40 protein-coding genes and 1 riboswitch are annotated in these 42,778 nt (G+C 73.8%); of the genes, 33 read left to right on the top strand and 7 right to left on the bottom strand.

Going from position 1 to position 42,778, the window contains the following annotated elements:
- Positions 1-202: 202 nt before the first annotated feature.
- Both icmF and ABKW28_RS13735 read right to left on the bottom strand, forming a co-directional pair.
- Entirely contained in the window at positions 203-3,424 is a 3,222-nt protein-coding gene (gene icmF / locus ABKW28_RS13740) for a fused isobutyryl-CoA mutase/GTPase IcmF (protein WP_348610536.1), read from the bottom strand.
- A gap of 119 nt (positions 3,425-3,543) precedes the next feature.
- Positions 3,544-4,041, bottom strand: a complete 498-nt coding sequence (locus ABKW28_RS13735; RefSeq protein WP_193669961.1) for a MarR family transcriptional regulator — start codon at positions 4,039-4,041, stop codon at positions 3,544-3,546.
- A gap of 74 nt (positions 4,042-4,115) precedes the next feature.
- Between ABKW28_RS13735 and ABKW28_RS13730 the strand changes: the two genes are divergently transcribed.
- From ABKW28_RS13730 to ABKW28_RS13715, 4 genes are read left to right on the top strand one after another with little or no spacing between them, the layout of a single operon-like run.
- Positions 4,116-5,348 carry an NADH:flavin oxidoreductase gene (locus tag ABKW28_RS13730; RefSeq protein WP_193669960.1) on the top strand — a complete coding sequence of 411 codons (1,233 nt, stop codon included), beginning with the start codon at positions 4,116-4,118 and terminating at the stop codon, positions 5,346-5,348.
- Between the two features lie 21 nt (positions 5,349-5,369).
- The gene (locus tag ABKW28_RS13725) at positions 5,370-6,467 is read left to right on the top strand and encodes a diacylglycerol kinase (protein WP_348610533.1); all 1,098 of its coding nucleotides are present in this window, start codon (positions 5,370-5,372) and stop codon (positions 6,465-6,467) included.
- A complete protein-coding gene (locus ABKW28_RS13720) occupies positions 6,467-7,270 on the top strand; it encodes an SDR family oxidoreductase (protein WP_348610531.1) in 804 nt (267 codons plus the stop codon). The genes ABKW28_RS13725 and ABKW28_RS13720 overlap by 1 nt, the downstream gene beginning before the upstream one ends.
- Before the next feature lie 33 nt (positions 7,271-7,303).
- Positions 7,304-8,422: an MBL fold metallo-hydrolase gene (locus tag ABKW28_RS13715; RefSeq protein ID WP_348610528.1), complete on the top strand. Its 1,119-nt coding sequence runs from the start codon at positions 7,304-7,306 to the stop codon at positions 8,420-8,422.
- A 153-nt stretch (positions 8,423-8,575) separates the two neighbouring features.
- Here ABKW28_RS13715 and ABKW28_RS13710 read toward each other — a convergent pair whose 3' ends face one another.
- Positions 8,576-9,016 (bottom strand): GNAT family N-acetyltransferase, encoded by a 441-nt coding sequence (locus ABKW28_RS13710; RefSeq protein WP_193669956.1) that lies wholly within the window; start codon positions 9,014-9,016, stop codon positions 8,576-8,578.
- On the bottom strand, positions 9,013-9,942 hold the full coding sequence (locus ABKW28_RS13705; RefSeq protein WP_348610526.1) for an alpha/beta hydrolase: 930 nt from the start codon (positions 9,940-9,942) through the stop codon (positions 9,013-9,015). The genes ABKW28_RS13710 and ABKW28_RS13705 overlap by 4 nt, the downstream gene beginning before the upstream one ends.
- A 99-nt stretch (positions 9,943-10,041) precedes the next feature.
- Positions 10,042-10,163, top strand: a riboswitch (TPP riboswitch).
- Between ABKW28_RS13705 and ABKW28_RS13700 the strand changes: the two genes are divergently transcribed.
- The 5 genes from ABKW28_RS13700 (at position 10,153) to ABKW28_RS13680 (ending at position 17,095) form a co-directional block, all read left to right on the top strand.
- Positions 10,153-11,247, top strand: coding sequence for a thiamine ABC transporter substrate-binding protein (locus tag ABKW28_RS13700; RefSeq protein ID WP_348610523.1), 1,095 nt, complete (start codon positions 10,153-10,155; stop codon positions 11,245-11,247). (Overlaps the previous riboswitch by 11 nt.)
- A complete protein-coding gene (locus ABKW28_RS13695) occupies positions 11,247-12,905 on the top strand; it encodes an ABC transporter permease subunit (protein WP_193670026.1) in 1,659 nt (552 codons plus the stop codon). The genes ABKW28_RS13700 and ABKW28_RS13695 overlap by 1 nt, the downstream gene beginning before the upstream one ends.
- Positions 12,905-13,939, top strand: a complete 1,035-nt coding sequence (locus ABKW28_RS13690; protein ID WP_348610520.1) for an ABC transporter ATP-binding protein — start codon at positions 12,905-12,907, stop codon at positions 13,937-13,939. The genes ABKW28_RS13695 and ABKW28_RS13690 overlap by 1 nt, the downstream gene beginning before the upstream one ends.
- 25 nt (positions 13,940-13,964) lie before the next feature.
- Positions 13,965-15,011, top strand: coding sequence for a phosphatase PAP2 family protein (locus tag ABKW28_RS13685; protein WP_307822873.1), 1,047 nt, complete (start codon positions 13,965-13,967; stop codon positions 15,009-15,011).
- A gap of 35 nt (positions 15,012-15,046) precedes the next feature.
- Positions 15,047-17,095: an acyl-CoA dehydrogenase gene (locus ABKW28_RS13680; RefSeq protein ID WP_348610518.1), complete on the top strand. Its 2,049-nt coding sequence runs from the start codon at positions 15,047-15,049 to the stop codon at positions 17,093-17,095.
- Between the two features lie 117 nt (positions 17,096-17,212).
- Here the strand turns inward: ABKW28_RS13680 and ABKW28_RS13675 are convergent, their stop codons facing one another.
- The gene (locus ABKW28_RS13675; RefSeq protein WP_193670023.1) at positions 17,213-17,701 is read right to left on the bottom strand and encodes an inorganic diphosphatase; all 489 of its coding nucleotides are present in this window, start codon (positions 17,699-17,701) and stop codon (positions 17,213-17,215) included.
- Between the two features lie 127 nt (positions 17,702-17,828).
- Here ABKW28_RS13675 and dacB point away from each other — a divergent pair, with 127 nt between their 5' ends.
- The 13 genes from dacB to ABKW28_RS13610 all read left to right on the top strand — a co-directional run bounded on the left by dacB (position 17,829) and on the right by ABKW28_RS13610 (position 29,799).
- On the top strand, positions 17,829-19,343 hold the full coding sequence (gene dacB, locus ABKW28_RS13670) for a D-alanyl-D-alanine carboxypeptidase/D-alanyl-D-alanine-endopeptidase (RefSeq protein WP_348610516.1): 1,515 nt from the start codon (positions 17,829-17,831) through the stop codon (positions 19,341-19,343).
- 13 nt (positions 19,344-19,356) lie between these two features.
- On the top strand, positions 19,357-20,409 hold the full coding sequence (locus tag ABKW28_RS13665; protein WP_348610514.1) for a zinc-dependent metalloprotease: 1,053 nt from the start codon (positions 19,357-19,359) through the stop codon (positions 20,407-20,409).
- Between the two features lie 7 nt (positions 20,410-20,416).
- Entirely contained in the window at positions 20,417-21,397 is a 981-nt protein-coding gene (tilS, locus tag ABKW28_RS13660; RefSeq protein ID WP_348610510.1) for a tRNA lysidine(34) synthetase TilS, read from the top strand.
- Positions 21,398-21,465: 68 nt separating this feature from the next.
- Positions 21,466-22,215, top strand: coding sequence for a hypothetical protein (locus tag ABKW28_RS13655; RefSeq protein WP_348610507.1), 750 nt, complete (start codon positions 21,466-21,468; stop codon positions 22,213-22,215).
- Between the two features lie 38 nt (positions 22,216-22,253).
- Positions 22,254-22,805 (top strand): hypoxanthine phosphoribosyltransferase, encoded by a 552-nt coding sequence (gene hpt, locus ABKW28_RS13650; protein WP_341231244.1) that lies wholly within the window; start codon positions 22,254-22,256, stop codon positions 22,803-22,805.
- 69 nt (positions 22,806-22,874) lie between these two features.
- Positions 22,875-24,971, top strand: coding sequence for an ATP-dependent zinc metalloprotease FtsH (ftsH, locus tag ABKW28_RS13645; protein ID WP_193669947.1), 2,097 nt, complete (start codon positions 22,875-22,877; stop codon positions 24,969-24,971).
- Positions 24,968-25,591 (top strand): GTP cyclohydrolase I FolE, encoded by a 624-nt coding sequence (folE, locus tag ABKW28_RS13640; protein WP_193669946.1) that lies wholly within the window; start codon positions 24,968-24,970, stop codon positions 25,589-25,591. Before ftsH ends, folE begins: the two co-directional genes overlap by 4 nt.
- Before the next feature lie 29 nt (positions 25,592-25,620).
- The gene (gene folP / locus ABKW28_RS13635) at positions 25,621-26,487 is read left to right on the top strand and encodes a dihydropteroate synthase (RefSeq protein WP_348610538.1); all 867 of its coding nucleotides are present in this window, start codon (positions 25,621-25,623) and stop codon (positions 26,485-26,487) included.
- The gene (gene folB, locus ABKW28_RS13630) at positions 26,484-26,855 is read left to right on the top strand and encodes a dihydroneopterin aldolase (protein ID WP_341231203.1); all 372 of its coding nucleotides are present in this window, start codon (positions 26,484-26,486) and stop codon (positions 26,853-26,855) included. Before folP ends, folB begins: the two co-directional genes overlap by 4 nt.
- Complete coding sequence (folK, locus tag ABKW28_RS13625) at positions 26,852-27,421, top strand: 2-amino-4-hydroxy-6-hydroxymethyldihydropteridine diphosphokinase (protein WP_348610504.1); 570 nt, start codon at positions 26,852-26,854, stop codon at positions 27,419-27,421. The genes folB and folK overlap by 4 nt, the downstream gene beginning before the upstream one ends.
- Entirely contained in the window at positions 27,418-27,915 is a 498-nt protein-coding gene (locus ABKW28_RS13620) for a DUF3180 domain-containing protein (RefSeq protein WP_348610501.1), read from the top strand. Before folK ends, ABKW28_RS13620 begins: the two co-directional genes overlap by 4 nt.
- A gap of 9 nt (positions 27,916-27,924) precedes the next feature.
- Entirely contained in the window at positions 27,925-28,566 is a 642-nt protein-coding gene (locus ABKW28_RS13615) for a hypothetical protein (protein WP_348610498.1), read from the top strand.
- Positions 28,567-28,596: 30 nt separating this feature from the next.
- The gene (locus tag ABKW28_RS13610) at positions 28,597-29,799 is read left to right on the top strand and encodes a GNAT family N-acetyltransferase (RefSeq protein ID WP_193669941.1); all 1,203 of its coding nucleotides are present in this window, start codon (positions 28,597-28,599) and stop codon (positions 29,797-29,799) included.
- 19 nt (positions 29,800-29,818) lie between these two features.
- On the opposite strand, the gene ABKW28_RS13605 is transcribed toward ABKW28_RS13610, so the two are convergent.
- The gene (locus ABKW28_RS13605) at positions 29,819-30,820 is read right to left on the bottom strand and encodes an ATP-binding cassette domain-containing protein (RefSeq protein WP_348610495.1); all 1,002 of its coding nucleotides are present in this window, start codon (positions 30,818-30,820) and stop codon (positions 29,819-29,821) included.
- 3 nt (positions 30,821-30,823) lie between these two features.
- On the opposite strand from ABKW28_RS13605, the gene ABKW28_RS13600 reads away from it, so the two are divergent.
- The 3 genes from ABKW28_RS13600 to ABKW28_RS13590 all read left to right on the top strand — a co-directional run bounded on the left by ABKW28_RS13600 (position 30,824) and on the right by ABKW28_RS13590 (position 33,327).
- The gene (locus tag ABKW28_RS13600; RefSeq protein ID WP_341242448.1) at positions 30,824-31,522 is read left to right on the top strand and encodes an ABC transporter permease; all 699 of its coding nucleotides are present in this window, start codon (positions 30,824-30,826) and stop codon (positions 31,520-31,522) included.
- Between the two features lie 4 nt (positions 31,523-31,526).
- Positions 31,527-32,309: an ABC transporter permease gene (locus ABKW28_RS13595; RefSeq protein ID WP_307822872.1), complete on the top strand. Its 783-nt coding sequence runs from the start codon at positions 31,527-31,529 to the stop codon at positions 32,307-32,309.
- 73 nt (positions 32,310-32,382) lie between these two features.
- Positions 32,383-33,327 (top strand): ABC transporter substrate-binding protein, encoded by a 945-nt coding sequence (locus ABKW28_RS13590; protein ID WP_348610492.1) that lies wholly within the window; start codon positions 32,383-32,385, stop codon positions 33,325-33,327.
- Between the two features lie 56 nt (positions 33,328-33,383).
- Here the strand turns inward: ABKW28_RS13590 and ABKW28_RS13585 are convergent, their stop codons facing one another.
- Entirely contained in the window at positions 33,384-34,490 is a 1,107-nt protein-coding gene (locus ABKW28_RS13585; RefSeq protein WP_348610489.1) for a glycosyltransferase, read from the bottom strand.
- Positions 34,491-34,547: 57 nt separating this feature from the next.
- On the opposite strand from ABKW28_RS13585, the gene ABKW28_RS13580 reads away from it, so the two are divergent.
- The 8 genes from ABKW28_RS13580 (at position 34,548) to ABKW28_RS13545 (ending at position 42,626) form a co-directional block, all read left to right on the top strand.
- The gene (locus tag ABKW28_RS13580; protein ID WP_348610486.1) at positions 34,548-35,663 is read left to right on the top strand and encodes a sulfotransferase family protein; all 1,116 of its coding nucleotides are present in this window, start codon (positions 34,548-34,550) and stop codon (positions 35,661-35,663) included.
- A 7-nt stretch (positions 35,664-35,670) separates the two neighbouring features.
- Entirely contained in the window at positions 35,671-36,585 is a 915-nt protein-coding gene (locus ABKW28_RS13575) for a glycosyltransferase (RefSeq protein WP_193669936.1), read from the top strand.
- A gap of 305 nt (positions 36,586-36,890) precedes the next feature.
- The gene (locus tag ABKW28_RS13570; RefSeq protein ID WP_348610483.1) at positions 36,891-37,835 is read left to right on the top strand and encodes a Rossmann-like and DUF2520 domain-containing protein; all 945 of its coding nucleotides are present in this window, start codon (positions 36,891-36,893) and stop codon (positions 37,833-37,835) included.
- Positions 37,832-38,734, top strand: coding sequence for a pantoate--beta-alanine ligase (gene panC, locus ABKW28_RS13565; RefSeq protein ID WP_348610480.1), 903 nt, complete (start codon positions 37,832-37,834; stop codon positions 38,732-38,734). The genes ABKW28_RS13570 and panC overlap by 4 nt, the downstream gene beginning before the upstream one ends.
- A gap of 5 nt (positions 38,735-38,739) precedes the next feature.
- Positions 38,740-39,159 (top strand): aspartate 1-decarboxylase, encoded by a 420-nt coding sequence (gene panD, locus ABKW28_RS13560; protein ID WP_193669933.1) that lies wholly within the window; start codon positions 38,740-38,742, stop codon positions 39,157-39,159.
- Positions 39,160-39,207: 48 nt separating this feature from the next.
- Complete coding sequence (locus ABKW28_RS13555; protein ID WP_348610477.1) at positions 39,208-40,929, top strand: L-aspartate oxidase; 1,722 nt, start codon at positions 39,208-39,210, stop codon at positions 40,927-40,929.
- Positions 40,926-41,831 (top strand): carboxylating nicotinate-nucleotide diphosphorylase, encoded by a 906-nt coding sequence (gene nadC, locus ABKW28_RS13550; protein WP_348610474.1) that lies wholly within the window; start codon positions 40,926-40,928, stop codon positions 41,829-41,831. The genes ABKW28_RS13555 and nadC overlap by 4 nt, the downstream gene beginning before the upstream one ends.
- A gap of 3 nt (positions 41,832-41,834) precedes the next feature.
- Positions 41,835-42,626, top strand: coding sequence for a type III pantothenate kinase (locus ABKW28_RS13545; protein WP_348610471.1), 792 nt, complete (start codon positions 41,835-41,837; stop codon positions 42,624-42,626).
- The last annotated feature ends 152 nt before the right edge of the window (positions 42,627-42,778 follow it).

The following is a 42,778-nucleotide window of genomic DNA, read 5'->3' as shown; positions in this document are numbered from 1 at the left end:
ACCCTCCCCGACCCGTCCCAAATCTCCCGCCGACCCGTCCCAGATCTCCCGCCGACCCGGCCTGAATCTCCCACCGACCCGGCCTGAACTTCCCGCTGACCCGGCCCGAACCGGCCGGCCGAAGGTTCGGGCCGACTCGACGCGAAGTATGGGCCGGGTCAGGGTGAAGTTTGGGCCGTCTCGGCGGGAAGTATGGGCCGGGTCAGACGTTGCGGCGGTAGGCCCCGCCGACCTCGAAGAAGGCCTCGGTGACCTGGCCCAGCGAGCAGACGCGGGCGGCGTCCATCAGGACCGCGAAGACGTTCTCGCCGGAGGTGGCCGCGGCCTTGAGGCGGGCCAGCGCCTCGGCGGCCTCGTCCTCGTGGGCGCGCTGGAACTCGTGCACCCGGCGCAGCTGCGACTCCTTCTCCTCGTCGGTGGCGCGGGCCAGCTCGACGTGCTGGGGAGTGGCGTCGTCGCCGACCTCCTTGAGGAAGGTGTTGACGCCCACGATCGGCAGCGAGCCGTCGTGCTTGCGGTGCTCGTAGAGCATCGACTCGTCCTGGATGCGCCCGCGCTGGTAGCCGGTCTCCATCGCGCCGAGCACGCCGCCGCGCTCGTTGATGCGGTCGAACTCGGCGAGCACGGCCTCCTCGACGAGGTCGGTGAGCTGGTCGATGATGAACGAGCCCTGCAGCGGGTTCTCGTTCATCGCCAGGCCCCACTCGCGGTTGATGATGAGCTGGATGGCCAGCGCGCGGCGCACCGACTCCTCGCCCGGCGTCGTGACCGCCTCGTCGTAGGCGTTGGTGTGCAGCGAGTTGGCGTTGTCGTAGATCGCGATCAGCGCCTGCAGCGTGGTGCGGATGTCGTTGAAGTCCATCTCCTGCGCGTGCAGGGACCGACCGCTCGTCTGCACGTGGTACTTCAGCTTCTGCGAGCGCTCGCTGGCGCCGTACCTGTCGCGCATCGCCACCGCCCAGATCCGGCGCGCGACGCGGCCGATGACGGAGTACTCGGGGTCCATGCCGTTGGAGAAGAAGAACGACAGGTTGGGCGCGAAGTCGTCGATGTCCATGCCCCGCGCGAGGTAGGCCTCGACGTAGGTGAAGCCGTTGGCCAGGGTGAAGGCGAGCTGGCTGATGGGGTTCGCCCCGGCCTCGGCGATGTGGTAGCCGGAGATGGAGACCGAGTAGAAGTTGCGCACCTGCTTCTGGATGAACCACTCCTGGATGTCGGCCATCATCCGCAGCGAGAACTCGGTGGAGAACAGGCAGGTGTTCTGGCCCTGGTCCTCCTTGAGGATGTCGGCCTGCACCGTGCCGCGCACGCTGGCCACGGCGTGGGCGGCGAGCATCGCGGTCTCGTCGGCGTCGGGCTCGCGGCCCTCGCGCTCGCGGAAGGCGTCGACCTGCTGGTCGATGACGGTGTTGAGGAAGAAGGCCAGCACCGTGGGCGCCGGGCCGTTGATGGTCATCGAGACCGAGGTGCTCGGCGCGACGAGGTCGAAGCCGTCGTAGAGCACCTTCATGTCGTCGAGCGTGGCCACCGAGACGCCGGAGGTGCCGACCTTGCCGTAGATGTCGGGGCGCTCGTCGGGGTCGCGGCCGTAGAGGGTCACGGAGTCGAAGGCGGTCGAGAGCCGCTTGGCGTCGCCGTCGGCCGAGAGGATCTTGAAGCGGCGGTTGGTGCGCGCGGGGTCGCCCTCGCCGGCGAACATCCGCGCCGGGTCCTCACCGTCGCGCTTGAACTTGAAGACGCCGGCGGTGAAGGGGAAGAGCCCGGGCAGGTTCTCGCGGCGCCAGAAGCGCACCAGCTCGCCGGCGTCGTCGTACGACGGCAGCGCGACGCGGGGGATCTTGTTGCCGCTGAGCGACTCGCGGGTCAGCGCGGTGTGGATCTCCTTGTCGCGCACCACCACGACCTGCTCGTCGCCGGAGTAGGACTCCATGACCGAGGGCCAGGCCTCGAGCTGTTCGGCGACCTCGGGGTCGAGCTGGCGGCGGGCCTTCTCGAGCAGGGCCGGCACGTCGCCGGCGTCGTGGTCCTCGAGCTCGGCGGTGACGGCCTCGAGGCGCTGGACCCGGCGGGCCGCCTCGACGAGCTGCTCGGTGCGCTGGTGGTAGCCGCGCACGGTCTCGGTGATCTCGGCCAGGTAGCGAACGCGCTCCTGGGGCACCACGGCGCGGATGCCGGAGGAGTGCTTGACCTCGACGGGGGCCAGAGTGCCCTCCTGGGCGGGCAGGTCCTTCTCGGCCAGGATGCCGCGCAGGTGCTGGTAGAGCGCGGTGACGCCGTCGTCGTTGAAGGTGGCGGCGCTGGTGCCGAAGACCGGCATCTGGTCGGGCTGCTGGCCGAACGCCTCGCGGTTGCGCACCAGCTGGCGCCCGACGTCGCGCAGCGCGTCCTTGGCGCCGCGGCGCTCGAACTTGTTGATGGCCACGGTGTCGGCGAAGTCGAGCATGTCGATCTTCTCGAGCTGGCTGGCGGCGCCGAACTCGGGCGTCATCACGTACATCGCGGTGTCGACGAACGGCACGATCGCGGCGTCGCCCTGGCCGATGCCGGGGGTCTCGACGATGACGAGGTCGAAGCCGGCGGCCTTGGCGACGTCGATGACGTGCGGCAGGTGGTCGGGCAGCTCGTGGGCGCCGCGGGTGGCCAGGGAGCGGAAGAAGACCCGGTCGCCGTCGAGGCTGTTCATCCGGATCCGGTCGCCGAGCAGCGCCCCGCCACCCTTGCGACGGGTCGGGTCGACGGCGATCACGGCCACGCGCAGCTTGTCCTGCTGGTCGACGCGGAAGCGGCGCACCAGCTCGTCGGTGAGCGAGGACTTGCCCGAGCCACCGGTGCCGGTGATGCCCAGCACGGGGGCGTGGCTGCGCGCGGCGGCCTGCTGGATGGTCTCGAGCTCGCCGCCGAGGCGGCCCAGCTCGGCCCCGGTGATGGCGCGGGCCACGGCGAAGCGGTCGCCGCTGAGCACCTGCTCGGCGGTGACCGAGCCGGCCTCCCACAGGTCGTGGTCGCAGTCGGCGACGACGCTGTTGATCATCCCGACCAGGCCCATGCGCTGCCCGTCCTCGGGCGAGAAGATGGTGACCCCGGAGTCGCGCAGGCGCTGGATCTCGTCGCGCACGATCACGCCGCCGCCCCCGCCGACGACCTTGACGTGCCCGGCGCCGCGCTCGCGCAGCGACTCCACGAGGTACTCGAAGTACTCGATGTGCCCGCCCTGGTACGACGACACGGCGACGCCCTGCACGTCCTCCTCGAGCGCGGCGTCGACGACCTCGGCCACGGAGCGGTTGTGCCCGAGGTGGATCACCTCGCAGCCCTGGCTCTGGAAGATCCGCCTCATGATGTTGATCGAGGCGTCGTGGCCGTCGAACAGGCTCGAGGCCGTGACGAGGCGGACGGGGTGGGTGGGCTGGTGCAGGTCGCTCATGCGGGGCTCGCTCCGGGGAAGATAGTTGGACGTCCAACTATCTCAGCATAAGTGATGCCCGTCGCACCCGGAACCCCTACGTGCCGGTAGTCGAGGCGGTCTGCGCGGTCGGGGACGGATCAGTCGACCCGGTCGCCCGCGCTGGCGCGCAGCTCGCCCAGGAGCCTGGTCAGCTCGGCCGTCGACTCCGCCCCGATGCCGGGGGAGCCGAAGACGTCGGTGTTGAGCCCCTCGGTCGCCCGCTCGACGACCTCGCGTCCCGCGTCGGTGATCTCCGCGAGCACCACGCGCCGGTCGCCGTCGCCGCGCACGCGGCGTACGAAGCCCTGGCGCTCGAGGCGGTCGACCGCGCTGGTGACCGAGGCGGGGTGCACCTGCAGCAGCGAGCCCAACCGCATCATCGGCAGCCGCCCGGCCGAGGAGAAGGACAGCAGTCGCAGCACCTCGTAGCGCGCGAAGGTCAGGTCGAGCGGGCGCAGTACCGCCTCGATGCGTCCGCTCAGCAGCTGCTGGACGCGCACCACCGACGTCACCAGCGCCATCCCGTCGGCGGCCTCGGGCCAGCCGTGGGCGACCCACTGGCGGTGGGCCTCGCGGATCGGGTCGCGCTCGCTCATGGGGCCGCAGTCTGGCAGGAGCCCCGACAGCGGCAGAACTAGAACGCGTTCTATCGAGGGTCTACGATGCCGCCATGAGCGCCACCCCCGACGTGCTGGCTCCGGCGAGCCTGGGTCCCGTGCGGCTGCGCAACCGCATCGTCAAGGCCGCGACGTTCGAGGGACGCACCCCCGACGGGCAGGTCACCGACGCGCTCGTCGACTACCACCTCGAGGTGGCGCGCGGGGGGATCGGGATGACCACGCTCGCCTACCTCGCGGTCGCCCCCGAGGGCCGCACCCACCGCGAGCAGGTGGTTGTCGGGCCGGCCACCGAGGCCGGGCTGGCCCGTCTCGCCGAGGCCGTCCACGACGCCGGCGCCGCCGTGGCCGGCCAGGTCGGGCACGCCGGGCCGGTCGCCAACGGCCGCTCCAACGGCGTGCGCGCCATCGCGGCCAGCCGGATGCCCAGCCCGCTGTCGATGCAGCTGGTCGCGGCGGCCACCGAGGCCGACCTGACCCGCGTCACCGGGGCGTACGTCGCGACCGCGCGCACGCTGGCCCGCGCCGGCTTCGACTGCCTCGAGCTGCACATGGCGCACTCCTACCTGGTCTCCTCGTTCCTGGCCCCGGGGCTCAACCGCCGCACCGACCGCTGGGGCGGCTCGCTCGAGAACCGCGCCCGCCTGGCCCGACAGGTCGCCCGCGCGGTGCGCGAGGAGGTCGGCGACGCGGTCGCGGTCACCGCCAAGCTCTCGCTCTCCGACGGCTTCCGCGGGGGCGTGAGCACCGACGAGGCCGTCGAGGTCGCCCAGCTGCTCGAGGCCGACGGGTGCCTCGACGCGCTGCAGCTCTCGGGCGGCTCGTCGCTGATGAACCCGATGTACCTCTTCCGCGGCGACGTCCCGCACCGCGAGTTCGCGGCCGCGATGGGCGGCCTGGTCGGCTGGGGGATGCGCACCCCGATGGGCCGGTCGTTCCTGAAGTCCTACCCCTTCGAGGAGGCCTACTTCCGCGACAAGGCACTGCGGGTGCGCGAGGCCGTCGACCTGCCGCTGATGCTGCTCGGCGGCATCAACCGGCTCGACACGATGGAGCAGGCGATGGCCGACGGGTTCGAGTACGTCGCCCTGGCCCGCGCGGTGCTGCGCGAGCCGGGCCTGGTCGACCGGGTGGCCCGCGAGCGCGCGGCCGGTCGCAGCGGCGAGGGTGCCTGCATCCACTGCAACCGGTGCATGCCCACCATCTACGCCGGCACGCACTGCCCGGTGCGCGACGCCGCCCGGGCCGCCGACCCGGGAGGGCGCGAAACCCTTCCGCAGATCTAGAACGTGTTCTAGATTGCGGGCATGACACAGGTCGTCCCCGAGAAGCCCCTGCGCGTCGTCGTCTGGTCCACCGGCACCATCGGTCGCCACGCGATCGCCGGCATCGACGCCCACCCCGACCTCGAGCTGGTGGGGGTCTGGGTCTCCAACCCCGACAAGCACGGCCGCGACGCCGGCGAGCTCGCCGGCCTCGGCCGCGAGCTGGGCGTGCGGGCCACCACCGACCGCGACGAGCTGGTGGCGCTCGCACCCGACGCCGTCGTGCACGCCGCGATGACCGACGACCGGCCCTTCGAGGCCATCGAGGACCTGCTGTGGATGCTCGAGCAGGGCCTCGACGTGGTCTCGTCCGGGCCGGTGCTGCTGCAGTGGCCCGCCGAGATCCTGCCGCCCGACATGATCGAGCGGATCGCCGAGGCCGGGCGCCGCGGCGACGCCAGCCTCCACGTCAACGGCATCGACCCCGGCTTCGCCAACGACGTCCTGCCGCTCGTGCTGAGCAGCCTCTCGCAGCGCATCGACCTGGTGCGCGTCAGCGAGATCGCCGACTACTCCACCTACTACCAGCCCGTCGTGATGGGCGACCTCTTCGGCTTCGGCCGCCCGATGGAGGAGGTCGGGATGCTGTGGCAGCCCGGCATCCTCTCGATGGCCTGGGGCAGCGTGGTGCGCCAGATCGCCGCCGGCCTCGACGTCACCCTCGACGAGCCGCTGACCGAGGAGGTCGACCGGCGCGCCGCCGAGGTCGACACACCCAGCGTCAGCGGCGCCGTCGCCGCCGGCACCATGGGCGCGGTGCGCTTCCGCGTCGTCGGCAAGGTCGACGGCGTCGAGCGGGTCGTGCTCGAGCACGTCACCCGCACCGCCCCCGACCAGGTGCCCGAGTGGCCGACCCCGCCCCAGGACGACGGCTGCTACCGCGTCGAGATCCTCGGCGAGCCCGTCCTGAAGCTCGACCTGACCCACCACGGCGAGCACGGCGACCACAACGTGTCGGGGATGATCACCACCGCCCAGCGACTGGTCAACTCGCTGCCCGCCGTCTGCGCCGCCGCTCCCGGCCTGGTCACCGCCCTCGACCTGCCCCTGGTGACCGGGCGTGGACTGGTGGCGCGCTGATGGGCATCCTCGAGCGCTTCACCCTCACCGACCACGTCGCGGTGGTCACCGGCGCCGGGCGCGGCATCGGCGCCGCCACCGCGGTCGCCCTCGCCGAGGCCGGGGCCGACGTGCTGCTCTCCGCGCGCACCGCCTCCCAGCTCGAGCGGGTCGCCGAGGCGGTGCGGGCCACCGGCCGCCGCGCCCTCGTGGTGCCCGCGGACCTCTCCAACACCGGGGCGGTCGCCGGGCTCGCGGAGGCGGCGTACGACGGCTTCGGGCGCCTCGACACGGTCGTCAACAACGTCGGCGGCACCATCCCCAACGCCTTCCTCGACACCGACGTGGCCTACCTGGAGGAGGCGTTCCACTTCAACGTCTCCACCGCCCACGCGCTGAGTGTCGCCGCGGTGCCGCTGATGCTGGAGGGCCCCGACGACGCGCAGCGCTCCATCGTCAACATCTCCTCGATGATGGGCCGCGCCTCCGGGCGCGGCTACCTGGCCTACGGCACCGCCAAGGCCGCGCTCGCGCACTGGGCCCGCCTGGCCGCCACCGACCTGGCACCGCGCATCCGCGTCAACGGCATCTACGTCGGCTCGGTGATGACCAGCGCCCTCGAGTTCGTCGCCGGGCAGCCCGAGATGATGGACCAGCTCGAGACGAAGACGCCGCTGGGGCGCGTGGGCGAGGCCGAGGACATCGCGGCCGCGGTGCTCTACCTGGCCTCGCGCGCCGGGCAGTACGTCACCGGCAAGGTGCTCGAGGTCGACGGCGGCATCCAGCAGCCGAACCTCGACCTCGGCCTGCCGGACCTCGGGTGAGCCGCCCCGGGGGCGGGGCCTAGGGTCGGTCGGGTGACCGCGTCAACCAGTTCTCCCCAGCCCGACCAGCAGCCCGACAAGCAGCCCGGCCGGCCCCCGCGCGGCGGCACGCCCACGGCGTACGCTGTCTCGCCCGACTCCGGCGAGCACTGGACCGTCGAGGGCGCCTGGGAGGTCGCGCCCGGCATCCACCGGATCCCGCTGCCGCTGCCGATGGACGGGCTCAAGGCGATCAACGTCTACACGATCGAGACCGACGACGGGCTGACCCTGGTCGACGGCGGCTGGGCGATCCCCGAGGCGCGCGAGCTGCTCGACCGGTGCCTGAAGGGGATCGGGGCCGGCTTCGGCGACATCAAGCGGTTCCTGGTCACCCACGTGCACCGCGACCACTTCACGATGGCCACCGTGCTGGGCCGCGAGCTCGGCGTCGACGTGGCGCTCGGGGCCGATGAGAAGCCCGCGCTCGACCTGCTCAACAACGCCGGCGACCTCACCGAGAACCCGTTCGCGGCGGTGCTGCGCTCGGCCGGCGCCCACGACGTCGCCGAGGTGTGGCTCGGTGTCGGCGAGGACGACCCCGACCTGACGCAGTGGCAGTACCCCACCACCTGGCTCGACGGCGACCAGCGCATCGCGGTCGGCGCCCGGGTGCTCGACGCCGTGCACACACCGGGCCACACCCCCGGCCACTACGTCTTCGCCGAGGCCGACGCGGGCCTGCTCTTCGCCGGCGACCACGTGCTGCCCACGATCACCCCGTCGATCGGCTTCACGGTGCCCCCGATGGACCAGCCGCTGGGCCACTTCATGGCCTCGCTGACCCGGGTGCGCTCGCTGCCCGACCTGCGGGTGCTGCCGGCCCACGGCCCGGTCTCGCCGTCGACCCACGCCCGCGTCGACGAGCTGCTGGCCTTCCACGAGGACCGGCTCGACCAGAGCCTCGCCGCCCTGGCGGGCGGACCCCTGACCAGCCACGACGTCGCCGGTCACCTCGGCTGGACCCGCCACGAGAAGGCCTACGACAGCCTCGACGTCTTCAGCCAGGGCATGGCCGCCATGGAGACCAAGGCCCACCTCGAGCTCCTGCACGCCCGCGGCCGGGTCGCCCGCGAGGAGACCGACGCGGGCGTCCTCTTCACCGCCACCTGACCCGTTGGTCGAGCAGTGACGAGCGCCAGCGAGGAGCGTCGCCGAGACCCGGCGAGCGGCCCACTCGCCGGGCGCCGGGTGGTTGCGGGGTCTCGTCGACGCTCGAGCCTTCGGCCCTCGCTGCTCGACCAACGGCGGTGCCCCGGCGGCGGGCTACGCGCCGTGGGGGAGGCGCATCGGCACGTGCGGGATGCCGTCCTCGAGGAACTCCGGGCCGTCGGGGATGAAGCCGAAGGTGGCGTACCAGCCGGTCAGTGGCGACTGGGCGTCGAGCACGACGTCGCGGTCGGGGCAGACGTCGAGGGCGGTGCGCACCAGCTGGTCGGCGAGCCCGCGGCCACGGGCGGCGGGGGCCAGCAGCACCCGCCCGACCCGCCAGGTGGTGGCGTCGTCGAGCACCCGCGCGTAGCCGACCAGCTCGCCGTCGTCGGTGAGCAGCACGTGGCGGGTGCCGGGCTCGGGGTCGCGGCCGTCGAGGTCGGGGTAGGCGCACTCCTGCTCGACGACGAAGACCTGCTGGCGCAGCCGCCACACGTCGTACGCCGCCGCGGCGTCGAGGGCGGCGAAGGGCTGGGCGCTGATGGCGAGGGTCATCGCAGGAACTCCAGGGTGGTGGCCCAGGCGCGGGCGGCCTCGGGGATGCCCGGCAGCAGCGGGTAGACGTGGATCGCGCCGGGCGCCTCGACGTAGGTCAGGTCCCACCCGGCATCGGCGGCGCGGTCGGCGAGGCGTCGGCAGGCCGGCACCAGCAGGTCGCGGGTGCCGCACAGCACCAGCGTCGGCGGCAGGTCGCCGAGCTCGCCGAGCGCGGGGGAGACCTCGGTGCGGGCCAGGTCGGCGTGGTCGTCGGGCGCGTCGTCGGGCACCCCGGCCCACCAGCGCGCGTAGAGCCGCAGCGACGAGGTGTGCAGCCACGGGTCGCGCCGGTCGAACCACGAGGTGGCCAGGCTCGAGGTGGTCAGGTCGACCCAGGGCGAGACCAGCAGCAACCGCTCGGGGCGCACCTGCCCCCGCTCGCGCAGCGCCTGGGCCAGCGCCAGGGCCAGCCCGCCGCCGGCGGAGTCGCCGCCCAGCAGCAGGCCGCCGAGCCCGGGGCCGGTGGCCCACCGCGTCACCAGCTCGGCCAGCGGCTCGAGCGAGTCGCGCCAGGTGTGCTCGGGGGCCAGTGGGTAGTCGGGCAGCAGCACGCGTACGCCGAGCGCGTCGGCCAGGCGGGCGGCGTACCGGACGTGCACGGGGTCGAGGGGCGAGACGAACCCGCCCCCGTGCAGCCAGACCAGGGTGCGGGCCGGGGAGGTGCCGCGCCGGGTCAGCACGTGCACGGGGAAGCCCGCGGAGTCGTCGACCTCGTGCTCGAAGCGCAGCCCGAAGGCCGGGACCGACCGGGTCGGCAGCCGGCGGTCGAGCCCGGCGTGGGAGGACTCCACCGAGGCGCGCTCGGCGGCGGGGTCGGTGACCGCGCCGGCGCCGCGCAGGCGCGGCACGACGAGGGCCAGCAGGTCGTGGCGCAGGCTCGGCATGCCGCCCATCCCACCATGCGCCCGCCCACCTGCACGGGCGGAGCCGACCGGGCAGCCGACCGGGGGCCGCGCCCCTCGACACCGCCGGATACCCTCGACGACGACAGACAGGGGAGCACCCGCCCGGCCCGGCCGGGGTGGTGCTGAGAGTGCGGACACGCCGCAGACCCTCCGAACCTGCTCCGGTTAAGACCGGCGAAGGGAGTCCAGATGCGACGCATGCGCATGCACATCCACCCGACGAGGACCGCGGTGGCCGCCGTCCTGGCGCTGGCCGTGAGCGGCTGCTCGCTGGTCGGCACGGGCGACGACGAGTCGGCCTCCGACCCGGCCGGGGGCGGTGACGAGGCGGGCGGCACCGTCGTGCTCGTCACCCACGACAGCTTCTACCTGCCCGAGGAGCTCGTGGCGGACTTCGAGCGCGAGAGCGGCTACGACCTCGAGCAGCGCGCCGGCGGCGACGCGGGCGCGCTGACCAGCCAGCTGGTGCTCAACACCGACAGCCCGATCGGCGACGTCGCCTTCGGCGTCGACAACACCTTCGGCTCCCGCGCCCTCGAGGCCGACGTCTTCGAGCCGACCGACCTCGAGACCCCCGCCGGGGTCGAGGAGAACGCGCTGCCCGGCGACGACGAGGGCGCCCTGGTCGCCGTCGACACCGGCAACGTGTGCGTCAACGTCGACACCACCTGGTTCGCCGAGCGCGACCTCGATGCGCCCGAGACCCTCGACGACCTCACCGACCCGGCCTACGAGGGCCTCTTCGTCACCCCCGGCGCCACCACCAGCTCGCCCGGCTTCGCGTTCCTGCTCACCACGATCGCGGCGTACGGCGACGACTGGCAGGACTACTGGGAGGACCTGCTCGACAACGACGCCAAGGTCGTCAAGGGCTGGGAGGACGCCTACCAGGTCGACTTCACCCAGGGCGGTGGCAAGGGCGACCGGCCGGTCGTGACCTCCTACGACTCCTCGCCCGCCTTCACCGTCGACGGCGAGGGTGGCACGACGACCCGGGCGCTGCTCGACACCTGCTACGAGCAGGTCGAGTACGCCGGCGTGCTGCGCGGCGCCGACAACCCCGAGGGCGCCCGCACGGTCGTCGAGTGGCTGGTCTCGCCCGCGGTGCAGGAGGCGCTGCCCTCGTCGATGTACGTCTACCCGGCCGTCGAGGGCACCGAGCTGCCCGCGGAGTGGGCCGACCTCACCGAGCGTCCCTCCGACCCCTGGTCGGTGGACCCCGACGAGATCGACGCGAACCGCGACGAGTGGCTGCGGGAGTGGAACGAGCTGGTCAGCCGCTGATGACCACCCCGCGCCGCCTGCTCGGCCTGGTCGCGCTGGCCGGGCTGCCGCTGGCGGTGCTCGGGGTGTTCTTCGTGCTGCCCGTCTCGGGCATGGTCGCGCGCGGCTTCGTCACCGACGGCGACCTCGACGTCGGCGGGGTGCTCGAGGTGCTCACCCGGGCCCGCACCGGCCGGGTGCTGTGGTTCACGGTGTGGTCCTCGGCGGTGGCCACCGTGCTGGCGGTGGTCCTCGGGCTGCCCGCCGCGTACGCCCTGCACCGGCTGCGCTGGCCGGGTCGCCGCGCGGTGCGGGCGGCGCTGCTGGTGCCGTTCGTGCTGCCGACCGTGGTGGTCGGCGTCGCCTTCCGCCAGCTGCTGGGGGAGTCGGGCCCGGTGGTCGCCCTCACCGGCGGCCGGGTCGACCTCGACGGCACCGCCGCCGGCATCGTCGCGGGCCTGGTCTTCTTCAACGTCGCCGTGGTGATCCGCGGCGTCGGCGCCGCCTGGGAGGGCCTCGACGCCCGACCCGGGGAGGCCGCGGCCGCGCTGGGCGCCTCCCCGGCCCAGGTCTTCCGCACCGTGACCTGGCCGATGCTGCGCCCGGCGGTGGTCTCCTCGGCCAGCGTCGTCTTCCTCTTCTGCGCCACCGCCTTCGGCGTCGTGCTCACCCTCGGCGGGCTGCGCTACTCCTCGGTGGAGACCGAGATCTACCTGCTCACCACCGAGCTGCTCGACCTGCAGGCCGCCGCGGCGCTGTCGGTGCTGCAGCTGGTCGCCGTGGTGGCGCTGCTGGTCGTGGCCGGTCGCCTGCGCGCCGTGCCCGACCCGACCCTGGCGCGCAGCACCGCGCGGCCGCACCGGCCCCGGCGCAGCGACGTGCCCCAGCTGGTGGCGACGGCGCTGCTGCTGGTGCTGGTCGCGGCCCCGGTCGCCACCCTGGTCGTCGGCTCGCTGCGCGTCGACGGCGCGTGGTCGCTGGCCTACTACCGCGCCCTGGGCGGCGGCGCCGAGCTGCAGGCGCTCCCGGTGCCGGTGACCGGGGCACTGGTCACCTCGCTGCGCACCGCCGTCGACGCCACCTGGATGGCGCTGCTGCTCGGCGGGCTGATCGCCGTCGTGCTGACCCGCCGCTCGCGCAGCCGCTCCGAGCGCCGGGTGCGCTCGGTGCTCGACGGGCTCTTCATGCTGCCGCTGGGCGTCTCGGCGGTGACCCTGGGCTTCGGCTTCTTCATCACCCTCGACTCCCCGCCGCTCGACCTGCGCGAGTCGCCGGTGCTGGTGCCGCTGGCCCAGGCGCTGGTGGCGATGCCGCTGGTGGTGCGCACCCTGGTGCCGGTGCTGGCCGGCGTCGACGACCGGCAGCGCCAGGCCGCGGCCTCCCTGGGCGCCGGCCCGCTGCGCGCCATGGCCACCGCCGACCTGCCGGTGGTGTGGCGTCCGCTGCTGGCCGCCTCGGGCTTCGCGTTCGCGATCTCGCTGGGCGAGTTCGGCGCCACCTCGTTCCTGGCCCGCCCCTCCGACCCCACGCTGCCGGTGCTGATCTTCCGGCTCATCGGCCGCCCCGGCGAGCTCAGCTACGGCACCGCCCTGGCCGCCTCGGTGGTGCTGGCCGCCACTACCGCGGTCGTCGTGCTCGCCGTCGAGCGGCTGCGCGTGCCCTCTCTAGGAGCCTTCTGATGCTGTCCCTGACCGACGTCGACGTCTCCTACGACGGGGTGCCCGCGGTGCGCGGGGTCTCCCTCGACCTGCCCGACGGTCAGGTGCTGGCGGTGCTGGGCCCCTCGGGCTGCGGCAAGTCGACCCTGCTGCGCGCGGTCGCCGGGCTCGAGCCGAGCAGCGGGTCGATCCGTTGGGACGGCCACGACCTGGCCCGGGTGCCCACCCACAAGCGCGGCTTCGCGCTGATGTTCCAGGACGGCCAGCTCTTCGGCCACCTCAGCGTCGGGCGCAACGTCGGCTACGCGCTGCGCCTGCGCCGCACACCGGGCGCCGCGCAGCGCGTCGAGGAGCTGCTCGAGCTCGTCGGGCTCGAGGGGTACGCCGCCCGGCTGCCCGCGACCCTCTCGGGCGGCGAGCGGCAGCGGGTCGCGCTGGCCCGGGCGCTGGCCGTGCAGCCCCGGCTGCTGCTGCTCGACGAGCCGCTCTCGGCCCTCGACGCGGGGTTGCGCGAGCGGCTGGCCGGCGACCTGCGCGACATCCTGCGCCGCGCCGGCACCACCGCGCTGATGGTCACCCACGACCACGACGAGGCCTTCACCGTCGCCGACCGGCTCGCGGTGATGCGCGCCGGCCACCTGGTGCAGGAGGGCGGCATCGAGGAGGTCTGGCGCGCGCCGGTCGACACCGCCACCGCGCTCTTCCTGGGCTACGCGCGCGTGCTCGAGGGCGCGCCCGCCCGGCGGGTGCTGGCGGCCGCCGACCAGCGCCCCGGGGACGAGCAGCGTGCCGTCGCGGTCGCCGTACGCCGCTCGGCGCTGCAGGTGGCGGGCGACGGGCGGCTGGCCGGGACGCTGCGCTCGCTGCGCGCCACCCCCGAGCTGCAGCGCCTGGTCGTCGACGTCGACGAGGTGGGCGAGTGCGACGCCGTGGCCGGTCTCGACCGGCGCCTGGGTCCCGGCGACCGGGTGCGGCTGCGGGTCGACGCGACGCGCACGGCGGTGCTGCCCGAGGGGCTGCCCGAGGCGCTGCCCGGCGCGCCGGACGGCGCGTGAGCACCGTTCACTAGACTCCGACCCCGTGTACCGCCGCGCCTATGCCCTCCTCGTGGGCACCGCCCTCGCCATGGGCCTGTGGGCCATCATCACCGCGCTGATCCTCGACAAGCGGCTGGTCGACCCCGAGGGCAGCTTCCTGGGCCCGTCGTGGCTGCGGCTGCCGCTGCTGCTGACCGGGGCGCTGCTGCTCGACCTGCTGCCGCGCTCGCTGTGGTTCGGCAAGGGACACCCCGTGGCGATGGTGCAGGTGGCGCGCGAGCGGCTGCGCTCGCACTGGAACCGGGAGCGGCTCACGCTGGTGGTGCTGGGCATCGTCAGCTTCTACGTGACCTACGTCTGCTACCGCAACCTCAAGTCGTTCCTGCCGTTCATGATCGAGACGAAGTACGACCGCGAGCTGCACCTGCTCGACCGGGCGCTGTTCTTCGGCAACGACCCGGCGATCGTGCTGCACGGGCTGCTGGGCACCGACGTGGTGGCCTACCTGCTGTCCTACATCTACCTGTGGTTCCTGCCGCTGGTGCCGCTGGCGCTGACGGCCTGGCTGGTGTGGTCGCGCAACATGTCCTACGGCTACTGGTTCGTGACCTCGCAGTGCATCGCCTGGAGCCTCGGCACCCTCTCCTACTACGCGCTGCCGACGCTGGGCCCCGGCCTGGAGTACGTCTCGCTCTACGCCGACCTGGCCCAGACCCCCACCAACGACCTGATGGACTCGCTGGTCTCCTCGCGGCAGGGCGTGATCCTCGGCGGGCTGACCGGCCAGGTGCAGTCGGTCGCCGGGTTCGCCAGCCTGCACACCGCGATCACGCTGCTGGTGGCGCTGCTGGTGCAGTACACGCTGCGCTCGAAGGTGCTCAAGATCGTCTTCTGGGTCAACTTCGCCATCACCGTCGTGGCCACCCTCTACTTCGGCTGGCACTACGTGGCCGACGACCTGGCCGGCATCATGATCGCGCTGGTGGCCTTCTACGTCGGCGGCCTGGCCACCGGCCAGAAGTTCGACCACGGCGGGCTGGCCTCGCACCCCACGACCACGACGTCGAGGATCCCCGTCTCCAAGGACTGACCCCCTCACCCCTCCCCGCCCAGTAGCGTGGGGCCATGTCGACCGAGACACCTGCTCCCGTCCCGCCCGCCGAGACCAGGGAGGTCCCGGCACCGCCCGGCCCCGGGCCCGACCGGTCCGCCGAGGGCGCGGAGGCCCGCGCCGACGGCTACGTGCGGCCCGACGTCGACGTGGCGGCGCTGCAGCGGCTGCTCGACGGCCGCTACGCGGAGGTGCGCGACCTCGTGCGGCGCAACCTCGTCGAGAGCGCCGACATCCTCACCGACGCCGAGACGCTGAGCCGCGACGACTACCGCGACCGGGTCAGGGACCTCGTCGTCGAGATGGCCGCGACCGGCCAGACCGGGATGGGCTTCCCCACCGAGTACGGCGGCGGCGGCGACCTCGGCGCCTCCATCGCGGCCTTCGAGACCCTGGCCTTCGGCGACCTGTCGGTGCTGGTCAAGGTGGGGGTCCAGTTCGGGCTGTTCGGCGGGGCGATCCAGCAGCTCGGCACCGAGCGGCACCACCGGGAGTACCTGCCCCGGGTGGTCACCGGCGAGCTGCTCGGCTGCTTCGCGATGACCGAGACCGGGCACGGCTCCAACGTGCAGGCGCTCGGCACGGTCGCGACGTACGACGTCGAGACCGGCGAGTTCGTCATCACCACCACGACCGAGGACGCCGGCAAGGACTACATCGGCAACGCCGCCGCGCACGGCGAGGTCGCCGTCGTCTTCGCCCAGCTCGAGGTGGGCGGCGAGGGGCGCGGCGTGCACGCCTTCGTGGTGCCGATCCGGGTCGACGGGCAGCCCGCGCCCGGGGTGCGCATCGAGGACGACGGGCTGAAGATGGGCCTCAACGGCGTCGACAACGGCCGGCTGTGGTTCGACCACGTGCGGGTGCCGCGCGCGAGCCTGCTCAACCGCTTCGCCGACGTCACCGAGGCCGGCGTCTACGAGAGCCCCATCGAGAACCCCAACCGGCGCTTCTTCACGATGCTCGGCACCCTGGTCACCGGCCGGGTCAGCGTCGGCGCGGCCGGCATCAGCGCCAGCAAGGTCGCGCTCGCCGTGGCGGTCAAGTACGCCCTGCGGCGCCGCCAGTTCGAGGCCACCGACGACGAGCAGGAGGAGCTGCTGCTCGACTACGGGATGCACCAGCGCCGGCTGCTGCCGCTGCTGGCGCGCACCTACGCCCTGCACTTCGCCCAGGAGGAGCTCTCCGGGCAGCTGCACGACGTGCTGACGGGCCAGGTCGACGACGAGCAGACCAAGCGCGAGCTCGAGTCGCGCGCGGCCGGCACCAAGGCGCTCGGCACCTGGCACGCCACCCGCACCATCCAGGAGTGCCGCGAGGCGTGCGGCGGCGCCGGCTACCTGGCCGAGAACCGCTTCACCGCGCTCAAGGCCGACACCGACGTCTTCACCACCTTCGAGGGCGACAACCACGTGCTGCTGCAGCTGGTGGCCAAGGGCCTGCTGACCGACTACGCCAGCGAGTTCGAGGACATGGACCAGCTGGGCATGGCCCGCTTCGTGGCCGGCCTCGCCGTCGAGACGGTCGTGGAGAAGACCCGGGTGCACCAGCTGCTGCAGCGGGTGCGCGACCTGCTGCCCGGCGGCGACGAGTGGGACCAGGAGGCCGGGCTGCTCGACCCCGACTACCAGCTCGCGATGCTGCGCTTCCGCGAGGAGCACATGATCAGCGGCGCCGCGCGCCGGCTCAAGCGCGGCATCGACCAGGGCATGCACCCCGGCGCCGTCTTCTCCCGGGTGCAGGACCACGTCATCGGCGCCGCCTCGGCGCACATGGAGCGCCTGGTGCTCGAGGCGTTCGTCGCCAAGACCCGTTCGCTGCCCGACGGCGACCAGAAGGTCGCCCTCATGCTGCTCTGCGACCTCCACGCGCTGTCGGCGATCGAGGCCGACCGGGCGTGGTTCATGGAGCACGGCCGGCTCTCCGCGCAGCGCTCCAAGGCGATCAGCCGTGAGGTGGCCTCGCTGTGCCGCAAGGTCCGCCCGCTCGCCAACGACCTCGTCGACGCCTTCGGGGTGCCCACCGAGATGGTGCGCGCGCCTGCGCTGGTGGGCGACCTGGGCTGAGGCCCGCCCGCGGGAGTTTTGTCGGGGACCCGACAAGACTCGCGCCGCCTGACCGAAGGTTCAGTCAGGCGGCGCGAGGTTCATCGGGGACCCGATGAACCTTCAGGCTGGTGCGGCTCAGTGGCCGTTGTTCTTGGCCCGCTCGAAGGAGGCGACGACCTCGGCCTCGGCCTCGGTGCGGCCCACCCACTCGGCGCCCTCGACGGACTTGCCGGGCTCGAGGTCCTTGTAGACCTCGAAGAAGTGCTGGATCTCGAGGCGGTCGAACTTCGAGACGTGGCTGATGTCGCGCAGGTGCTCCAGGCGCGGGTCGGCGGCGGGGACGCAGAGGACCTTGTCGTCGCCGCCGGCCTCGTCGGTCATCCGGAACATGCCGATCGCGCGGCACTTGATCAGGCAGCCCGGGAAGGTGGGCTGCTGCAGGATCACCAGGGCGTCGAGGGGGTCGCCGTCCTGGCCGAGGGTCTCCTCGATGTAGCCGTAGTCGGCGGGGTACTGGGTCGAGGTGAAGAGCGTCCGGTCCAGGCGCAGCCGGCCGGACTCGTGGTCGACCTCGTACTTGTTCCGCTCGCCCTTGGGGATCTCCACCAGTACGTCGAACTCCAGCACGTATTGCCTCCGCGTGTCGGTCCGGCACGAGGGCCGGTCGTCAAAAGTCATGTCGGGCCCCGTGGCGGAGCCGCCGACAGTCTCGCGCACAATGGCCCGAAACGTGAACGGGGAGGTGCGCCAGGTGGTCCGACGTGACCCACGCCACTCCTCGGCGACGACCCGTGGCGACGCCGGACGTGCCTCGACGTGGGCGGTGCTGCTGCTCGTCCTGGTGCTCGCGGCCGGCGCGGCCACCTGGCGCCTCGACCTCGTCGACCCGGCCCGCGAGCGCGTCGAGAGCCTCTACGAGCAGGTGCTGGGGGGCGAGGAGGAGCCCGACCCGCGCACCGACCCCGCCGCCGTGCCACCGCCCCCGGGGCTGAGCCTGCCCGCGCTGACCGACCCCGACCCGGTGGCCGACCCGGTCGATCCCGGGGCCGCCGGCGAGCCCAGCCCGACCGCCGTACGCCGGGTGCTCGAGCGGCGCCTGGGCGAGCAGCGGCTCGGCAGGCGGGTCAGCGTCGCGGTGGCCGGGGCGACCGGGGCGCCGGCGTACGCGGAGGGCGGGGCGCTGGTGCCGGCCTCGACCACCAAGCTGCTCACCTCGGTGGCCGCGCTCGAGACGATCGAGCCGGGCACCACCTTCGCCACGACCACGGTGCTGCGCGGCAACCGGCTGGTCGTCGTCGGCGGAGGCGACCCCTTCCTGATGCGCGAGCCCGACGCGCCGGGCACCACCAGCGTGCCGGCGCGCGCCGACATCACCACCCTGGCCCGGCTCAGCGCCGAGGAGCTCGGCGAGCGGGGGGTGCGCCGGGTGCGGGTCGGCTACGACGACACGCTCTTCTCGGGCCCGGCGTTCAACCCGCGCTGGCCCGACACCTACCGCGGCGACGTGGTCGCGCCGATCACCGCGCTGTGGGTCGACCAGGGCCGTCCCGAGACGGGCTACGGCCGCGTCGACGACCCGGCGGTGGTGGCCGCGCAGGTCTTCGCCGCGGCGCTGGCCGAGGCCGGCGTGCGCGTGCAGGGCTCGCCGTCGCCGGCCCGCGGGCGCGGCGACGAGGTCGCGGTGGTCGAGAGCGCGCCCGTCGACGACGTGGTCGACCGGCTGCTGCAGGTCAGCGACAACGAGGCGACCGAGGTGCTGCTGCGCCACGTCGGCCTGGCCACCGGCGGCGCCGGCAGCTTCGTCGACGGCGTCCGCGGCGTGGAGCGCACCCTCGAGCGGCTCGGGGTCCCCGCCCCGCGCCGCCTGTACGACGGCAGCGGGCTGTCGCGCGAGAACCTGGTCTCGCCCGCCACGCTGGTCGGCCTGCTCCAGGCGGTCGTCGGCGCCGACGAGGACGACCCGGTGCGCGCGGTGCTCGGCGGGCTGCCGGTGGCCGGCTTCAGCGGGTCGCTCACCTTCCGCTTCGACGACGCCCCGGCGGCTGCGGTCGGCGCGGTGCGGGCCAAGACCGGCACGCTCAGCGGGGTCAGCAGCCTGGCCGGCACCGTGGTGACCCGCGACGGCGTGCCCATGGTGTTCGCGCTGATGCTCGACCGGGTCGGCGCGGCCGACGAGGGGTTCGCCCAGGCGGCGCTCGACAGCGCCGCGGCCGCCCTGGGGGCCTGCCGGTGCGCGCGGGGTGGGTCGGGCGCTGGCGGCGGGTGAGTAGGTTCGACGCATGACGAGCCCTCCGCAGATCATCGACTGGGACCTCGCCGTCCGCCTCGGGACCAAGCTGGCCGGCGACGGCCCGGTGGTGGAGCGCGACGAGGCCGCGCGTGCCGTGGAGGAGCTGCGCGCCGGGGCGCACCGCTCGACGCCGCTGGTCGCCGAGTTCACCGGCCTGCACGCCGACGCCGACACCGCGCCGGTGCTGGTGGTCGACCGGGGCGGGTGGGTGCAGGCCAACGCCGACGCCTTCAGCACCGTGCTGGCGCCGATGGTGGCCAAGCTGGTGGAGAAGAAGCCGCCGAGCGGGGTCTCGCTGGCGGTGGGCTCGCGGATCACCGGCGCCGAGGTGGGCGGGCTGCTGGGCTTCCTGGCCGGCAAGGTGCTGGGCCAGTTCGACCCCTTCCACGACCCCGCCGGCCGGCTGCTGCTGGTCGCGCCCAACGTGGTGCAGGTCGAGCGCGAGCTCGGCGTCGACCCGAGCGACTTCCGGCTGTGGGTGTGCCTGCACGAGGAGACCCACCGGGTGCAGTTCACGGCGGTGCCGTGGATGCGCGACCACATCTTCTCGCTGGTCGAGCAGCTCAGCGCGACGATGGACGGTGCGAGCCTGCTCGAGGACGGGTTCGCCCGGGTCAAGGCCGCCGTCAGCGGCGCGGGCGGCCCAGGCGGCCCAGGCGGGTCCGGCAGCCTGGTCGAGATGTTCAGCACCCCCGAGCAGCGCGACCTGATGGACCAGGCGACCGGCGTGATGTCGCTGCTCGAGGGTCACGCCGACGTCGTCATGGACGGCGTCGGGCCCGAGGTGATCGGCTCGGTCGAGGCGATCCGCTCGAAGTTCGACGAGCGCCGCAAGGGCGCCGGCACCCTCGACCGGCTGGTGCGCCGGCTGCTGGGCCTCGACGCCAAGATGGCGCAGTACCGCGACGGTGCGGCGTTCGTGCGGGCGGTCGTCGACAAGGTCGGGATGAGCGAGTTCAACGCCGTCTTCGCCGGCCCGGAGCACCTGCCCAGCAAGGCCGAGATCCACGACCCGCAGGCCTGGGTCGCGCGCGTCCTGTGAGGCCGGCGTGAAGCTGCACCCGTCGGTCGCGGCGGTGCGGGTCGCGGTGCGCCGCGACCTCGACGACCTCGACCCCGGCGACACGGTGGTCGTGGCCTGCTCGGGTGGGCCCGACTCGCTGGCGCTGCTGGCCGCGACCGTGCACGAGGCCCGCGCCGGGGGGTGGCGGGTGGTCGGAGCGACCGTCGACCACGGCCTGCAGGAGGGCTCGGCCGAGCACGCCGAGCGGGTCGTCGCGCAGATGGGCGCGATGGGCGCCGACGAGACCCTGACCGCGCGGGTGCAGGTCGGCGCCGACGCGGGCATCGGGCCCGAGGCGGCCGCCCGCCGGGCCAGGTACGCCGTCCTCGAGCAGGTCGCCGACCACGTCGGGGCCGCGGCGGTGCTGCTGGGCCACACCCGTGACGACCAGGCCGAGACGGTGCTGCTGGGGCTGGCCCGCGGGTCGGGCGGACGCAGCCTGGCCGGGATGCGTCGGCGCTTCGACCGCTACCGCCGCCCGCTGCTCGACGTCTCGCGCGACGACACCGTCACCGCCTGCCAGGTCGAGGGCATCGAGACCTGGGACGACCCGCACAACCTCGACCCCGGCTTCGCCCGGGTCCGGGTGCGGCGCAGCGTGCTGCCGGTGCTCGAGGAGCAGCTCGGCCCCGGCATCGCGGCCACCCTCGCCCGCACCGCCGACCAGCTGCGCGCCGACTCCGACCTGCTCGACGACATCGCCGAGGCGACGTACGCCGACCTGGTCACCGCCGAGGGCGCCCTGCCCGTCGAGGCCCTCGAGGGTGTCCCCGACGCCCTGCGCCGCCGGGTGCTGCGCCTCGCCGCACTGGCCGCCGGTGCCCCCGCCGCCGAGCTCTTCCACGAGCACGTGCTCGCCCTCGACTCCCTCGTCACCCGCTGGCGCGGCCAGAAGTGGGTCGACCTGCCCGGTCACCTGCGCGGTGTGCGGCGCGAGGGCGCGCTCCGGGTGGAGTCGAGCAGGTAGGCGCCGGCTCGCGGGGGAACAGGGCCGAAACGCCTCCGCCCGCGCCGTCCCAGCCCCATACTCGGTGCATGCAGACCACGACCCTGCGTCGCGCAGGCATCGCCGCCGTCGCCACCGCCGCCCTGGTGGTGCCGCTCGCCCAGGCGACCGGCGCCGAGCGGCCCCCAGGCGCCCGCGCCCCGGCGGTGGGGGAGACCGGGCGCTCGATCATCCACGGCCAGGTCGTCGACTCGCGCACGGCCAGGCCGCTCGACGACGTCGAGGTCACCGCGTTGCGGGTGACCAAGCGCGAGGAGACGGTGGCGGCCACCGACCTCAGCTACGCCAGCCCCGACAACGAGATCGACCACGGCTACTTCGCCATGCACGTGCCGGCCGGCACCTACGCGGTGGTCCTGGCCCGCGCCGGCTACCGGCCGACCCGGGTCGACGTCGTCAAGGGCAGGGCCGACCGTGCCGGCCTCGGCGCACCGGTCGAGCTGGTCGCGCTGCCCCGCCCGTCGGTCACCCTCAGCTCCACGGCGGGCAAGGGGGGCCTGACGGTGCGGGCCGGTCGCCGCGTCGAGCTCGTCGCCCAGCTGGGGGGCAGGCGCGGGAGCATCCCCACCGGGCTGGTCTCGATGGCGCTCGACGGACCCGGGCGGGGTGTCGCCGCGACCACGGTGCTGCGCCGGCGCGACCGCGGCCGCCTCGTCGCCCAGCTGGGCCGGGTGCGCACCCCGGGCCGCTACGACGTCGACGTCGACTACGCCGGCGACGCCGCCCACCGCGCCACCTCGGGCACCTTCACCCTGCGCGTGGTGAGGAAGAAGGGGTAGCCGGGCCCGGCGTCCGCGCCCACCCTTAGGCTGCCTCCATGGACTCTGCCCACGTGGAGCACGACCTCGTCAACGTCCTCTTCACCGAGGAACAGATCCAGGACCGGCTCAAGGAGATGGCCGCCCAGATCGAGCAGGACTACGAGGGCGAGGAGCTCCTCATCGTCGGCATCCTGCGCGGTGCGGTGATGGTGATGGCCGACCTGGCCCGCTCCTTCACCCGCCACCTCGAGATGGACTGGATGGCGGTGAGCTCCTACGGCTCCGGCACCAAGTCCAGCGGCGTGGTGCGCATCCTCAAGGACCTCGACACCGACATCTCCGGGCGCCACGTGGTGATCGTCGACGAGATCATCGACACCGGCCTGACCCTGTCGTGGCTGACCTCCAACCTCACCAGCCGCAACCCGGCCAGCGTCGAGATCGCCACGCTGCTGCGCAAGCCCGAGGCGCTGCAGATGCCCGTCGACGTCAAGTACGTCGGCTGGGACATCCCCAACGAGTTCGTCGTCGGCTACGGCCTCGACTACCGCGAGAAGTACCGCAACCTTCGCGACATCGCCACCCTCGCCCCGCACGTCTACTCCTGAGCGCGACCCGGGCGCCGTCCCGGGCCCCCTCGATCACCAGTCGCCTGCGAGAATGAGCCTGACGCGGGCATGTACCGTCGTCGGTCCGTTCGACGTCTGAGACGAGAGAAGTCCGTGAAGCGCTTTGTCAAGGGTCCCTGGCTGTGGATCGTGGTCGCCGTGGTCGGCGTCCTGCTCGCCCTGCAGTTCCTGGCCCCCAGCAGCGGCGGGGACGAGATCCCCGCCTCCGAGATGGCCGCCTACATCGAGTCGGGCGAGGTCGAGGAGCTGACCTTCGTCGACGGCGACCAGGAGATCCGCGCGACCCTCGACGACGGCGTGCGCGAGGAGGGGGCCGAGGTCTTCTCCTACTGGGTGCAGGGCACCCAGCCGCGCCTCTACAACGCGGCGAGCATGCAGGTCAGCAACGGCGAGATCGAGGAGCTCAAGACCGAGATCTCGCGCCCGAGCGCGCTGAGCTCGTTCCTCTTCTCGTTCCTGCCGCTCATCATCATCTTCATCGTCTTCCTGTGGCTGCTCAACAACATGCAGGGCGGCGGCGGCCGCGGCGTGATGCAGTTCGGCAAGTCCAAGGCCAAGCTGATCTCCAAGGACATGCCCACCTCGACCTTCGCCGACGTCGCCGGGGCCAACGAGGCGATCGAGGAGCTCGGCGAGATCAAGGAGTTCCTCCAGGAGCCCGCCAAGTTCCAGGCCGTCGGCGCCAAGATCCCCAAGGGCGTGCTGCTCTACGGCCCCCCGGGCACCGGCAAGACCCTGCTCGCGCGCGCCGTCGCCGGCGAGGCGGGCGTGCCCTTCTACTCCATCTCCGGCTCCGACTTCGTCGAGATGTTCGTCGGTGTCGGCGCCTCGCGGGTGCGTGACCTCTTCGAGCAGGCCAAGGAGAACGCCCCGGCCATCGTCTTCATCGACGAGATCGACGCCGTGGGCCGGCACCGCGGCGCCGGCATGGGCGGCGGCCACGACGAGCGCGAGCAGACCCTCAACCAGCTGCTGGTCGAGATGGACGGCTTCGACGTGCGCGGCGGGGTCATCCTCATCGCCGCCACCAACCGTCCCGACGTCCTCGACCCGGCCCTGCTGCGGCCCGGGCGCTTCGACCGCCAGATCGGGGTCGACGCCCCTGACCTCGACGGGCGCCAGAAGATCCTCGAGGTCCACTCGCAGGGCAAGCCGATGGCTCCCGACATCGACCTGCGCTCCTACGCCCGTCGTACGCCCGGCTTCACCGGCGCCGACCTGGCCAACGTGCTCAACGAGGCCGCCCTGCTGACCGCGCGCAACGACGAGAAGCAGATCACCAACATCTCGCTCGACGAGGCCATCGACCGCGTGATCGCCGGCCCGCAGCGCAGCTCGCGCCTGATGAGCGAGAAGGAGAAGCTCATCACCGCCTACCACGAGGGCGGCCACGCCCTGGTCGCGGCGGCGCTGCCGGGCAACGACCCGGTCCACAAGATCACGATCCTGCCGCGTGGACGCGCGCTCGGCTACACGATGGTGCTGCCCGACGAGGACAAGTACTCCCAGCCGCGCTCGCAGATGCTCGACCAGCTGGCCTACATGCTCGGCGGCCGGGCGGCCGAGGAGCTGATCTTCCACGACCCGACCACCGGCGCCGGCAACGACATCGAGAAGGCCACCAACCTGGCCCGCGCGATGGTCACCCAGTACGGCATGACCGAGACCCTGGGCGCGATCAAGCTGGGCGACTCCAACTCCGAGCCGTTCCTGGGCCGCGACCTGGGCCACCAGCGCAACTACTCCGAGGACGTCGCCGCCAAGGTCGACCAGGAGACCAGGAACCTGCTGGCCGCCGCCCACCAGGAGGCCTTCGACATCCTGGAGGAGAACCGCGACGTGCTCGACTCGCTCGTGCTGGTGCTCCTCGACAAGGAGACGCTCGACAAGGAGCAGATCGCCGAGGTCTTCGAGCCGCTGCGCCGCCGCCAGGCGCGCCCGGCCTGGACCGGGTCGCCCCACCGCCGGCCCTCCGAGGTGCCCGCGGTCGAGGTCCCGCAGGAGATCCGCGACCGGGCTCGCGCCAACGGCAGCGACCGCGCCGGTGACGACGCCGGTGCCGGCGCCGTGGTGACGCCGCCGGGCTCCGGGGGCGACGTGCACGGCGGCCCTCCCACGCCCGGCGACGGCCAGTCGCGGCCGTGACCGACCCGATCACGCTCGCCGAGCGCGACCCGGCCGACGTGCCCGCCTTCGACCAGGCGCGGGCCGAGGCCGCGGTGCGCGAGCTGCTGCTGGCCATCGGGGAGGACCCCGACCGCGAGGGCCTGCTCGAGACGCCGGCCCGCGTGGCGCGGGCGTACGCCGAGGTCACCGCCGGGCTGCGGATGCGCGCCGAGGACGTCCTGACCACCACCTTCGACCTCGGCCACGACGAGATGGTGCTGGTGCGCGACATCGAGCTGTGGTCGATGTGCGAGCACCACCTGGTGCCGTTCACCGGGGTGGCGCACGTGGGCTACATCCCCGCCGAGAGCGGCAAGATCACCGGCATCTCCAAGCTCGCCCGCCTCGTCGACGTCTACGCCCAGCGACCCCAGGTCCAGGAGCGGCTGACCACCCAGGTGGTCGACGCGCTGATGACGATCCTCGAGGCGCGCGGCGCCGTCGTGGTCATCGAGGCCGAGCACCTGTGCATGACCATGCGCGGGGTCCGCAAGGCCGGCGCGCGCACCGTGACCTCGGCCGTGCGGGGCACGATGCTGACCGACCGGGCCACCCGCGCCGAGGCGATGGCCCTCATCCACGGCACCACCCGCCGCTGAGCCGTCCCCGAGGTGTTCCCGACGTGTCGATGATCCCCGCGCTGGCCGTGCCGCTGGGGCGCCCGCGCGTGATGGGCGTCGTCAACGTCACCCCCGACTCCTTCTCCGACGGCGGGCGGTACGCCGCCCCCGCCGACGCGGTCGCGCACGGCCTGGCGCTGCTCGAGCAGGGCGCCGACCTGCTCGACATCGGCGGGGAGTCCACCCGTCCCGGGGCGACCCGGCCGCTGGTCGCCGAGGAGCTGGCCCGCGTGGTGCCGGTGATCCGCGAGCTGACGGGCGCGGGGGCGCTCGTCTCGGTCGACACGATGCGCCACGAGGTCGCCGAGGCGGCCCTGGAGGCCGGTGCGGTCGTGGTCAACGACGTCTCCGGCGGACTGGCCGACCCGGCGGTGCTGGACGTGGTGGCCGACGCGGGTGCGACGTACGTGGCGATGCACTGGCGCGCCCACAGCGACCGGATGCGCGACTTCGCGGTCTACGACGACCCGGGCGGGGTGGTGGCCGCGGTCTGCCGCGAGCTCGAGGAGCGCGTCGAGGCGATCCGGGCGGCCGGCGTGGCCGACGACCGGATCGTGCTCGACCCCGGTCTGGGCTTCGCCAAGACCGCCGCCCACAGCTGGGAGCTGCTGCGCGACCTCGACCCGCTGCTCGCGATGGGGCACCGGCTGCTGGTGGGAGCCAGCCGCAAGACCTTCCTCGGCACCCTGCTCGCCGACGACGCCGGGCCGCGTCCGGTCGGCGAACGCGAGGCCGCCCACCTGGCGGTCGTGCTCGAGCTGGCCCGGGCCGGGGTGTGGGGGGTGCGGGTGCACGACGTACGGTCTGCTCGCGACGCGTTGGCCGCCCTGGCCGCGATGCGCACCGAGACGCCGTCGGAGGAGGGCCGCCCATGACCGACGAGATCGCCGTCCTGGGCGTCGAGTGCTTCGCCCACCACGGCGTCCTGGAGCACGAGAAGCGCGAGGGGCAGACCTTCGTGCTCGACCTCGCGCTTGGTGTCGACACCGCCCCGGCCGCCGCCTCGGACGACTTGCGCGACACCGTCGACTACGGAAGTCTCGTGACCGCGGTCAAGACCGCGGTGGAGCGCGAGCCGGTCGACCTGATCGAGACGCTGGCCCAGCGGGTCGCCGATGTCTGCTTGCAGGACGACCGTGTTGAATGGGCCCGGATCACGGTCCACAAGCCGCACGCCCCCATCAGCGCGACCTTCTCGGACGTCACGCTGACGATCACCCGGAGACGCGAGGACTCGACGTGACTGAGACGCCCAACCCGCACATCATCAACGCCGACACCCTCACCGGTGAGATGCGTCCGATCCGTCGCGCCGTGCTGGCGGTCGGCTCCAACCTGGGCGAGCGGATGGCCATGCTCCAGGGCGCGGTCAACGCGATCGCCGACACCCCCGACGTGTGGGTCACCGGCATCTCGCCGGTCTACGAGACCGAGCCGGTCGACTCCCCGGAGGACGCCCGTCCCTACCTCAACGCGGTGGTGCTCATCGACACCACGCTGGCGGCCAACCGCCTGATGGACCGGGCCCTGGCCATCGAGGACGCCTTCGAGCGCGAGCGCAGCGAGGTGCCCAACGCCCCGCGCACCCTCGACGTCGACCTGATCGTGGTCGGTGACCGCCGCAGCGACGAGCCGCACCTGCGCCTGCCCCACCCCCGCGCCGCCGAGCGCGCCTTCGTGCTCAAGCCGTGGTTCGACCTCGAGCCCGACGCGACCCTGCCCGGCCGCGGCCCGATCGCCGACCTGCTGGCCGAGACCGGCATCGAGGGCGTCACGCTGCGCGAGGACCTCACGCTCGCGGTCGAGTGAGCGACCCCGGCCGACCGGGTGAGCCCGACGGGCTGGGCGCGGGACGCCTGCGCCCCACCTCGTCCGCGGCGCTGACCGCCGCGATCGTGGTGGGCCTGGTGGCCGGCTGGCTGGCGCGACCCGTCACGATCGCCTGGCTCGGCTCGGCGCCGGTCGTCACCTGGGTGCAGCCGGTCCTGCTCGGCCTGCTTGCCCTCGTCGTCGGCGTCACCGCCCGGCACACCCACGCCGCGCTGCAGGTGCGCCACGAGCCGATGGAGGCGCACCGCGCGGTGAACCGGCTGGCCTTCGGCCGCGCCAGCGCGTACGTCGGCGCCCTCGTCGGCGCGGGGTACGCCGGCTACGCGCTGTCCTGGCTGGGCCTCAACGCCGAGCTGGCCGGCCAGCGGATGCTCTGGTCGGGCCTCGCGGCGCTGGCCGGTGTGGGCGTCGTCGCGTGCGGGCTGCTGCTCGAGCGCGCGTGTCGCGTCCCGGGAGACGACGCGGACGCCTAGCCTGGGCCCATGTCCTCTTCTGTCGCTGAAGCCACGCAGGCCACGCCGGTCACATCCGCCACGCGGGCCTCGCGGCGTCGCCAGCGCTCGACCCGCCTCACCGTCGCCACGGTGCTGCTGGTCCTCTCGGCCGTGCTCGTGCTGGGCGCGGTCGCCAGCGGCTCGGCGCTGCTCGTCACCGTCGCCGCCCTGGCCGCGGTGGTGCTCGGCGCCGCCGCCACCCGCATCACCCACGCCGAGCTGCTGCAGTCGCGCCGCGACGCCGCCCGCGACCGCGCCGAGCAGGCCCAGGCCTACCGCCGGATGGCCGAGACCCGCGCCGACGAGCACGCGGCCCGCGTGGCCGAGCTGACCAGCCGCCTCGAGGAGCGCGAGGGCGCCCTGGGCGACCTGCAGAGCGAGCTGGTCAAGACCCAGCGCAGCGCCGCCGACAGCGCCCGCCAGGTCGACGTGGCCCACCGCCGCAACGTCGACCTCGAGAAGGAGGGCCGCCTGCTGAGCCGCAGCCTGGAGTCGGCCGAGGAGCGCGCCGCCGACGCCATCGTGCGCGTCGCCGAGCTCGAGGCCGAGATCGACGTGCTGCGCGCCGAGATCGAGACCGTCACCGCCGCCTGGCGCACCGCCGAGGCCGGCGCCCGCCGCCGCGCCTGACCCGACCCGCCGAGCCGGCGCCAGTTCCTCGTGAGCCGGCGCCAGTTCCGCGACCGGCACCACCAGGCCCGAGCGGGCGAGGCGGCGTACGGCATCATGACCCCCGTGAACGACGAGGAGACGCTGCCCGACGAGAACCGCTTCGAGAGCGACCCGGGGGAGATCCTCGACGACCTGCCCCTGCCGGAGGGCTGGGAGGTCGGCACCCCCGACGCCGAGGACCGCTTCGAGGTCGCCCGGCTGACCCACCTGCTGCGCGCCCACGAGCGCCATGGGCGCGGCTGGGCCGGGGCCGGTGTCGACGACGTGCTGGTCGAGGTCTCCGAGCACGGCCTGCGCACCCGCGCCAACGTGGTGATCCGCGACCCCGAGGGCCACATCCAGGCCTGGGGCAGCGTCCACGACCGCGCCGGCGGCCGGATGCTCTACTCCCACATCGTCAGCCGCGAGCTGGCGCCGCCGATCGCGCGCAAGTGCTCCGACGCCCTCTTCGAGTGGGCCGCCGCACAGGCCCGCGCCGTCGGCGAGGCCCGCGGCCTGCCGACCCAGCAGATCGACACCGGCGCCTTCGAGGGCGACGAGCGCCAGTACGACTGGCTGACCCGCGCCGGCTTCCGCAAGGTGCGCACCTGGTGGCAGATGAACCGCCCCGTCGCCCCCGAGGAGCGCGACCTGGTGCCCGACAACGAGGAGTGGGAGGCGCGCGGCGTGCGCTTCCGCCTCGTCGACCGCGAGGGCCAGGGCCTGCCCGACGAGGCCGACCTGCGCGCCGTGCACGACGTGCTCGAGCAGTCCTTCACCGACCACTTCAACAACTTCGAGGAGTCCTACGCCGAGTTCCTGCACCGGCTGCGCGAGGACCCCGGGCACCGCTGGAACCACTGGTGGCTGGCCGAGATGGTCGAGGACGTCCCCGAGGGCCTGGAGGCCTCCGAGGAGGGCCGGCACCCGGCCGTCGGCGCGCTGATCGGCACCGTCTCGGAGAACGCCACCGGCCCCGATTCCTCCTACGTCTCCTACATCGGCGTCATCGAGGCCGCCCGCGGCCGCGGGGTCGCCAAGGGCCTGCTGCGCACGATCATCTGCGACGCCGCGCGGCGCGGCCGGGTCGGCGTGGGCCTCGAGGTCGACGCCGACTCCTCCACCAACGCCCACGAGCTCTACACCTCGATGGGCTGGCGCACGAAGTACGTGACGGAGTCCTGGCACCGCGACGTGCCGGTCGAGGGCTGAGGCGGCCCCCGGCGGGCTCCTAGGCCTGCTCGGCCAGCGAGGCGCGCAGGGCGCGGTGCACCCCGTCGGGGGTGAGCACGCCGACGAACTGCGCGCCGTCGCGGACCCCGACCATGCCGCGGTCGTCGCGCAGCAGGTGGGTCAGGGCCTCCTCGAGGGTGCTGTCGAGGTCGATCGCGGCACCGAGCTGGCCGGCCCGTACGCCGTCGAGCGGCTCGAGGTGCTCGCGCCGCAGGGGTACGACGCTCAGTCGCCGCAGGCTCTTCTCGGAGCCCACGAAGTCGGCGACGAACTCGTCGGCGGGCTCGCCGAGCAGCTCGGCGGGGGTGCCGTACTGCGCCAGCCGGCCGCCCTCGGCGAAGACCGCCACCCGGTCGCCCATCTTCACCGCCTCGTCGATGTCGTGGGTGACCATCACGACGGTCTTGCCCAGCTCGCGCTGCAGGCGCAGGAACTCCTCCTGCAGGCGCACCCGCACGATCGGGTCGACGGCACCGAACGGCTCGTCCATCAGCAGCACCGGCGGGTCGGCCGCCAGGGCCCGGGCCACGCCGACGCGCTGGCGCTGGCCGCCGGAGAGCTGGTGGGGGAACCGGTCGGCGTACCGCTCGGGGTCGAGGCCGACCAGCTCGAGCAGCTCGACGGCGCGGCTGCGCGCGTGGGCCTTGGACTCGCCGTACAGCAGCGGCACGGTCATCACGTTGGTGACGATGCGCTGGTGGGGGAAGAGCCCGATCTGCTGGATGACGTAGCCGATGCCGCGGCGCAGCCTGACCGGGTCGGTCGTGGTGACGTCCTGGCCGTCGATCTCGATGGTGCCCGACGACGGCTCGACGAGGCGGTTGATCATCTTCAGCGTGGTCGACTTGCCGCAGCCCGACGGGCCGACCAGCACCACCATCTCGCCGGCGAGCACCTCGAGGTCGAGGTCGTGCACCGCGACGGTGCCGTCGTCGAAGCGCTTGCCCACGCCCGAGAGCCGGATCATCACGGTCGCGGCTGACGACCCGGTAGCGTCCATGCGGTGACCCTACTCGCGCAGGCCGACGACGGTCCGAGCTGCTACGGGCGCCTGACCAACGAGTGGGTGTGCTGGGACTACGTCGTCGACTACCGCCCCGAGATCGTCGAGGCGACCACCCAGCACGTGGCCATCACGATCGCCTCGGTGCTCTTCGGGCTGGCCCTCTCCTTCCCGCTCGCACTGCTGGCGCGGCGGCTGCCGCGGCTGGAGAGCACCGTGCTGGGCGTCAGCACCGGCCTCTACACGGTGCCGTCGCTGGCGCTCTTCCCGCTGCTGGTGCCCTTCACCGGCCTGAGCGCGACCACGGTGGTCATCGGGCTGGGCCTCTACGCCCTGACGGTCCTGGTGCGCGCGATCCTCGAGGGGCTGCGCGCGGTGCCCGAGGACGTGCGCGAGTCGGCGCGCGGGCTGGGGTACGGCGACGGCCGGCTGCTGCTGCGCGTCGAGCTGCCGCTCGCGGTGCCGGTGGTGATGGCGGGGCTGCGGGTGGCCACGGTCTCGACCGTGGCGCTGACGACCGTCGGGTCGCTGGTGGCCTACGGCGGGCTGGGCAACCTGATCGCCGAGGGCGTGCAGAGCAACTTCCGCGCCCAGCTGCTGACCGCCGCGGTGCTGTGCGTGGTGCTGGCGGTGCTCCTCGACGTCGTGATCGTGCTGGCGCAGCGGGTGCTGACGCCCTGGACCCGGACGGCGGGCTGATCTCGTGGGCGTGCTCCTCGACGCGCTGGACCACCTGCGCGACGCCGACAGCTGGACCGGGCCGGGCGGGATGCTCGAGCTGCTGGTCCAGCAGCTGCTGGTCACCCTGACCGCGCTGCTGGCCGCGATGGTGGTCGGGCTGCCGGTCGCGCTGTGGCTGGGCCACCTGGGCCGCGGCGGCTTCCTGGCCATCAACATCTCCAACGTCGGGCGGGCGGTGCCGACCTTCGCGCTGCTGGCGATCTTCGTGGCCGGCGACCCCTGGGGCTGGACCGCCGGGGCGTTCCCCGGCACCGGCGACGTCGGCCCCTACGGCCGCGCCGGCATCTCCACCCTGGTCGCGCTGGCGCTCTTCGCCCTGCCGCCGCTGATCACCAACGCCTACGTCGCGGTCCGCGAGGTGCCGCCCGACGTGCGCGAGTCGGCGCGGGGCATGGGGATGAGCGGCTGGCAGCAGTTCCGGCGCGCCGAGCTGCCGCTGGCGCTGCCGCTGGTGATGTCGGGGGTGCGCCTCGCGCTGGTGCAGGTCTGGGCGACCGCGACCATCGCGGCGCTGGTCGCCGGGCCCGGGCTGGGCCGGGTGATCACGGACGGCTTCTTCCGCACCGACTACGGCAAGGGCATCGCCGGGGCGATCGTGGTCGCCGCGGTCGCGCTGGTGCTCGAGCTGCTCGCCGCCGCGGTGCAGCGCTCGCTCGACCCGGTGCGCCGGGCTGCCCGGACGGGTGAGGGGGAGGTGTCCGCGGAGGTGTCTACGCTGGGACAGGCCGGCCACGAGGACGGCTGAGCAGTGGGCGCCGCCTGCTGACCGGACACGCGCGGGGCCCCGGCCCCGCGGGACACAGAAGGTAGGACCCCACATGATGGTGCGACGTTCCCTGGCCGCGGTGCTCTCCGCCGGTGCCCTGACCCTGGCCGCCTGCGCCGGCGACGACCTCGACAGCAGCGCCGGCGACGACACCGGCTCCGAGGCCGGCAGCGGCGGGCCCGTCACGATCGCCTCCCAGTCGTTCCCCGAGGCCGCGCTGATGGCCTCGATGTACGAGCTGCTGCTCGCCGACGCCGGCTACGAGCCCACCGTGCAGCTCGTCGACTCCCGCGACGCCTACATGGCCACCTTCCCCGGTGACGTCGACGTGGTGCCCGAGTACGTCGGCGGCATCGTCAACTTCCTCAACTCCACCTCCGACCAGGGCAGCGGCGAGCAGCTGACCGCCGGCGACGGCGAGGAGCTCGCCGAGGCCGGCGAGGACCTGCTCGACGAGGCCGGCATCGAGCTGCTCGAGCTCTCGGAGGCCACCGACACCAACGCCTACTTCGTCACCGTCGAGCGCGCCGAGGAGGAGGGCTGGGAGGTGCTCTCCGACCTCGAGGGCGAGTCGGTCGTGCTGGCCGCCGCCCCCGACTGCGAGGGCCGCCTCGACTGCGAGGCCGGGCTGCGCGAGGAGTACGGCATCGACATCACCAAGGTGCTGCCGCTGGGCTACGCCGGCGACCAGACCTACCAGTCGGTCCTCGACGGCGAGTCCGACCTGGGCCAGACCTCGACCACCGACGGCACCCTGGAGTCGCTCGGCCTCGTCGTCCTCGACGACGACCAGGAGATCCAGCCCGCCCAGAACCTGGTGCCGGCCGTCGCCGAGGGCTTCCTCGAGCAGAACGAGGGCGTCGCCGACATCCTCGAGGAGCTGATGGCCGCCCTCGACACCGACACCCTCACCGAGCTCAACGGCCGGATGGCCGTCGACCGCGAGAAGCCCGAGGACGTGGCCCGCGACTTCCTGGAGTCCGAGGGTCTGCTCTGACCTGACGGTGGTCTCGAGACGGGACTTCGTCCCTCCTCGACCAACGTGTTGACGACTCAGCGCTCGTGCGCGCGCAGGGCCACGGCCTCGTGCGGCACGGGCGCTGCGTCGTCCCCGAGGGGTACGTCGATGACCGCGCCCGCCGGTGTGTCCCGGCGCGGGACGGGCCCGGGGTGCTGGGCCACGTAGGTCATCACCGCCGCGGCGTCGGCGCGCCGGCCCTGCTCGACCAGCCAGCCGGTGAGCCGGTGCACCGGGGTCAGCCCGGAGTGCACCAGCGACCGCTCGCCCCACAGCGAGACGACGCCCTCGTGCAGCAGCGCCCACCACTCGTCGTCGCAGCCGGGGATCTCGGTGAAGTAGCGGTGCAGGTCGCCGGCCAGGACCCGGTCGAGGAAGACCTCGGTGACCGCGGGGGAACCGTGCTCGCGCACGCTGGCCAGTGACATCTGCTTGGTCACCCACCGGTCGCGCAGGTCCTCGACCGAGGAGCGCTGCTGGGTGATCGACGAGCCGTCGGAGCGGATCCGCCAGTGGTAGACGACCTCCGGCAGCACCGCGAAGCGGCGCGCGGCCAGGAACGCGCGGGTGGTGGTGGGCTGGTCCTCGTAGCGCAGGCCCTCGGGCCACGAGAGCCCCTGGTCGTCCCAGAAGGAGCGCCGCACCAGCTTGTTCCACGCGAACACGTCGCCCAGCACCTCGGGGTGCTCCTCGATCGCGACGGTGCGCCGCTCGCGGTGCAGCCGCCGCATCCACGGCGGCTCGACGAGCGCGTCGCCCTCCCACCGCACGATCGAGCCGGTCGCGAGGTCGACCCCGCGCCCGCGCAGGGCGCGCGCCAGGGCGTCGTACGCCGTGGGCGGGACGACGTCGTCGGAGTCGGCGAAGGCCAGCAGCTCGCCGCGGGCGTGCGCGACGCCGGTGTTGCGGGCGGCGCCGAGCCCGTGGTTGCCGGTGTGCACGACCCGGACCTCGTCGTGGCGCTCGGCCCACTCGTCGGCGATCGCGCCGGAGCCGTCGGTGGAGCCGTCGTCGACGACCACGACCTCGAGCGGGCGGTAGGTCTGCGCGAGCAGGCTCTCGAGGCAGGCGGGCAGGTAGTCGGCCACGTCGTAGACGGGCACGACCACGCTCAGCAGCGGTGCGCGCCGCCCGAACTTCATGGGCCCACGCTATCCAGGACGGGCGCTGCGGCGCGGGCGGGGATAGCATCGCCTCCCGTGAGTGCCGACCCCTTCGCCGTGCCCGCCGACCCGGACCCGTCCAGCTACCCGCGCAAGGTCCTCTTCGTCGCGGGCGCAGGCCGCTCCGGCACCAGCACCATGGCGGGGCTGATGAAGATCCTGGGCCTGCACGTGCCGCAGCCCGAGGTCGAGCCCGACGAGACCAACCCCAAGGGCTTCGCCGAGCCCGCCTGGGCCGTCGAGCACCACTCGCGGCTGCTGCGCGAGGCCGTGGTGCAGGTCAGCGACTCGCGCCCCGACGCGTGGTTCGAGACCGGCCGGGTCTCGGCGCGCGAGCCCGAGCGGATCGCCACCGCCGAGTGGCTCGAGGGCCACTTCGCGGTCAACCCCGAGCTGGTCGTCAAGGACCCGCGGCTGAGCTGGTTCCTCTCGCTGTGGAGGGTCGCCTCGATCCGCTGCGGCGCGACCCCCGTCTTCGCCACGATGCTGCGCCCGCCCTCGGAGGTCGTGGGCAGCAAGCAGAAGTACTACGCCAACCGGCTCGGCTCGGCGCACCTGGCGGCGTCGTGGCTCAACATGCTGCTGCACACCGAGCGCGCCACCCGCGAGTCGGTCGCCGACGGCGGCCGTGTCTTCGTGCGCTACGGCGACCTGCTCGACGACTGGGTCAAGGCGACCAGCCACGTGGGGGAGACCCTCGGGCTCCAGCACGTCGTGAACGCCAAGTCCGAGCGGATCCGCGACGGGCACCGCTTCGTCGACCCCGGCCTGCGCCGCGTCTCCGGCTCGCTCGACGACCTGGGGCTGCCCCAGCGGCTGCACGAGCTGACCGCCGAGACCTGGAACGAGCTCAACAAGCTCGCCGAGCCCGGTGGCGACCAGCCCGAGGTGCACCAGGCGCTCGACCAGCTGCGCGAGACCTACGTCGACCTCTACGAGGAGTCCGAGGCCATCTCGCGCTCCTCGGTGGTCGCGGCCGAGCAGAAGACCCGGCGCGGGCGCGACAAGGCCCCCGCCCCGGCGGCTCCCACACCTGGGCCCGCCGCCCCGGCCCCCGGCTCCGCCGTCGACCGGATCCCCCACGGCCTGCGCGCCGCGATCCCGCCGAGCGTACGACGCGGCCTGCGCAAGGCCGCCGGGCGCGAGCGCTGAGCCGGTCGTGAACGCGATCCGCAACCCCGAGGGCCTGCGCAACATCGAGGGCCACACCGACTTCGACATCACCTGGCCCTGGAACCGGCCCGGTGGCCTGCGCCCCGGCGCCACCGCGGTGCTGCGGGTCAAGGACGAGTCGATGGCGCTGCCGTTCGTGCTGCCGCCGCTGCTGCGCGCCACCGACCACGTGGTCGTGGTCGACAACGGCTCCACCGACGGCACCCCCGAGGTGGCGGCCCGTGCCGCCGCCGACGCCGGGCTGTCCCACAAGCTGACCCAGCTGACGTACCCCTTCGAGGTGGCCCGCGCCGGCGCCGAGCACCTCGCGGTGCACGAGCTGTCGGTGCACTCGCTGTCGTACTTCTACAACTGGTGCTTCGCCCAGGTCGGCACCCGCTACTCCTGGAAGTGGGACGGCGACATGGTGCTGACCACCGAGGGCGAGGTCTCGATGTCCGACCTGACCTGGCAGGTCGGCGGCGTGCAGTCGATCATCCGGGTGCCGCGCCACGGGCTCTACCTCGAGGACGAGTCGCTGGCCTACCTCGACCTGGGGCTGCGCAACGCCGAGGAGTGGGGCTACCCGGTGGGCCCCGACTTCGTCTTCACCAAGGCCTTCGAGTGGGAGATCCGCTCGACGCCCGACAACTGCCGCACCATGGGCCTGCCGCACGGGCTGTGCGTGGAGCTCAAGGACCTGCACGGCGACGAGTTCGCGCACTGGACCGACCCGGCGTCGTTCGCGACCTCGTGGCGCAACCGCCGCAAGCGCCGCGAGTGGGCGGTCTTCCACGCGCTCAAGGAGGGCACCGTGCCGCCGGGCGTGCACGAGATCCGCGCCCCCGAGGGCGTGCACGTCGTCGACCACGTCACCCGCGACTGGCTGCCCCGCGCCCCGCGCCCCCTCCAGGTCGGCTGACCCGGCCCGAACTTCGCGCCGACCCGGCCCGAACTGCGCACTGACCCGGCCTGAACTTCGCACCGGCGTACGCCGGGTGGTGGCGGGGTCTCGGCGTCGCTCGAGCCTTCGGCCCTCGCTGCTCGACCAACGGCGGCGGTGGGCCAGGTCACACCGTCGCGGGTTACGCGTGTTGCCCGAGCGGCGTACCGTTCATGGGGTATCTGACGGACACGACGTCCGGTACCCACCCCGGCCCCCGCGCCCGCAGCCCCGGCTGCACCGACGTGGGGGTGGTCGGAGGGACTGGAACGAAAGGTTCTGACATGTCTCTCCCCGCACTGCGGGTGGGGGTGATCGGCGCGGGACGCGTCGGCGCCGTCCTCGCTGCCCGCCTGCGCGACGCCGGCCACGAGGTCGTCGCCGCGGCCGGCGCCTCCGACGCCACCCTGGGGCGCATCGCCGCGCTGCTGCCGGGCGTCCCCAACGACAAGCCCACCGCGGTCGCCAGGGCCTGCGACCTGCTGCTGCTGACGGTGCCCGACGACATGCTCGACAACGTCGTCACCACGCTCGCCGGCGCCGGCGCGCTGCGCGAGGGCCAGCTGGTCGTGCACACCTCGGGCCGCCACGGCCTGGCGGTCCTGGAGCCCGCTCGCGCCGCGGGTGCGCGCACCGCGGCCATCCACCCCGCGATGACCTTCACCGGCACCGCGCTCGACCTCGACCGGCTCTCCGGCTGCGTCTTCGGCCTCACCGCCGGCGCCGGTGAGCGCGAGGTCGCCGAGCGGGTCGTCGCCGACCTCGGCGGCCGGGCGATGTGGGTGCCCGAGGAGATGCGCACGCTCTACCACGCCGGTCTCGCGCACGGCGCCAACCACCTGGTCACGCTGGTGACCGAGGCGATGGAGGTGCTGGCCGCCGCCGGTGCCGACGACCCCGCCGGCACCCTGCGCCCGCTGCTGGTCGCCGCCCTCGACAACGCCCTCGAGCACGGCGACGCCGCGCTGACCGGCCCGATCGTGCGCGGCGACGTCGGCACCGTGCGCGCCCACCTCGACGACATCACCGCCAACGCCCCCCAGACCAAGGCGTCGTACGTCGCCCTCGCCCGCGCCACGCTCGGGCGGGCGGTCACCGACGGCCGGATCGTGCCGCTGCGGGCGTTGCGCATCCACGAGCTGCTCGACGAGCACTCCGCGCCCGACCCCGCCCGGCCGGTGGCCCCGGCGCGTCCCACCGAGCCCGCGGTGACGCGGGAGAGCCGGTGAGCGCCCCGATCCTCGTCCGCACCCGCAGCGAGCTCGCCGAGCAGCTCGCGCCCGCCCGCAGGGACGGCCTGAGGGTCGGGCTGGTGCCGACCATGGGCGCGCTGCACGAGGGGCACGCCTCCCTGGTGCGGGTCGCGCGCGAGCACGTCGACGGCGGCCCGGTCGTCGTCTCGGTCTTCGTCAACCCGCTGCAGTTCGGCGAGGCCGCCGACCTCGAGACCTACCCGCGCACCCTGGAGGCCGACCTCGAGGTGTGCGCCCGCGAGGGTGCCGACGTCGTCTTCGCACCCACCGTCGACGAGGTCTACCCCGGCGGCGAGCCCGAGGTCACCATCGAGCCCGGCCCGCTGGCCGAGGTGCTCGAGGGCCGCACCCGCCCCGGGCACTACCGCGGCGTGCTGACCGTGGTCGCCAAGCTCTTCGGGCTGGTGCGCCCCGACGTCGCGGTCTTCGGCGAGAAGGACTACCAGCAGCTCGTGCTGATCCGCCGGATGGTCGCCGACCTGTGCCAGGGCGTCGAGGTCGTCGGCGCCGAGACCCGCCGCGAGCCCGACGGGCTGGCGATGTCGAGCCGCAACGTGCACCTCGACCCCGAGCAGCGCGAGCAGGCCGTCGCGCTCAGCCGCACCCTGCTGGCCGCCGTCGAGGCGAGCGGGTACGGCGCCAAGGTCGCCCTCGACGCCGCCCGCGGCGAGCTGCGGGCCGCCGAGGGCGTCGACCTCGACTACCTCGAGATCACCGACCCCGCCCTGGCCGCGCTGCCCGACGACGTGCCCGCCGGCACCGACGCGCGGGTGCTGATCGCCGCCCGCGTCGGCAGCACCCGCCTCATCGACAACCTCCCCCTCGTCCTCGGTCGCCCGGCGACCTCCCCCGACCAGCCCCACCACCAGGAGTGATCCGCATGCTGCGCACGATGATGAAGAGCAAGATCCACCGCGCGACGGTGACCCAGGCCGACCTGCACTACGTGGGCTCGGTGACCGTCGACGAGGACCTCCTCGACGCCGCCGACCTGCTGGCCGGCGAGCTGGTGCACATCGTCGACATCACCAACGGCGCCCGCCTCGAGACCTACACGATCGCCGGCGAGCGCGGCTCGGGCGTGATCGGCATCAACGGCGCCGCCGCGCGCCTGGTGCACCCCGGCGACCTGGTCATCCTGATCGCCTACGCCCAGATGGAGACCGCGGAGGCCAAGGAGCTGCAGCCGCACGTCGTCTTCGTCGACGGCGACAACAAGATCATGGCGACCGGCTACGACCCGGCCGAGACCTTCGACGGTCCCGGCCTGGTGCGCGGCGACGTCACCGCCGGTCGCTGAGCGCCACGCCCGAGCCGCGCCCACAGCGCCTGCGACTAGCCTGACGCGATGCCCACCACCAGCCCCGTACGCCGCGTGCCCGGGCGCCTCACCGCGCCCGAGCCCGGCTGGACGACCTCGGCCGACGTCGTGGTCATCGGCTCCGGCATCGCCGGCCTGACCGCGGCCCTGCGCCTCAAGGACGCGCTGGGCCCCGGCGAGAAGGTCCTGGTCGTCACCAAGGACGTGCTCTCCGCGGGCTCGACCCGCTGGGCCCAGGGCGGCATCGCCGCGGCGCTCGGCCCCGAGGACACCCCCGAGGAGCACGAGCGCGACACGCTGGTGGCCGGCGCCGGCGGCTGCGACCTCGAGGCGGTCCGCGCGCTGGTGACAGAGGGTCCCGAGGCGGTGCACGAGCTGATCGGCCTGGGTGCGCAGTTCGACCTCGACCCGCAGGGCGAGCTGTCGCTGACCCGCGAGGGTGGCCACCACCGCGACCGGATCGCCCACGCCGGCGGCGACGCGACCGGCGCGGAGATCCAGCGCGCGCTGGTCGCGGCCGTGGAGCGGGCCCCCGAGATCGAGGTGGTCCAGCACGCGCTGGCCGTCGACCTGCTGCTCGCCGCCGACGGCGGGGTCGCGGGCCTGACCCTGCACGTGATGGGGGAGGGCCAGCGCGACGGGGTCGGCGCGGTGCGCTGCCGCGCGGTGGTGCTGGCCAGCGGCGGCCTGGGCCAGGTCTTCTCCCAGACCACCAACCCCGCGGTCTCCACCGGCGACGGGATGGCGCTGGCGCTGCGGGCCGGGGCGACCCTGCGCGACCTCGAGTTCGTGCAGTTCCACCCCACCGTGATGTACCTGGGCCCCGACTCCGTGGGCCAGCAGCCGTTGATCTCCGAGGCGGTGCGCGGCGAGGGCGCGGTGCTCGTCGGCCCCGACGGCGACCGGTTCATGCAGGGCGTGCACCCGCTGGCCGACCTCGCTCCCCGCGACGTGGTGGCCAAGGCCATCATGCGGCGGATGCTCGAGACCGGGCTGCCGCACATGTGGCTCGACGCGACCCGCATCGGCGGCGACGAGCCCACGGCGAGCTTCTGGGAGCGCCGCTTCCCGACCATCCTCGCCGTGTGCCGCAGCCACGGCGTCGACCCGGTCACCGACCCGATCCCCGTCGCCCCCGCCTGCCACTACGCCTCCGGCGGGGTGCGCACCGACGTGTGGGGCCGCTCCGACGTGCCCGGGCTCTACGCCACCGGTGAGGCGGCCTGTTCCGGCGTCCACGGCGCCAACCGGCTGGCCTCCAACTCGCTGCTCGAGGGGCTCGTCTTCTCGCGGCGCATCGCCACCGTGCTGCCCGGCGAGCTGCGGCCCTGGGCCGAGCCCGTGCCCGACCGGCGCACCGCCGGGCTCGTGGCTGCCGGCGTACGCCGCCAGGTGCAGGAGGTGATGACCTCGCGGGTGGGCGTGCTGCGCACCGCCGCCGGGCTCGACGAGGCCACCGCCCGGCTCGACGCGCTGGTGGCCACCCCCAGCGACACCGTCGACGTGGCCGCCTGGGAGACCACCAACCTGCTCACCATCAGCGCCGCCCTGGCCGACGCGGCCACCCGACGCGAGGAGACCCGCGGCTCGCACTGGCGTGAGGACCACCCCGAGCGCGACGACGCCGACTGGGCCGGCCACCTCGACGTGGTGATGCGCGACGGCGTCGGCAGCGTCGAGTTTCACCCCGAGCCGGCCAGCGACGCGCTGGTCGCGGTCGGGGCCACCACCAGCGGAGGGACGTCATGATCGCCCGGACCTCGCTCGGCGACCTGCCGCGCGCCCTGGTCGAGGAGCTCGCCGCGGCGGGCCTGGACCCCCGCGGCGTGCACGCCCACGTCGCCGACGCCTTCGAGGAGGACCTGCCCGGCGGCGCCGACGACGTCACCAGCGCCGCGATGCCGCCGATGGGCCACGCGGTCGCCGACGTCGCCGCCCGCGAGGCCGGCGTGGTCGCCGGGCTGGGGGTCGCCGAGATGGCGTTCCGCTACGGCCTGGGCGACGACCTCGAGGTGCTGCACCGGGTGCCCGACGGCTCCCGGGTGAGCCCCGGCGACGTGGTGATGACGGTCGCCGGCCCCGTCGCCGCGGTGCTGACCGCCGAGCGCACCGCCCTCAACTTCGCCTCGCACCTCTCCGGGGTGGCCACCGCGACCGCCGCCTGGGTCGCCGCCCTCGAGGGCACCTCGGCGCGGGTGCTCGACACCCGCAAGACCCTGCCCGGCTGGCGCTCGCTGCAGAAGTACGCCGTGCGCTGCGGCGGCGGGCTCAACCACCGGATGAGCCTGGTCGACCGGGCGATGGTCAAGGACAACCACGTGGTCGCCGCCGGGGGCGTCGTCGAGGCCTACCGCGCGGTGCGCGCCGCCAGCCCCGACGTGCGCGTCGAGGTCGAGGTCACCGACCTCGACCAGCTGCGCGCGGTGCTCGAGGCGGGCTGCACCGAGGTGCTGCTCGACAACATGGACGACGCGACGATGACCGAGGCGGTGCGCCTGACCGCCGGCCGCGCCGCCCTCGAGGCGTCCGGCGGGCTGACCCTCGAGCGGGCGGGCGCGGTGGCCGCCACCGGAGTCGACTTCATCTCCGTGGGCGCGCTGACCCACTCGGTGCGCGTCTTCGACCTCGGCCTCGACTTCCGCGAGGACTGAGCCGTGGTGCTCCTGGCCGCCGACATCGGCAACGCCCACACGGTGCTGGGGCTCCTCGAGCCCGCGGCCGAGGGGCCCGGCCACGACGTGCTGGCCCATTGGCGGGTCGGCACCGACGAGCGGCGTACGGCCGACGAGTGGGCGGTGCTGCTGCGCGGCCTGCTGGGGCGCCACACCTCCGAGATCGAGGGGCTCGCGGTCTGCTCCACGGTGCCGTCGGTGCTGCACGAGTGGCGCGACATGCTCGGCTCGCACTTCGACGACGTGCCCCGGGTCGTCGTGGAGCCGGGGGTGCGCACCGGCATCCCGGTGCTGATGGACAACCCGCGCGAGGTCGGCAGCGACCGCATCATCAACGCCCTGGCCGTGGCCACCCTGCACTCCGGCCCGGCCGTGGTCGTCGACTTCGGCGGCACCGCCACCACCTTCGACGTGGTCAGCGCCCAGGGCCAGTACGTCGGCGGCGCCATCGCCCCCGGCATCGAGATCAGCCTCGAGGCGCTGGGTCGGCGCGGCGCCCAGCTGCGCAAGGTCGAGCTGGCGCGCCCGCGCTCGGTCATCGCCAAGAACACCGTTGAGGCGCTCCAGTCGGGGATGGTCTTCGGCGCCGCCGCCCAGGTCGAGGGGATCGTGCACCGCATGGTCGCCGAGCTCGGCGTGCGCACCGACGACATGACCGTGGTCGCCACCGGCCACCTGGCCCCGCTGGTGCTCGAGGAGTGCTCGGTCTTCACCGTGCACGACCCGTGGCTGACGCTGCGCGGCCTGGGCCTGGTCTTCGACCGCAACCGCTGACGCGCCTCGGTCCCCCCCGTCGGGTCGTGGTCCGGGTCGTGGTCCGGGTCGTGGTCCGGGTCGTGGTCCGGGTCGTGGTCCGGGTCGTGGTCCCTGGCCGCGCCAGGGCGCGTCCTGGGGCACACGAGTCGAGCCACAACTCAGACCACGAC

This window comes from Nocardioides sp. 31GB23, assembly GCF_040012395.1.
Classification (GTDB): Bacteria; Actinomycetota; Actinomycetes; order Propionibacteriales; family Nocardioidaceae; genus Nocardioides; species Nocardioides salarius.
The sequence above is the reverse complement of the archived record's forward strand: the minus strand, read 5'-3'. Positions and strand labels throughout refer to the sequence as shown.

Excerpts from the sequence above, each read along its gene's own strand:
- icmF (WP_348610536.1), bottom strand. The coding sequence starts at position 3,424 with ATGAGCGACCTGCACCAGCCCACCCACCCCGTCCGCCTCGTCACGGCC.
- ABKW28_RS13735 (WP_193669961.1), bottom strand. The coding sequence starts at position 4,041 with ATGAGCGAGCGCGACCCGATCCGCGAGGCCCACCGCCAGTGGGTCGCC.
- ABKW28_RS13730 (WP_193669960.1), top strand. The coding sequence starts at position 4,116 with ATGAGCGCCACCCCCGACGTGCTGGCTCCGGCGAGCCTGGGTCCCGTG.
- ABKW28_RS13725 (WP_348610533.1), top strand. The coding sequence starts at position 5,370 with ATGACACAGGTCGTCCCCGAGAAGCCCCTGCGCGTCGTCGTCTGGTCC.
- ABKW28_RS13720 (WP_348610531.1), top strand. The coding sequence starts at position 6,467 with ATGGGCATCCTCGAGCGCTTCACCCTCACCGACCACGTCGCGGTGGTC.
- ABKW28_RS13710 (WP_193669956.1), bottom strand. The coding sequence starts at position 9,016 with ATGACCCTCGCCATCAGCGCCCAGCCCTTCGCCGCCCTCGACGCCGCG.
- ABKW28_RS13705 (WP_348610526.1), bottom strand. The coding sequence starts at position 9,942 with ATGCCGAGCCTGCGCCACGACCTGCTGGCCCTCGTCGTGCCGCGCCTG.
- ABKW28_RS13700 (WP_348610523.1), top strand. The coding sequence starts at position 10,153 with ATGCGACGCATGCGCATGCACATCCACCCGACGAGGACCGCGGTGGCC.
- ABKW28_RS13695 (WP_193670026.1), top strand. The coding sequence starts at position 11,247 with ATGACCACCCCGCGCCGCCTGCTCGGCCTGGTCGCGCTGGCCGGGCTG.
- ABKW28_RS13690 (WP_348610520.1), top strand. The coding sequence starts at position 12,905 with ATGCTGTCCCTGACCGACGTCGACGTCTCCTACGACGGGGTGCCCGCG.
- ABKW28_RS13680 (WP_348610518.1), top strand. The coding sequence starts at position 15,047 with ATGTCGACCGAGACACCTGCTCCCGTCCCGCCCGCCGAGACCAGGGAG.
- ABKW28_RS13665 (WP_348610514.1), top strand. The coding sequence starts at position 19,357 with ATGACGAGCCCTCCGCAGATCATCGACTGGGACCTCGCCGTCCGCCTC.
- ABKW28_RS13655 (WP_348610507.1), top strand. The coding sequence starts at position 21,466 with ATGCAGACCACGACCCTGCGTCGCGCAGGCATCGCCGCCGTCGCCACC.
- hpt (WP_341231244.1), top strand. The coding sequence starts at position 22,254 with ATGGACTCTGCCCACGTGGAGCACGACCTCGTCAACGTCCTCTTCACC.
- ftsH (WP_193669947.1), top strand. The coding sequence starts at position 22,875 with ATGTACCGTCGTCGGTCCGTTCGACGTCTGAGACGAGAGAAGTCCGTG.
- folP (WP_348610538.1), top strand. The coding sequence starts at position 25,621 with ATGATCCCCGCGCTGGCCGTGCCGCTGGGGCGCCCGCGCGTGATGGGC.
- folB (WP_341231203.1), top strand. The coding sequence starts at position 26,484 with ATGACCGACGAGATCGCCGTCCTGGGCGTCGAGTGCTTCGCCCACCAC.
- ABKW28_RS13615 (WP_348610498.1), top strand. The coding sequence starts at position 27,925 with ATGTCCTCTTCTGTCGCTGAAGCCACGCAGGCCACGCCGGTCACATCC.
- ABKW28_RS13605 (WP_348610495.1), bottom strand. The coding sequence starts at position 30,820 with ATGGACGCTACCGGGTCGTCAGCCGCGACCGTGATGATCCGGCTCTCG.
- ABKW28_RS13590 (WP_348610492.1), top strand. The coding sequence starts at position 32,383 with ATGATGGTGCGACGTTCCCTGGCCGCGGTGCTCTCCGCCGGTGCCCTG.
- ABKW28_RS13585 (WP_348610489.1), bottom strand. The coding sequence starts at position 34,490 with ATGAAGTTCGGGCGGCGCGCACCGCTGCTGAGCGTGGTCGTGCCCGTC.
- ABKW28_RS13570 (WP_348610483.1), top strand. The coding sequence starts at position 36,891 with ATGTCTCTCCCCGCACTGCGGGTGGGGGTGATCGGCGCGGGACGCGTC.
- panD (WP_193669933.1), top strand. The coding sequence starts at position 38,740 with ATGCTGCGCACGATGATGAAGAGCAAGATCCACCGCGCGACGGTGACC.
- ABKW28_RS13555 (WP_348610477.1), top strand. The coding sequence starts at position 39,208 with ATGCCCACCACCAGCCCCGTACGCCGCGTGCCCGGGCGCCTCACCGCG.
- nadC (WP_348610474.1), top strand. The coding sequence starts at position 40,926 with ATGATCGCCCGGACCTCGCTCGGCGACCTGCCGCGCGCCCTGGTCGAG.